The organism is Trichocoleus sp. ST-U2 (assembly GCF_039961875.1).
Taxonomy (GTDB): Bacteria; Cyanobacteriota; Cyanobacteriia; order Cyanobacteriales; family FACHB-T130; genus FACHB-T130.
Genome location: NZ_JAMPJY010000040.1, coordinates 1 through 57,671 on the forward strand (window position 1 = coordinate 1; position 57,671 = coordinate 57,671).

The following is a 57,671-nucleotide window of genomic DNA, read 5'->3' on the forward strand; positions in this document are numbered from 1 at the left end:
AGTAAGGATTATGAACTACTGCCAGAGGTCAGTGAAGCCATGATTTATGGCGCTATGGTACGACTGATGCTCAGCCGTCTCGCCTCTTAATATCAACTTTATAAATCAGCTCTTAAACTAGATCGAGAATACGAACGCGGCGTCATCTTTCGACTGGGTAGAACAAAGGGCGTTATGGGGCCAGGGATGTATTGGATTATTCCCTGGATCGATCAAAAAATGCAGATCGATGTCCGCACAAAAACAGTGAATATCGAACCCCAAGAAACCGTTACAGCGGACAGCGTTACGATTAAAGTGAATGCTGTTCTGTATTACCGAATTCTTGACCCGTCAAAGGCGATCAATCGGGTTGAAGATTACAATATGGCGGTTTACCAAATCGCATTGACGACTTTACGGAATGTGGTTGGTCAAAATATCCTGGATGATGTCTTACAAAGCCGCGATAAAATTAACACCAAAGTCCAAGAAATAGTCGATGAAATCACAGAACCTTGGGGGATTGTGATTGAACGGGTGGAAATGAAAGACGTGGAAATTCCCCTAGCGATGCAACGGGCAATGGCAAAAGAAGCGGAAGCTATTCGAGAAAAACGAGCCAGGCTCATTAAAGCAGCGGCAGAACAGGAAGCTTCAATTAAGTTAGCTGAAGCTTCTCAAATGATTATGAAAAACCCCGCTGTATTGGAGTTGCGGCGTCTACAAATGCTGACAGAAATTGGGGCAGAAAATAACACGACGACAGTGATTATGATGCCATCCGATATCATGCAAGCGGCAAAGAATTTAACCGCAGGAATCTCAAATGGCAACCAATCCGAGGTACGTCCTTTTCAACCAGAGGTAATTTTTACCGAGAAGCCAGTTCAGGATGACGCCCTCTAAGCCCTGTCATTAGCTGCAAAGCAAAGGTCTTAACGGGACGAATTCGTCGCAGCATCCATAAACCTAAGCGGCGAATTGCCACGACTGGCAACCAATTATTAGAAAACATCCGATCGAGGAAATCGGTAAAACCTAAAATGGTCAGGTTTTCTTGTTTACGCCAGCGTTCGTAACGTTTAAGTACCTGTATATCCCCGATATCTTCACCTAAATTATGGGCAGATTTTAAAACTTGGGCGATCGCTGCTGCGTCCCGAATCCCCAAATTCATGCCTTGTCCCGCCACTGGATGGCAACAATGGGCAGCATCACCAATCAAGGCGAGTCGAGGAAGCGTGTAGCGATCGCTTTGCATCAATTGCACCGGGAAAACATAGCGATCGCCTTCTAGTTCTAGACGCCCCAACAGTCCAGCAGTGCGTCGTTCCAGTTCCGCCAAAAACTCTTTTTCGTCAATTTCCTTCAAAGCTTTCGCTTCTGTATGCGGGGCAGTCCAAACAACTTGGCAGCGGTTCCCCGGTAGCGGTAGAACCCCCATCGGGCCACTAGGCCAAAAGCGTTCGTAGGCGATATTCTGGTGGGGTTTTTCTGGTTTAATCGTTGCCACCACACAGGATTGCCAGTAATGCCATCCTTGGGTGCGGATACCAGCGGCTTCGCGGATGGGCGATCGCGCCCCATCCGCCGCTACCAGCAAGCGCGTTCTGATTTTGGATGTTTGCTTCCCCTGATCGCCCCCGCTGTTTGAGGGGGGATTGGGGGGGATCTCCGAGGCTTGAGAAGATTGAATTTTAGAGTGGGGGATCTCCCCTCTGACAGCAATTTCGATCTCTACCGCGTCAGCTTGATAGTCTGCACTTACCACTTCCGCCGGACACAACCAAGACACATTCGGGCAATCTCTCAAGCTATCCTGCAAAGCCGTCAGCAGCACCCGATGTTCCGCCCCATACCCTAGCCTTTCTGTCCCTAAATCTTGGGGAGAAAATTGCACGATGCCGGGGTAATCGGCGTCAGATAAGCGAATTTGTTGAAATGCATTGATTTGAGGCAGTATTTTATCCCAAACCCCCAAACCCTCGAAAATGCGCCCCGACATGAGGGATATGGCATAAGCGCGTCCGATGGCAACAGCAGCAGACTGGGGCGATCGCTCAATTAACGCTACCCGCAGCCCAGAATCTTTTAAGGCACAAGCGAGAGTTGCCCCAATAATTCCACCGCCCACAATCGCTAAGTCATAGTCAAAGCCTTGTGGAGCTGCCGATGTCTGCGGCGACGAAATTGTTTGAACGGTCTGTTCCAGCGCCATTGTTAACAAAATTAGTCAAAACAATAAGAATATTTACTATTGTGACGCGAACAGATGGAGCAATCAAGTTGAGAAGCGCGATGTCTAGTAAACAACCGAATCCCCAGGCTCTTTCCTTGCCCTTGGTGGCTGGGGATTCGGTTTTTGGACGCCAACAAGTATTGGGTTAGGGAGAGGACAACACACCGATGCTCTGGATGCAGTTTGGTAGAATAAAAAATTACCCCACTAATTGCAAAACAATTAGTGGGGGATGCATAACGAGGAAGCTTGCTAAAGGTTAGGCATCTGAAGAAGCTTCCTCTTTCTTATTAGCGGTCTCTAGAAGAGGTGTTTTGAAAATCGGTGCAATGTTTAAGACTGATTTCATACTCTCAAAGGGCACAACTTCAGACTACTTAGCACCCATTTCGATTACAGCACTGCGGGTGAAATTAATCCGCTCTTCAAAGTCCAGTTGCTTGATTTGAGCAACAAAATCGTTGGTTTCTTCGGGCAGTTGATAGTCAGAAGGCACCGTAATGATTTCACCTTTGTCCATGCCTTGTGCTAACCGGAGCCACACATCCAGCTTAGAGCTAGAACTTACAGCTTTATAGGCACGGCTAATATCAGTATCGGCTCGTGAAGCGATGTCGCGTTGCGCCTGTAGCTGTTCTTCCTTGGGCATTGCCAGGATTGCATGGTATAAGGCGGCAGCTTCTTCTTGGGCAGAAGTGGCATTTGCTGGTGTCAGTTGGTCTTTGATGTCGAGGTAGCCGAACCACAGGATGGCAAGCTGAGTATCTACATCAAAGCCCTGAAACTTTTGTAAGGCTTGTTTGCTGGTGTCGTTGGTAGTAAATGTCATTTATGAATCTCCGATTGTTTTGCTTTAATGACAGCTCAGAAAACTGAGCCGCTGAAACAAGTTCGTTTTGCCTCAATATTAAGATTTAATAAGCTGGCGACCGGAGATTAACCTCGCTTAAGACAGAGATAGCGATCGCGCCTGAAGACGGATGTAGAGACACGCGATCGCTCTTAAGGCAGGGAAAACAGAATTCCCATCAATTAGCCATTCACTAAACTCAGAGACATCAGCTCATCCGCCATCTCGAAGTTAGCGGTAACGTTTTGCACATCATCGAGTCCTTCTAGGGTGTCAATCAATTTGAGGAGCGATCGCGCCTGCTGTGAATCGCCAACTTCCACCGTATTATTAGGAATCCAGCGCAGTTCCACCTCGGTGACTTTAAAGCCTTTCTCCTTTAAGGTTCGCTCTAGGTTCTCCAAATTTGCCACAGAGGTAAACACGTCGGCTCCCTCCGTATCCTCCTCCTGTGTCAGTTCGTAGGACTCAGCACCCCCTTCCAGAGACGCCTCCAATAGCTCCTCTTCGTCAACCACTCCTTGCAGGATACAGACACCTTTCTGCTCAAACATCCACGAGACGCAGCCGGTTTCACCGAGATTACCGCCATTTTTGCTAAAAGCCGCTCTCAAATCAGCGGCAGTACGATTGCGATTATCGGTGAGCGCTTCCACCAAAATCGCCACGCCGCCGGAACCATAACCTTCGTAGCGAATTTCTTCTAGCTGAGCGCCATCTGCACCCCAAGTCCCTGCACCTTTCGCGATCGCTCGTTCAATATTCTCATTCGGAATCCCAGCCGCCTTCGCCTTATCAATCGCCGTGCGGAGTTGAAAATTACCTGCTGGGTCGGGTATACCACTGCGAGCTGCCACAATAATCGCGCGAGCTAGCTGGGTGAAGGTTTTGCCCTTCACTGCATCCACTCTCGCCTTCTGACGCTTAATATTTGCCCACTTACTATGTCCAGCCATAGACTGAAATTATTTATACGATCGTCCAAACATAGGATAAACAAAAATCAACCGTACTTCATACCAAGCCTATCCGCTTAGGAGGATGTCTGAAAAGTCATAATCGAGACGCTTAAACGGTAGAGATCCCCCTAAATCTCCCGATAAATTGGGGGCCTTTGAGAAACTTATTCCTTCTTTTTAAGGGGGACTGGGAGGATAAAATCAACTTTTGACACTTCTCAGACATCCTCTTAATCTTGTTTCTATACCCTGCGTAGCCAATAGCTAAAGCTTTACTTTAAATCAATCAAGCAGATGTTTTAGTTTAAGCAAGAAAATTATAAGTGTAAAAAATATTTGCAAAAACCAATTGTTTTTAAGCAAAAAGATGGCTTTTAGTCGCTGATGATGAGTATTTTAAAGCTGTTTCGGTTCAAAATTGGGCATTCAATTATGTCAGTTGGATTTAACGGGTCTAGTAATTTTTTCCAAAAACTGTGGAGTTTTTTGAGCCGGGGGTTGCTATTAAGCATTGTTCTGTTAGGATTGGCAGGATGTCAGCTACAGTCGGGGCGTTCGGAAGCCGCGGATGTCATCCGACTGACGTTGTGGCAAGGGGTGAATCCGCCGCCGAATCGGGATGTGTTGCAGTCGCTGGTGGACAAGTTCAATCAGGCGCATCCGAAGATTCAGGTGGAATCCCTTTATGTGGGACAAGCGGATCAGCAGTTACCGAAGATTTTGGCAGCGGTAGTGGGAAATGCGCCGCCGGATCTGTTGTGGTTTAACGCAACGCTGACGGGTCAGTTAGTAGAATTGGATGCGATCGCGCCTATGGAAAATTGGCTGGCGCAATCCCCCGTCCGCGACGAAATTGACCCCGCGTTGTTTGAATCAATGCAGTACGCGGGTCATACTTGGTCGGTGCCGTTTGGGACGAATAATGTCGGAGTTTTTTATCGTCCCAGTTTGTTTAAGGCAGCGGGAATCACCGAGTTGCCCAAAACTTGGGACGAATTGCGGCAAGTTGCTCGTACTTTAACCCGCGATACGAATGGCGACAAGCGCATCGACCAACACGGGATGTTTTTGCCTTTAGGAAAGGGAGAATTTGCTGTATTCCTCTGGTTGCCATTTATGTGGAGTGGTGGCGGTGAGTTGGGAAATACTCAAGGGCAAGAAGCCTCTGCGATCGCTTTAGCTAACAATCAAGGCGCGATCGCTGCTCTTCAATTTTGGCGCAATTTAATTGAAGATGGCTCAACCATTTTGTCTCTACCAGAAAGAGGCTATGAGACAGATAACTTCCTTGCTGGAAAGGTCGCAATGCAACTAACTGGCCCTTGGACGCTGGGGCAACTGAAAGCCACCGGCGTTGATTTTGGCGTTTTCCCTATCCCAGCGCAAAAAGAACAAGCTACGGCGACGGGGGGCGAGAATCTGTTTATTTTAAAAACAACCCCAGACCGAGAAAAAGCGGCATGGACGTTTGCTGAATATGTTGCGGGAGAGGAATTTCAGACCGAATGGGCACTCGGTACCGGCTACCTACCCGTAAATCTGAAGGCGCGGCAAAGTGCCAAATATCAAGCCTTTGTCGCCGAACAACCGGCGGTGAAAGTGTTTTTAGAGCAGGCAAAGTATGGGCGATCGCGTCCTATCTTCACGGGTTATAATCGGGTTTCCGAAAATGTCGGCAGAGCGCTGGAATCTGTCTTACTCGGCAAAAGTTCGCCCCAGGAAGCACTCAAAAACGCCCAGCAGCGGCTAGATTTGATTTTTAAGTAATTTAAACGCTTTCGGTACAGCAAATTTGTAAAGACGCCAAAGTATCCCCTCTTGGCAATCCGAAAGCGTTTCCCATTATTGACACTGGCTACAATCTAGCAGCACAGACGGCGGCTCCAATCAGTCCCACTCGCGGATTTAGCACAATATGCACCGGCATTCTTTCGAGTAACGGACTCACGCGACCTTTGTTCAGAAAGGCATGGAGGAAACTGCCTTCTTGAATCAACGGCAGAATTTTGGCGGCGATGCCACCAGCAACGTAAAGACCGCCATAAGGTAATAGTTTGATGGCAAGATTCCCGGCTTCGGCACCGTAAGCTTCCACGAAGATTTGCATCGTTTGTTCGCACAAGCGATCGCGCTTTTCCAAAGCAGCTTTACCAATAATCGCAGCGGGATCGATCGTCTTGTCTTTCTGCCCGATCTCTTGTTCCCAGTTTCTAATCATCTGCCCAATTTCTGACGATTCCTCAGCAATTTTCCGATCTCTTAGGAACTGGTAAATTGAGACGATGCCTAGACCGGAAACCACTCGCTCGACTGAAATTCGCTGAATATTGTGCTTATCGAGCAGATATTTCAATAGCTGAAATTCTAACTCCGAGCGAGGTGCAAAGTCAGCGTGTCCGCCTTCCGAGGGGAAAACTTTATGGGCGTTGGATGCTAAGCGGATTAAAAACCCTTGTCCTAAGCCGGTACCCGCACCAATCACGCCAATCGGGGCGTCTTCCTGATGCTTGCCAGCTTGCAAAGTGTACAAGTCTGATCCAGTTAAACCCAAGACACCATAGCCAACTGCGGCGAAATCGTTGATTAAACCAACCGCAGCGATTCCCAATTGTTGCTCCAGCCGTTTGCTATCAAGCGACCAAGATAGATTTGTCAGGATAGAGGTGTTGTTGACAACAGGACCCGCGATCGCAAAACACGCTTTTTCCGGTTTCGGTGTCTCGCCTAGTTCTCCAGCCGCCGCCGTCAAAAACTGCCGCACCATTGGCACCAAATCGGGAAAGTTGCCGCTGGGGAAAGTCGCCTCATGCAGAGTCTGCAATGATGCCCCAGAATCAGACGCTTCCACCAAGCGCAGAATTGTCTTAGTACCCCCGATATCCCCTGCTAGTAACAATCCCATAACCTTAATTAAACCGGATGACTTTTTCAGTTTGACTCAAGTGGGAGACATCCCCATTGAGTTCCATCACCCATTCTTCACCATCGCGCACCAGCTTAACCAAACAACACAGCGCGGCGTTTACTTCAGTTTCGGCTGTACCCCCCCGGATACCGAGAGTTGCACCCAGCACTGATGCACCGTGACCCACCAATAAGATATCTTCGGAAAACTCAGATGCAAGGCGTCTTGCGACTTCCCCAGAGCGTTCCATTACTTCTTCCCCAGTTTCGGGATAATTCGCGATTACGCGAGAAGTGTAACTGAGGTCAATTTGGGGAAATTGCTCGTGCAATGCTTCCATTGACAATCTTTCAGGCATCGCTGGCATCCAGTGAGGATTTAACCATTCGCTTAAGCCAGACTCAAGTTTGATGGGTAAATTCAGCACTTGTGCAACTTGGTGCGCCGTTTGTACCGTTCGCAGGAAGGGCGAGGCAAAAATATGGGCAATCTTTTCTCCCTTCAGGCGCTGCGCGAGTTGTTTGGCTTGTTCCACGCCGTCCTCAGACAGGGGTGGATCGTAGGGACGTTCGGCGGTTAAGAACCAGTCGGGGTTCACGAAGTCGAGGCGGTTGGCGTGTCTTGCAATCCAGACGGTTTGGGTCATGGGTTTAGGTGATAATGAGCAAAGAGCAAGCCGGATACGATTTCACCTAAAGGTCGCCGCCAATCAATTGTTGGAAGTGGCTGCTGGCTTCAGACGCGAACTGACAAGTCAGCGCTTCGCTATCGCTAGCTCGTCTTCTATAATCTAAAATCCAAAATGGTATAAGGCGATGGCGATCGCAGCCTCTTGAGCAAGCTGCCAATTTAATATACTCTGCAAAATCAATCTCAGTCGTTTCTCCCAAGTTTTCCAGGCGGAATAGACAGACCGGATTCTCCTCAAACTGCGATTACCAGGTTTTCTGGCACTTTGCGCCCAGAAAGTCATCCTTTTGCTTAAGAAAATCCCTATTTTTCGGCTTTTCGCTCTCGGACCTGGTGCAATAATGTAATACCGCGATCGCGTCCCTCACTGATGAGAGCAATTGCTCAATTGGAGTTGCTAACGCTTCGTAATACTTTTTCCTAGAGACCAAGGTGCCGCGAGCATCGTCCTACCCCCACCTATCAATGTCGCTGAGTGTCAGTAAGCATCTGCAAGATTTTTCTCATTTTGTTTCTCAAGATGCAATTATCCGATGGATTCGTGGGTACCCTTTTACTAGCTGATGTTGAAGGAAACGGCACAGGAACCCCCCTCTTGGGATAGACACAGCTCCTTTCAGAAAGGTTACAATAGTTTACAATTGCGATCGCTTTAAATTATCGCTCTGATTCAAGACTCAGCGCTATGAAAACTGCTCAGACCTCTACAGATACCGTCCGTGCTTACTTGCGAGAAATTGGGCGCGTTCCCCTGCTTACTCACGAGCAGGAAATCCTTTATGGAAAACAAGTACAGCGCTTAGCCACCTTGCAGGAAGTAAAAAATTCACTCTTGTTGCAGTTAGGACACGAGCCAACCGACGAGGCGTGGGCTTCTTCAACTGGGTTGTCAGAGAAAGAGTTACAGCAGGCGATCGCAGTGGGTGAAATCGCCAAGCGCAAGATGGTCGAAGCCAACTTGCGGCTCGTCGTCTCGGTTGCCAAAAAGTACATCAAACGTAACGTAGACCTCTTGGACTTGATCCAGGAAGGCACAATGGGAATGCAACGGGGCGTCGAAAAATTTGATCCCACCAAAGGCTACCGATTTTCCACTTATGCTTATTGGTGGATTCGGCAGGCGATTACTCGCGCGATCGCAGAAAAAGGACGCACCATTCGCCTCCCCATTCACATCACCGAAAAACTCAACAAAATTAAGAAAGCTCAGCGCCAACTTGCTCAAAACCTGGGACGAGCGGCTACCGTCGGCGAGCTCGCCGCCGAACTAGAATTGACCCCCAAGCAAGTTCGGGAGTACCTAGAACGGGCGCGTCAACCCCTTTCTTTGGATCTGCGTGTCGGAGATAATCAGGATACAGAACTGGTAGAACTACTGGAAGACACCGGCCCTTCCCCAGAAGACTTCGCAACTCAATCTTCCCTCCAAGTTGACTTAGAAAAACTAATGTCAGACTTAACGCCTCAACAACGCGAGGTATTAGCGCTGCGGTTTGGTTTAGCCGATGGACAAGCCATGACGCTGGCAAAAATTGGCGAACTTCTCAACATCAGTCGGGAACGAGTACGGCAAATCGAACGGGAAGCCCTCTCCAAGCTTCGCAAGCGCAAAGCCGATATGCGGGAATATATTGCGGCTAGCTAATTGAGGAGTCAGGACTGAGGAGTTAGGACTGAGGACTGAGGGCTGAGGACTGAGGAGTCAGGGATTAGGAGTCAGGGCTGAGGAGTTAGGGCTGAGGACTGAAGACTGAGTAGCCAGTTTTAAGTTTTGAGTATGAACTTTCTCAGCACTTAATAAAGGTAAAAGAATCCGCCGTTTAAAGTTCGGTTCTGCCCACTGTGACCCCGGAAGGAGCCTGCTAAATTAAGGGTATTAGAAGGATTTACAACTCTCGGAGCTAGTTTCCGAGGCGAGCGATAAAACAAGTATTGAGCAGCGATCTACCCTGGTACAAGGATTTGAGAGTAGCTGCCTCTAGAAAGTACGGAGAAACAAAGTGAACAACCCGTCAAATCGAGTCTCAGAGTTCTTTGAAGGTGAGTCGGAAGGCGGCAACTTGCTTTGGCAATACGTCCAATCCATGAGTCCAGAGACGATTACTCAGCTTTCCAAACCCGCGTCTCAGGAAGTATTTCAGGTGATGGAACGCAATATTGTTGGGCTGTTGGGGCACCTACCACCAGAACATTTTGGTGTAACGATCACCACCAATCGTGAAAACTTAGGGCGTATGCTGGCTTCGGCGATGATTAGCGGCTATTTCTTGCGGAACGCCGAACAAAGAATGACCTTTGAAAATGCCTTGACAGGTGCTACTGAAGTCAATGTATCTGATGCTGAATAGGCAAATTGAGCGGCATCAGCGCCAGTTCCGATGATTGTACTGCAATTGCAGCAACAAAGCGGCTCGGCAGACTGGGAAGTCAGTCTGCCGAGTTCTGCTATTTTGGAGTTTAGGCGATCGCTTCTAGCCTGGTACTCCCAAAACGGTCGAGACCTCCCCTGGCGTCACCACCCCGACCCCTACGCCATCTGGGTATCGGAAATCATGCTCCAGCAGACCCAGGTAAAAACAGTTATTCCTTACTACCAGCGGTGGTTAGCCCAATTTCCCACAATTGAAACCCTCGCCGCTGCTGACTTGCAGCAAGTCCTCAAAGCTTGGCAGGGACTCGGTTACTACGCCCGTGCCCGTAATCTGCACAAAGCCTCTCAGGAAATTATCCAAAGTCACAACGGAATTTTTCCTACCCACCTATCAGACGTTTTAGCTTTATCCGGGATTGGACGCACCACCGCCGGGGGCATCCTCAGCGCCGCCTTCAATCAACCCGTGGCGATTCTAGATGGCAACGTCAAGCGGGTTTTAGCGCGGCTGGTAGCATTGCCAATGCCACCAACAAAAGCAACAAAACCACTCTGGCAGCTCTCAGAGAGCCTCCTCGACCCCGAACAGCCCAGAGATTTTAATCAGGCGCTGATGGATTTGGGAGCCACTATCTGCACTCCCCACAACCCAGCCTGCAACAGATGTCCCTGGATGTCCCACTGTCGCGCATACAATTTGAATATTCAGTCAACTTTACCCATGCGCGAAACCTCTTCCCCCATCCCCCACAAAAACATCGGCGTTGCCGTTATCTGGAACGAGCAGAAAGAAATTCTCATCGATCGCAGACCCCAGAACGGTCTTCTGGGAGGTCTTTGGGAATTCCCTGGCGGCAAATTAGAGCCGGGTGAAACTGTCGAGGAATGCATTAAAAGAGAAATTCAGGAGGAATTGGGCATTGAAATTGAAGTGGGCAAACATCTCATCACCATTGACCACAGCTATACCCACTTCCGCGTCACCCTCAACGTCCATCACTGTCGCCACCTCACAGGCATTCCCCAACCGATCGAATCCGATGAAATCCGCTGGGTGACACTGGACGAAATCGATCAGTTTCCCTTTCCTAAAGCGAATATCCAAATTATCGATGCCCTGCGGCAGGCTTAGAATTTTCTAATTCGATTTACGAACCGCAAAAACGCAAAGGACGCAAAGGACGCAAAGAAAAGAGGGAATAGGGAAGAGTGCGATCGCACTCAATCTTTTTTATAAAATTTTTAGTATCATTCTGACTTCCAGACGACTTTACGCTGGCGGTAAGATTAAAGCCAAGGCACAATTTAGAATCTCTTTTTTATTAATGAGTTGTTCTAATTCTTCTGGCTCATAACGTCCTTCTTCTACCTCTAGGGAAGCCTCATCAATAGCATTCAAGTAGGCTTCTTCTAGGGTTTCAACCAACTCTTCTGGCGCTAGGTAGTGACCTCCTGCTTTACGACGCTTATTTTCCCTCTGAATTTCTCGAACAGAATTGCGAATCGAGACTTCCCAAGAACGAGTTGTGCGACTTTCAGCTTGCTGTTTAATTAGATGCAGTAGCAGAATCACTGCATAACTACGAATCGTCTTAACTATATCGTTTCGGCTCATTTCTTCGAGTTCTTCTACAATCGCTAACGATCCTTGGATGTCACCCTTTAGTAGCAATTCTTTAAGGTCTAATAGTTCTTCCATAACGGCTGATTTAATCCTCAGTTGTTTCTATTGAATTTTGAAGCGATCGCTCATCTGCATAGGAGTGGCAACGTTCCAGCTTTTTACGCACCTTAATGGTTCTTGGATGCTCTGTCCCTAAGCATCCCTCAAAAATCTCTAAGGATTGGTTGTAAAAGGTGTCAGCCTCATCATATCGCTCTTGAAATTCGCAGAGCTAAGCTAGGTGGTTGAGGGTTTTAGCTACATCAGGGTGCTTCTCTCCATACAGGCGTTTTCGCATTTCCAATGCTTGCTTGTATAACGGTTCGGCTTTCTCATCACCTTCAGAGGTAAATCAACCGAACTAAAGTCAAAGCGATCGCCCTCTTAACCCGCTTTCGTCGGGTTTCGTTTGTATAGCCACGATTTCTAATCGCCGGGGCTTCTGAGACCACCCAACCAACTTCGTACAATAAAGAAGCAACTCGCGCTAGCCATTCTTGATTGTGAAGCAAGCCTCAAGCGGTTCCGCCCCTAACTTTCAGCCTTGTCAGATTGTTTGTTTAGACCATGAAAATACTCGTCTGTACGCTGACGTGATACAAGTTGTCGATTCACGGCAGATATGCTGGGTGCGTCCTTTGATGCTTACTATCGTTTCAGACGATAATGCCAACGTGTTACCAACGCTGTACGATTTGCGTCAGGGTGCCGATTTAGTATGGCCTGTAACGTTGTTTCGACCAGCACTGGATACCGAGGTGATTCCCCTGTTAATGCAACTGGACGCCCCAGATGCGACAGCAGACGCCTCTGAGGCCCATCGGCAACTCAGTTGGTTTGTCCGCCAAGTTTGGCAAGCCAATCAGAGTGATTTTCAGGCTTCGTAGCGAATTTCAGCATCTCTGATGCGTTGAATCGCTTCCGGCATCCGTTCATCTGCCACGGTGAGAGCAATCCGAAAAAAGCTTTCCCCAGCAGCACCAGACCCGTTTCCAAGGGGCACGATCGGACCGCATTTCTCCAGTAACAGGGTGACAAATTCCGTTGAAGTATAACCTTTGGGGACGGGTACCTAAATATAGAGAATTGCTTTGGGAGGCTCAATAGGCCATCCTAAAGATTGCAATCCTTCGACGATGATATTACGACGGTTTTGGTAAACTGACATCACCGCTTGGCGTTCTTCTTCTGATGTTTCATAGGCAGCGATCGCTGCTCGTTGAATTGCCTTAAAAATGCCAGAATCTACATTGGTTTTAACTTGTCCCAGTCCCTTAATTTCGGTAGGATTCCCCACAACAAAACCAACCCACCCGGCGGTCATCTTGTAAGACTTAGATAAACTTTGAAATTCTATATTTAAGCCAGCGACACCCAAGCGGCGTTCCATCCAATCCGCAGCAGCTTTGCGGTATTCTTTAGTTCTCCGATCGGGGGGATAGTTATGAGTCGAAAGCTCGTTAATCGCCTCATGCATCGCCTGGACAATATGCGCTGGCGTCGGACGGTCTGGATCGCCAGCTCCACTGTTGATGATGTCCACCCTTTGGCGACCGTTTCATGCTGCTTGCGATTAATCTTGGCAAATAGGTAGGACGGGGTCTTTTCTAAACGTTTGGCAAACTGCACGACGATTTAACAACTGAAAAAAAGAGCAAGTGCAAACAATTAGACAGTTGACCGCCAGGTGAGTCAAACGGATGAGAGATTGGTTTAGAAAGATTCCAACGGCACAAGTATTGTCTCGTGCCATCGACTAAATCTGCCTTAAATTTTTAATGTCTTTCATGCACTTGGTACCAGTTGAATTCGACCGGCATCCATCTCTGACATGAGTAATTCCAGTGCCTCATAATCAACGTCAGAAATGTGACCCATTCTGGTCAATTCATAATTTATTTCGTTCTCTATATCTGGAGTTAATTTCTTAATATAGAGAGCTTTTTCTACCAGTTGACGAATCGCGTATGTAGTTCTCATAAAAACCGATAGAACTCCGCATTTAAAAATTATCGTTTGAATATATAGATGAACCAGTGATCTAAAACTAGACTGTAAAGTGATCTAAATCACTGTGAGGTTCGCCACAATTGCCGCTAATTTTTTAAATGATTTCCGACAACTCCATGAAGCTTCGGAGTTGATGCTTAATAGCAATAATATTATCGTTGATGAGTTTTAATCGTGTGAAGAATAGCTGCGGATGTCTGTTTAAAGACCTAAGCCCCTGCCTTGCAGAAATGCGCTTCGCATAGGATTATACAAAGAATACATCCGTCTTTGGTTAGATGCAGCGATTGTAAAAGATGGATAGAAGGATTTTCTTAATATAGAACTTATAGAAAGTCCGTATTAGAGAACACGTTCTCAGGCAATCTTATTGAAAACTTTATATAAAAGGAGGTAACTAATGAAGATTTAGCAAATTACCTAAAAGGGGGTAGGCAATATCATATTTACCGTTTATTGTCGAAGCTATTACACAAATTTTTGTTTAGAGTTGAAACAGGATATTGTCATGCAAAATACGCTAGTTCGCCCCAACGTTGCAGTTATTCGCCCCCAAGGTCATATCAATGCATCGAATGCGGTTGAGTTCCAAGGTCAACTGACAGCAGCTGTTTCTTCACCCGATCAATCCATTGTGCTAGTTGATATGGCGCAAGTAGAGTTCCTCGATAGTGCTGGCTTGATGGCGTTTGTTTCGGCTCACCGTTTAGCACACAGTCTAGGACGGCGGTTTAGCCTCTCTTCAGTGTCGCCCTCCATTCGGATGATTTTTGAACTGGCTCAACTTGACGGAGTCTTTGAAATTTTAGAAAGTCCTGCCGCCTTGGAAGCAAACATTGGAGTATAGGAACAAGGAAATACTTCTAAAGGAAAAACTGAGAGGTTGAGCGCTGTTGCTGAGTGCTAATCCTGAATTGGTGCTAGGGTTGAATCTGAGGCACTGGAAGCAGGGAGCGTTTTGCAGTGGCGATCGCAGTCGAGAAACTACTTACAGCAGAGATACAGAAACCAGCTCGTTATTTGGGAAACGAGCTAGGAGCCGTCCACAAACCTTGGGAAGCGGCGGCAGTACGGTGGGTTCTGACCTACCCAGAAATCTATGAAGTGGGTGCATCGAATCTTGGGCATATTATTCTCTACAACATATTGAATGCTCAATTGGGGCAGCTGTGCGATCGCGCATATCTACCAGCCCCAGATTTAGCGGCGAAACTCCGAGAAACACAGACGCCCCTATTTGCCGTGGAATCGCGGCGAAGTCTTACAGATTTTGACATTTTGGGCTTTAGTCTCAGCTACGAGCTAGGAGCCACCAATATCCTGGAAATGCTTGATTTGGCCGGGATTCCTCTGACGTGGCGAGAAAGGCTCACCAGCACAGACGCAGGGGAAAGTGAAGAATTTCTCTGGAATTATCCCCTGATTTTTGCTGGGGGACAGACCGCAACCTCGAATCCCGAACCTTACGCAGACTTTTTCGATTTCCTGGCTCTGGGAGATGGCGAGGAAGTGCTGCCAGAAATTGGCTGGGTAGTGGAAAAAGCCAAAAAAGCTCACCTCAGTCGAGAACAACTATTGTTGAATTTGGCACAAGTACCCGGCGTATATGTGCCTCAGTTCTATGACATGGCAGAAGATGGCTCAGTCCATCCTAATCGCCCGGATGTACCCCAGCGGATTTTACGGCGAGTTGCTGCCCCCCTGCCAGCTTATTCCATCGGGCTAGTGCCTTATGTAGAGACAGTCCACGACCGACTGACCATTGAAGTGCGGCGCGGCTGTACTCGCGGTTGTCGCTTCTGCCAGCCTGGAATGCTGACTCGTCCGGCGCGGGATGTGGAACCGCAGGAAGTCGTAGAGGCAATTGAAAAGGGAATGCGGGCGACGGGATATAACGAGTTTTCCCTACTCTCCTTGAGTTGTTCGGATTATCTATCTCTACCGGCGGTGGGGATGGAAATCAAAAATCGCCTCAAAGATGAAAATATTTCTCTCTCTTTACCCAGTCAACGGGTAGACCGATTTGATGAAGATATCGCGAATATTCTGGGCGGGACGCGACAAAGTGGGCTGACTTTCGCGCCGGAAGCTGGAACTCAGCGGATGCGGGACATTATCAACAAGGGGTTGACGAACGCAGAATTGCTGCGGGGCGTGAAAACCGCCTACGAGCAGGGTTGGGAAAAAATTAAGCTGTATTTTATGATTGGTCTGCCTGGAGAGACGGATATCGATGTTATCGGCATTGCCGAAACAATCCGTTGGCTACACCAAGAGTGTCGGACTGAAGGCAGAAAGCGTCTGCATTTCAACCTGACAATTTCCAACTTTACGCCGAAGCCTCACACCCCTTTCCAGTGGCACTCTGTCTCTACAACTGAGTTTCAACAGAAGCAGAAACTTCTCCGCGACGAGTTTCGCGGGATGAGGGGAGTGAAGGTAAACTTCACCGATGTTCGACTTTCGGCAATGGAAGATTTTATTGGACGGGGCGATAGGCGTCTGGCGTCAGTGCTGCGTCGCGCTTGGGAACTGGGCGCGGGGATGGATGCCTGGTTTGATAGTGTGGAACGAGCTTTTGCTGCTTGGGGACAAGCGATCGCAGAATCTGGCTTAACCTGGAAATACCGCCTTGTTGAAAATGGTGAATGGAACTGGATGGAGAATCGGCATCAACCGCTACCGATTGACGATTCCCAATCCCCCATTCCCAATCCCCAATTCGATGCGCCGTTGCCTTGGGATCATATCGATACGGGAATTGATAAGAACTGGCTAATCGCTGACCTGAAACGGGCTTTAGAAGCTGCGATAGTGCCGGATTGCTCTTTTGAAGGCTGTTCTCACTGTGGCATTTGCGGGTCTGACTTTGGGCACAATATTGTCATCAAGCCGCTGCCCATTCCAGAATTTGCCGGACACTTCACGCCGAATACAGATAGGGTACAGCGGTTGCGGGTTTGGTTGGGTAAGCTGGGCGATATGGCGCTGGTGAGCCATTTAGATTTGGTGCGCCTATTTGACCGTGCTGTGCGACGGGCGGCATTGCCTGTTGCTTTTACGGGCGGGTTTCATCCCAGTCCCCGCATTTCTCCAGCGAGTGCGCTGTCATTGGGATCAACCAGTGAAGGTGAAATTGTGGACTTTGAGCTAACCCAGGCGATGGATGTGGGGACATTCCAGGAGAAGTTAGCTGCCCAGTTGCCATCTGATATCCCGGTTTATCGGGTGGCAGATGTTGATTTGAAGGCTCCTTCCGCGACTCAGTTGTTGGAAAAAGCCGAGTATTTAATTGCAGTGGCAGCGGTTGAGTCGGCGTCACTAGAGGAGTGGGAAGGCTGGGTAGAGGCGATTAAAGCCAGTGAGAGCATTTTAATTGAGCAAACGACGAAGTCTGGGAAGAAGAAACAGATAAATCTGCGCGATCGCTTATTTGAATTAGAGGTCAATGAACCTCAAAGAAGCGCCAGCGAAGCGAAGGGCAATATCCCATTAGCTTGCCAAGAAAAAGCGGCAGAAGGCGTTGTTCTGCGCTATTTGGGCAGTTGTCAAAATGATGGAACTGTACTAAGACCGGAGCATATCGTCTTGATGTTGGAGCAAGTGACGGGGCGGGAGTTTCAGCTGTTGCACGCTCACCGACGTCAGCTGCTTCTGAAGGATTGATTGCCGAATCGGGATTCCTACCCTTGGCAACATTCACCTACCGCTATCGGAACAACCTGAGTTTATGTTGTTCTGGGAACGGTTGAACAACCCAGCGCCCCACTTTTCCGGCAAAACACGATGGTTGCTGGCGGACACCCCAGCTAAAGAAGTGGCGTGCCAGTCAATCTCGGTTACGCCATCTGTCTGTATCGATACCTGAGTTTACGATGAAGGTTGGCTGATTTGCCTGGATGGAACCAGCGAGAAAGTCTGGCAGGCAAATCAAGCCGGTCAGCTTCGGATGGCTGGAATTGTTGAATTTTAGCGATAGTTGCGATCCAGAGTATCCAAATTCTGGTTCTCTGGCTAAGTTTGGGAACGAAGAACAAACCTTCAACTTTTGATTAAGTCCAATGATGATTAAGCCCAGTGAGTGTGCGATCGCTCTTGCACTACTCTTTGATAAACTGCTTCAGTTTGTTTCGCTATCTTCGACCAGCTGAACCGACGCTCTAAATCTTCATAAGCGTTGTCAACTAGCCACTGGGCGTAACCTGGATTTTTTAGCACTTCTAAAATGCCCCAGGCGAGAGAATCCCAGTTGTTCGTCTGGGTAACAACCCCAGTCTTGGTGTGTTGCACGACTTCCGGTAAACCCCCCGTGTCTGATACCACAACGGGCACGCGGGCGGCAAAGCTTTCTAGGGCAACAATGCCAAAGGGTTCGTAGAGGCTGGGAAATACAGCGCAGTCAGCAACCGTTTGGAATTTATCTAGGTCGGCATCTGACATAAAGCCGGTGAAATAGCAGTCGTCCCAAATGCCTAAATTCCAAGCTTGCTGCTTCAGGGGGTCAGTATTGCCGCCGCCAATAATCACAAATTTGACATTGCCCCCCATTTCCCAAAGGACTTTCGGGGCAGCATTCAACAACACGGAAACGCCCTTTTCGTGGGACATTCGACCCACATAATAGACAATTTTCTCCCGATCGTCGGCAAACTGGCGACGGAAGTTCAATGCATCAAACTCGTGCCAGCGTGGTTTCTTTTCCGGTCGGATGCCGTTGTAAATTACATCCATTTTGTCCCAAGGAGTTTCTAGCGCTCGTTCTCCTTCTTGGCGCATATAGTTGGTACAAACAATAATCCGCCAAGAGTTATAGGCGAGAAGTTTTTCTTTACCGCTAATGTAGCGGTGGTCGTCGTTGTAGATGCCGTTGTAACGACCAAATTCGGTGGCGTGAATCGTCGTAATCAGGGGCACTTTAAAATTGTGCTTGAGAGCGATCGCGGCATCTCCCACCAACCAATCGTGGGCATGGATCAAATCGAACGGGCCATCTTCCATCATCAGCTTCCCGCCGTGAATCCCCATGCTCTGGTTCAAATTCACGACCCAGTGAAAGAAGTCATAACCGTAGCCCACTGGCACCCGATGCACGTGGACGCCATCTACCACCTCGTACAGCGGCGCGTGACCAAACTCCACTGTTAGCAAGTGGACTTCATGCCCTAGTTTTATCAGTTCTGGATATAACTCCCCTACATGGCGGGCAATTCCTCCGACAATGCGCGGCGGAAATTCCCAAGTCAGGACTAGAATCTTCATTTCCCCCAATCCCCTCAATTCAGTTACAAATCGCTACAGATCGACATAGTTCTAAAAATTATAGTCTCCTAGTTGGGACAATGAGGGTGTGATAGATTTAAATAATCTTTTAACCCTGAGCAAACATAAACACTCAATCTATTTCTATTGTTGCTTTTATTTGAGGGATAAACAGTTAATACAATAAGAAGTAAGAAAAGAATAAATTATGAAATGTGAAGCCAAGAATTTATCCCTTTTCTGGCTCTATACCTCAATCGCTTTCAACCTACCGCTAGCTCTTGAGGTACTGCGAATAGACATTTCAAGAACAAAGTTTTCCCCTAAATAAACTCTAAAAGACACTTCAATTGCCTATCCGGTTTTTCCACAATAATCCTCAGATTAATTAAGCACCCCAGAACGATGCTCTTCCCCATTGGTTTAATAGTGAAAAAGAAGGCATTATTTGCCATCTATATTGCCATTTGGGAACATCTCTGACTTCCGTGGGAATGCGGATGTTGCCGGGTTGATATGGAATTGCTCGGTACGTGCGATCGCATAGTCTGCCGCTAGATGGGACAAAAAACGAATTTAAGTTAGAGAAATCTGTTGGCGAAATGCCTGCCAAGCCGCGATCGCTTGCGCGTTCGAGACAACTCCTTTTTGCATTAAGATAACGCCATCTTTGAAGTCAATGATGCCATACTCCCCACTACCAGATAGCCGATCGATCGCGGGAACACTCTGTTGCAATAATCCGCGTTCTTCGTTGAAAGCAGCTTGATACTGCTGTGCTTGCCACAAATCAGCAATAATGTAATCCACATTCACCACTTCACCAGCATCATTGCGGAGTTGCAAAGACGGAAAGCGGATGATTTCGCGGCGACCCGAAAGATGGGGAACGAGATGGGTGGTAGTCGCTACACTAGCGTCACGCGGAATCTGAGCCAATAAAGGGCGAACTTGGCTAACATGTTCCCACTGCCGCGTTACGGGGACGTAAACCAAAGGTTGAATAGAATCTGGAATCAAAAAGTAAAAAGTTCGATTGGGGTTAGAGGTGAATGTAAAAAATACTGAAAGGCAGAGGCAGATAACCCAAAAGCGCCGAAACGACCGCGATACTGATTTGGGATGATGAGGTTGCACCTCAGCCTCACCAATGTCTGATGTCTGAGCTTTTCGCCCCCCTTTAAAATCTCTTATCCAAATTCTAAAGTCGCTTTGCCCTGCCCACCAGAGAATCGCCCCGTAAAATAGCCCCGGCACGATTGTCATCGCATAGCGAATATTAATGGCGAGAACCGACTGTCCCTTCCCTAATAAAAGTTTCAAGAGGGGAAATCCCGCTACCATCCAAGAAGCAGGAGAAATTGCTGGCACAAAAGCCAAGGGCAACCATTGACCTAATAAATACTTAATCGTGCCAAAGAAGGGTGAAAACAGCTCGACGATAAGCCGCCAAGGGTTGCTTACCATTCCCCAGATAATTTCCAGCGTAGAAGCTTCTTCGCCATCCGCATATTGCCCAAACCGCTCCATCATAAACCGCTGAGAAATATCCTCGGAGAACAGCGGCATGATCAGATTGGTGAGGACAATCATGTAAGCAAAACTGAGAGTACAGACGGCAAGACCCGCCTTGGGATAGCGTTTGCTCAGGATCATGTAAAACCCGATACTAAACAGGCTCACGCCCGAATCTTCCCGAACCGCCAAAATCAAAACCGCCAGCACCCAAAATAGCCACCACCAGCGCTTTTCCATTGCCAGGAGCAATCCAAAGGTAAAGAGGGGAATTTGGCAAATATCGTGGAAATTAGCTAAGGTAGGGCCAAGAACGGCGTTAGCGCCATAAAAGCTGATAGTAATTAGGGCAGAAATCCCCGGTTCCAGATGCTGTCGAGCAAGGACGTATAGAACCAAACCGGCAGCGGTTACGAGCGTAACTTGTAAAACAGTGAGCGTTGCGGGTGACGGAAATAGGGCATACAAGGGTAGCCACAGCAAAAGGGCTGGGGTGAAGTGTTGCCCTAAGCGGTGATAAAAAACTTCTGGGACTTCGCCATTGTGAACGACGTTGGTAGAAAGCTGCGAGGAAAGAGAACTCTGAAAGAAGCGACCGTGAATGCCGTTCCAGAAGACTTGGTTAAAGATGCCTTGATCGTAGGAGGAATAAAAGGTGAAGTGCCGATGCAGGGTCAAAAAGAGAGCAAACAAAAAAAATGCGATCGCTGCACCCATCACCATCCGTAACGCTGGCTGCTTGTGTAATTTCAACAACATCACTCACAATCGTTTATAAATGTTAAATAGATATTAAATTGAAAGCGGATCTTCGCTTCTCGTCCACTCTCAGTCAATACCCCTAAGAATTAAAGTGTCATCGGTTGGTTCCCAGTGCTGAAACCAGATTACATAAAGGCAGCTCTTGAAAAACCTACCCATTCTGAAGCATCGCTACAGCTACTGCTGTTTGTCGATGAGCGTCCGAGTTCGCGTAAACAGATCCAGCAAATCCAAACGTATCTGGAGAGCTTAAAGACCGAGGTTCCTTTTGAACTTCAGATGGTCGAGGTCGGAGAGCAGCCGTATTTAGCCGAACACTTTAAACTGGTGGCAACCCCAGCTTTGATCAAGATTCATCCGGAACCCCGACAGACGCTAGCTGGGAGTAATTTGATCGCTCAATTGAAGAATTGTTGGCCTCGCTGGCAGCTGTGTGCCGAAGAATATCAGGAGACTTTAGCACAGGAACGGGAGACAGATTCACCGACCACCGCAGAAACCTCAGCGATTCGGTCTGTTGCTCATTCCGCAGAACTGATTCAACTGTCTGACGAAATTTTTCGCCTCAAGAAAGAAAAAGAAGAACTGCTGGAGCAGCTACAGTTCAAAGACCGGGTACTCGCTATGTTAGCTCACGACCTGCGGAGTCCCCTCACAGCCGCCTCTCTAGCAATGGAAACCTTGGAATTAAGCTTAAATTCAAACAATAGCAACAGACACGCCAAGCTAACACCAGCACTGACCGAGCAGTTAAGCAAGCAGGCTCGTACCCAAATCCGCGTGATGGATCGGATGATCGCAGATATTCTGCAAGCCGCCAGGGGTACGAGTGCCCAATTGCATATTCAACCGCATAAGTTGGACTTGGGGGCACTTTGTCATGAGGTCATTAATTCACTGAAAGCTCGGTGTCAGGGGAAATCTCAATCTTTGGAAACCGATATTCCCCAGGATTTGCCCTATGTCTATGCGGATGAAGAACGGGTGCGCCAAGTGATAGTCAACCTTCTGGATAACGCGATTAAGTACACGCCGGAAGGTGGCAAGATTCAAGTTGCAATGCTGCACCGCACGACTCAGAAAATTCAGGTGAGCGTTGGCGACACGGGTTTTGGTATCCCTGCGGAGAATCAAGAGCGCATCTTTGAAGATCGCTATCGCCTAGAGCGAGACCAAGAAAGAGACGGGTATGGGATTGGTCTTGGCTTATGCCAGCGGATTATTCGGGCGCATTATGGGCAGATTTGGGTAGACTCAAATCTCGATAAGGGCAGTATTTTTCACTTCACGCTACCAGTTTACAGATAATTAAAAATTAACTCTTTAGCTTAATTTGACGTTCAACTGCAAAACTAATCGCAATGAACAAAACGGTTAAACCCTGGATGGCGTAAACGACGGTGACGGGAACGTTGGCGCTGCGTTGCATGACGTTTGCGCCGCTGCGGAGGATACCGAAGAATAGGGAAGTAAGGACGATACCGGCGAGATTACCACGACTGAGGAGAGCGATCGCGATCGCATCAAATCCATACCCCGGTGAAAAACGGTCGAATAGTCGATATTTCAAGCCCATGACTTCGCCTGCACCCGCTAATCCCGCGAATCCTCCAGCGAATGCCATCACAGCGATGATGGTGCGTTCTACCGACATCCCCGCGTAACGAGCGGCTGTGGGATTTTGTCCGACGGCTTCGATTTGGTATCCTAAAGGCGATCGCGTCAGCAATACCCACAACAATCCTGTAGCGAGTAATCCGATAAAAATCCCCGCATGAGCTTGAGTTTGCGGCAAAATAATCGGTAATCGAGCAGATTCTGCAATTAAAGGAGAAAAGGCACTCGGCGCACCTGGTGCCTTCAAGGGATTATTTACCAGATATCCAACAAAGTTCAGCGCCACATAATTGAGTAGCAGCGTGGTAATCACCTCATTTACACCGCGCACCGCTTTCAGATAACCGGGAATTAATCCCCAAACTCCCCCTAGTAAAAATCCCCCCAGCAGCGCCAGTGGTACGTGAATCAAGGGAGGTAATCCTTGCAGATACAACCCTACCAAGGCGGTACCGAGTCCCCCCATGTAAATCTGCCCTTCTGCGCCAATATTAAATAAACCCGCCTTCAAAGGCACCAGCACCCCCAAACTCGCTAATAATAAGGGTGCGGTTTTGGCGATCGTATTGGCAAAGCCGTAGTAATCTGCGAGAGATTCTTTAAATAGAATGCCGTAGGCGGTGATGGGGTTCGCCTTTGCCAGCAAGATGAGGATAGCACCAACGATGAGGGCGGATGCGATCGCTACTACTGGCGATAAAATTGGCAGCAGTACAGGTTGAATCCGATTTGTTGTCATAACTGTGGGACTTCGCCAAGACTCCCACAGACTGAAGTCTGGGGCTATACAAACTAAGCCTGCCTACGCAGGCTGAGAATAATTTTTGTATTTTAGATCGCGCAGGCGGTCTTTATTTGTGTAGCTACGATTTCAGCCGTCAGGCAACAGTTGAACTTAGCAGCGATCGCTACCCTTCAACACCCGCCGAAATACCACCAGTCATTAAATAACCAACTTGTTCCACTGTGGCAGTGGCAGCATCTAAGATATCCACGAATTGTCCTTCATACATGACGGCAATGCGATCGCTCATTGCCATAATCTCTTCTAATTCTGTCGAAACATATAAAATTGCCGCACCTCGTTCTCGTTCAGCTAATAAGCGCTGCTGTACATATTCTGTCGCACCGACATCTAAACCGCGTGTCGGTTGCATTGCCACAATTAAAGCTGGGTTGCCAGAAAGTTCTCGTGCTAACACCACTTTTTGTTGATTGCCGCCGGACAATTGGCTAACTTTAATCGATGGATTTTCAGCGCGAATATCAAAGTTTTCCATCGCCTCAGTCGCATGATGATTAATTACCTCATACTGGAGGAACCAACGGCGGCAAAATGGCAGAAACATAAAAGCTTTGAGAATGAGATTTCTGGCAATACTAAACCCCATCACCAAACCCATTTTCTGCCTATCCTCTGGAATATAAGCTGTAATTCTTCCTGTCCTCTCCCTTAAAAAGGGGGAGTTAGAGGGGGATCTCCGGATGGTTCCCGAATTAATAGCACGAAAACCCGCAATCGCATCTGCTAACTCTCGCTGTCCATTACCATCAACACCCGCAACTCCTAGTATTTCGCCTGCGTGGAGTTCAAAAGATATATCTTTTACAACCAGCAAATTCCGCTCATCCTCAACCTGCAACTTTTGTACTTCTAGCACTACTTCACTAGAAGAACGAGCAGATTTATTTAGATGAAGTAAGATTTCTCTCCCTACCATCAAACGTGCTAATTCTTGAGTGTTCGTATCTGCGTTTTTAGTTGTCGTCACCACCGCACCCCGCCGCAACACGGTGACAGTATCGCAGAGATTCATCACTTCTTCTAGCTTGTGACTGATAAAAATAATCGTATGTCCCTCTTTAGCAAGTTGGCGCAAAATAGCAGCTAATATTTTTACTTCTGGCGGCGTCAGCACCGCTGTCGGTTCATCCAATATCAGCACCTTGGCGTTGCGATAAAGTGCCTTGAGAATCTCTACCCGTTGCTGAACTCCTACAGGTAAATCTCCGACTTTTGCAAATGGATTTACATCTAAACCATAAGACTGAGCGAGTTGCGCGATCGCCTGCGATTTCTCTTTTATATTTAGCCGCAAATCGAAGCTGGTTCCAAGAATAATATTCTCGGTTACTGACAGTTGCGGTACCAACATAAAATGCTGGTGAATCATGCCAATCCCCTGCGCGATCGCGTCACTTGCTGAAGAAATTTGCACAGGATTGCCTTGCAAGTAGATTTGACCGGAATCTGGCTGATAAAGTCCGCAAAGGATATTCATCAAAGTAGTTTTACCAGCTCCGTTCTCGCCTAGCAGAGCATGAATCGAGCCGCAACTAACGCTCAAATTTATGTTGTTATTAGCGAGAAAGGTGCCAAAGTGTTTGGTAATACCTTCAAGACGTAAATAAGTCATTTTTAATATTTTTTGCTAATTGGCTTAGCCAATATACCGCCGGGGAATTGATTCCCCGACGGGTGATAAGCGAAGAGATATCAACTGAATTAAGCTTGCTTCACACACCGAGTATCCTTTCCCCCCTCTTTACACGCCTCAAATGTAACTTTCTTAGCTAATATTGCCTGCTTCGTATTAAGTGCTTTTTCCTCTACATTTTTTGGCACCATTGCCCCAAATTTACCAAGATAGAGAATCTCAGGATTTTCCAAACCAATTGTATAAATCTCACCTTTTAGATTGCCTTTCACAGCAAGATCGGCTAAGTATGCGATCGCTAAGTCAATTCGCTTCACCGCACTGGTTAATACTGCCTTTGGCGCAACATCCAGTTGATCTGTGGTATTGCCGAAAGCAAAAACTCCCTTCTCAGCGGCGGTTTGCAGCACCGCAGGAGAAGCATTATCCAGCCACTGATAAATCACATCAACGCCTGAAGAAATCAACGCTTGCGTCGCTTCCTTCGCCTTAGCCGCATCATTCCAATCGCCTGTGTAACTGGCAGCGATTTTAATATCTGGTTTAACAGACTTCGCGCCTAACTCTAATCCCCGCAATTCTTCATCAGTTGCTTGAAAAGATTGAGCCGCTAGATAAGCCATTTTATTTGATTTTGTCATCAAGGCACCTATGATGCCGCACAGATAACTGGTTTGCAAATGATCGATTCGCAAAGACGCCATGTTATCGCCTTTCACCGTACCATTGACACCGACAAAGAACGTCTTCGGAAATTGCGCTGCTACCTGCTCAATTGCTGCATCAAATTGTCCCCCGTGGGCATACACTAAGTTGTAGCCACGACGCGCAAAGTCTGACAAAGCTTCTGCCTGATCCGCTTGTTCCACCTTCTCAACGTGAGCAATTTCAACTCCCAGCTTTTCTTTGGCAGTTGTCACGCCTTCATAGCCAGCCTGGTTCCAAGCTTTATCTGTGATAATCCCTGGCAAAACGATAGCAACTTTGAAATCCTTACCCGTTTTAGCAGAAGTATCCCCACTAGCTGCTGTTTCTGTCGGGGTAGGACTGCTATTGCAAGCCTTCAGCAATAGACTGGTACCCAAGGTAGCTGAACCATACAGGAGAAATTTGCGCCGACTATATTCCATCATGCGATCGCCCTCAGATAAATAGTTTTAATGTAGTTACTTATTTTGAGCGATTCGGTGACGCGATCGCTATGCTAACGCCAGTCTATTTTTCCAACTGTTGGCTGAAAACAAAGTAACATCAAACTGAATAAACTGAAGAAGCGACAAAATTTGTCAGCAAATTCTAATCGTTAGTCTGTATAGGGTGAGATGGAATACATCAAAAAGAACAAAGAACTGTTGCGAGTGATTCTGTGTGTGTGTATCATCGGCGTCGGCATAGCGCACTTTGCCATCCCAGCACCATTTGTTAAACTCGTGCCGTCGCAACTTCCTTACCCTCTGGAACTGGTATATATCAGCGGCTTTTTTGAAATCCTGGGTGGGATTGGATTATTAGTCCCTCCCGTAAGTCATGCGGCTGCTTGGGGATTGCTTACTCTTTTTATCTTTGTTTTCCCTGCAAATATCAATATGGCAGTGAATAGTATCGACCTCAATCCTATTCCAAACTCACCTTGGTTCCAAGCAATAAGACTTCCCTTCCAAGCAGTCTTAATTGCTTGGGCTTGGTGGTATACAAGACCAAGTGATGGGGAGAAGCAAGCTTCAATTATTCCATACAAACCCAAAACTGAGTAAGCAAAATACCTGGCAATTGAAATCGCGGCTACACAAACAAAGCTACACAAACAAAGCCTGCCTCCGCAGGCTAAATTAAGTCCGCGTAGGCGGAATTGGTTTGTATAGCCCCAAACTTCCAGTTTGTGGGTAATTTGCTTTCCTAGGTTTTTTCGGATGAAAATGACCATTAAAATGATGAAAATACAAACAAGTTTGATATGAATACATCAAAAACAGTGCAACAATTACACGCCGAATTGATAACACCAGAAAATTTTCGGTGTTATGGTCAAGTAATCTCTGCAAGTGTTGACGGCAAACTTTATGATTCCGAAGAAGCGCAGTTAAACCTGCAAAATGGAGTTCCCCGGTTTTACATTATGCGGCTGCAACACAAAGGTCGCAAGTTTCACAAAATCACGCGCCACGTCCAATGCACTCAATGTCTGGGTTCGCTGGAAGGGAAAGACTGGTTAATTGCGGTTGCGCCTCCGAATCCTAATACTGACGAACCTGCATTAGAAGATATTACAGCTTTCCGTATTCCAGGGAATTGCTTTATCAAGTTAGAAGTCGGAACTTGGCACGCTGGGCCATATTTTGATCATGAATTTGTAGATTTCTACAATCTTGAACTCAGCGATACAAACGTAGTCGATCATTTCACCCATAACTTTCAGGAAAGTCATCAGCTAGAGTTTGAGATTGTCACTAATTAGGGAATTTGTTCCTTTTATCCTTCATCTAATGAACTAATACAACGCGCTATTTATTCCCCACGTTTCGCAATCCAACCACCGACGAGTAAGGCACTATAAAAGCGTTCCACCATCCCAAAACCAGCCTCTTCAAGCAGCGCAACGATCCGCTCTTCCGGCACTAAGTGGATATTTTTGGGAAGATTTTCGAGCCTCTGCTGTACCTGCTCTGGAGGAATACCTTTTTTGAGAACGTAATTCTTCAGGATTTCAAACTTTCGTTCAACTTGACCCGGATTCGACTCCCCGTATGAATCCACGAGCACAAAAGTAGCACCTGGCTTGAGCCGTTGAGCGATACTGCGAAGCATTGCTAGCTTGGTTCCGTCATCGGGGAAAAAATGCATGACTAGAATCAACGTGGCGGCGTCATACAAAATATCTTCAGGTAAGTCAGACACAATGCCTTGATGCAGGCTGACGCGCTCTTGGAGTCCGGCTTTCTGGATGCGATCGCTAGCAATGCTCATCATCTCCGGAGACGGATCTACTCCCAGCAGCCGCCATGAAGAATTTGCCTTACCCAGAATCTCAAGTTCTTTACCCGAACCCGAACCAGCAATTAACAGTGAGGACTCTTCCGGGAGGCGCACTTGAAGCACCGCCTGCAACAAATCGTGTATCAGCTCATATCCAGGCACCCAGAAAGGAATGTCTTTATCATAATTCCCGGCGCGTTCTCCCTCGAAAATAAATACTTGCTGATTTGTCATGTCTGCAAATTTATAAAAAACTGATAATTGCTAATTTCGGGTCATTGATAGCTGTTACTAGGAAGTAAATGGTAGATGCACTTTTCCTATCCCCAATTTTACTCCCATTCTCTATTATCATTTAGCCCCCAACTTCTCCAATCAATTTTTTTAGATAAGCGGCTGCTTCTTTGGGTGGTAGCATGACCACCTCATTTTTGCGAAGGATTTCGTACTGGTTACTTCGATAACCGTGACCCAAAATTAGCCCTAAACTGACTGCCCTATTGCCAAGTTCATTTAACTCGTTGAAGCTCATCGCTTCAACTTCCATATTCAGTTGTTTAATAATTTCCTCATCCATGTCCTCAGGTCTCCGGGTTACTATATTGATTGAACATCTCAGATTTTTCACCCATCGCTAATCCCAATTTAAGGTGCTGATGCGATACATCTGTTTTTCCTTGCTTCTCTTGGGGGTCAGGCGGAGCTTGATATAGCTTATCAAAATGGAAATAGGATAACCAAATCGCTGACGCAAGCGATCGCATCTGGGTGAAGCTAGTATTTTGTAGCCTCCTTACTCCCCCACACATCTCAGCTTTCATCCATTCTAGCTTTTGTCTAGTTCTACTTTTTCTTTTTCACATCTTTCTAAAGGAATAGTTTTTACGAGACATTTTAAGCTTCTTTTTAGAAAAATCTAACATTTTTTTAATAAAATCATTATCAATTCTCAGCTAAAAATCATTTGTCAGCCAAATTTTATTATAAAAATTAGCTTAATCTTTAAGAGTCAGCTTCCATATCTGTGTTATTGAGGTAGGTTATGGAGAATGAATCAGTACAAAGCCCCTCCAGTTCAAAGATAAAACGGATTTTTGGTTTTTTTCTAGTTGCTGCTATGATCGCTGCCCTCATCTTTGCAGCTAAATATTTTAATGTCCAGGAACAGTTGAAGAGCGCTTTGGCGTGGATTGACAGCCTGGGATTTTGGGCACCAGTGACTTTTATGGTCATCTACATCCTAGCCACCGTACTCTTCATTCCCGGCTCCATCCTCACCTTGGGAGCGGGTGTGGTTTTCGGCATATTTTTAGGTTCAATTTACGTCTTCATCGGAGCTACTTTAGGAGCCGCTGCTGCATTCCTTGTGGGGCGTTATTTGGCTCGCGGCTGGGTTTCCAAGCAAATAGAAAAAAATCCCAAATTTAAAGCCATCGACCAAGCTGTTGCCAAGGAAGGATTCAAAATTGTTCTTTTAACTCGACTTTCACCTATCTTTCCCTTCAACCTTTTAAACTACTCTTTTGGAATCACCCAAGTTTCCCTGAAAGATTATTTTTTAGCCTCTATCGGCATGATTCCCGGAACGATTATGTATGTTTATATCGGTTCTTTAGCTGGTAGTATTGCCACCCTTGGAGCAGTACAGCCCAAAAATCCTGAAACTGAAATAGCCCAATGGGTAATTCGTGTGCTTGGATTTATTGCCACTGTTGCTGTGACGATTTATGTTACGCGCATCGCTCGAAAAGCATTAGAAGAAAGCGTTAATCAGGAGGAATTATAATGCCACAGCTAGGAGTTGATCGGGTGATTGTGTCGCCAATGGATGTCTATAACCAAACTTTGATAGCTCACGTACATCCTCCCGATTGGGTGAATCCCGAACCTGCACCTCGTTACAATTTGGTTGTAATTGGAGCCGGTACTGCGGGGCTGGTGACAGCGGCAGGTGCAGCCGGGTTAGGCGCTAAAGTCGCGTTAGTTGAAAAGCATTTGATGGGTGGAGATTGCCTCAATGTGGGTTGCGTTCCCTCGAAATGCATGATTCGCTCTTCTCGTGTTGTTGCAGATATTCGGGATGCAGAGAGATTTGGTGTTCGCATTCCTGAAGGTACTGAAGTTGATTTTTCTGCCGTAATGGAGCGACTGCGGCGAATTCGTGCCGGGATTAGTCATCACGATTCTGCCGAAAGATTTCAAAAGTTGGGTATCGATGTATTTTTGGGAGATGCTCGGTTTTCTAGTTCTGACACTATCGAAGTCGCGGGAAAGAAGTTACGTTTTAAAAAAGCAGTTATTGCTACAGGTGCGCGTGCAGCTAATCTCCCGATTGAAGGGTTACAAGAGGCAGGTTATCTCACTTACGAAACCGTATTTTCCCTCACAGAACGACCAAACCGACTAGCAGTAATTGGCGGTGGCCCTATCGGCTGCGAACTGGCTCAGGCGTTCCAGCGGCTTGGTTCAGAAGTGGTGCTGTTACATAAAAATGCCCATATTCTTGACAAAGAGGATGCTGATGCAGCCGAAATTGTGCAACAGGCGTTTATTCAGGAGGGGATTAAGTTAATATTGCAGTCCAAAATTAAGCGAGTTGAAACAAGCAGCGCAGGAAAAGTTATTTATTACGAAGCGAATGGAAAAGAAGCTTCAGTAACAGTTGATGAAATCCTAGCCGGAGTTGGGAGAGCGCCTAATGTTGAAGGCTTAAATCTTGAGACGGTAGGCGTACAATATGACACCAAAAAAGGGGTAATTGTCAATGACAAGCTTCAGACAACAAACCCTCGCATTTATGCTGCTGGTGATATCTGTATGGAATGGAGATTCACCCATGCTGCTGATGCCGCTGCCCGGATTGTTATTCAGAATAGTTTGTTTTTTGGGCGCAAAAAACTTAGTACGCTGACAATGCCTTGGTGTACCTACACTGCTCCAGAAATTGCCCATGTGGGGATGTACGAGAAAGAGGCGTTGGAAAAAGGAATTGAGGTGGATTCTTACTTCATTCCATTGAGTGAGGTGGATCGCGCGATCGCAGACGGCGAAGAAGAAGGATTTGCTAAAATTCACGTCAAGAAAGGCACCGATAAAATTTTAGGTGCAACCATTGTGGCGAGACACGCAGGTGACATGATTAGCGAAGTCACCTTGGCGATGGTAGGAAATGTTGGCTTGAAAACACTTGCCACGGTTATTCACCCCTATCCCACGCAAGCCGAAGCGATTCGCAAGGCAGCAGATGCTTATAACCGTACTCGGCTAACGCCGTTTGTGAAGAAGTTATTTTCTAATTGGTTGGCTTGGACGAGATAGCTGTTAATTTCACGTTCAAGTGCAAATTTCCCATGTAGGAGTCGATTTAGGTTTCGACGGCAAATGCTTCTGGGTCAACGTCCCAGTTTACCCAGCGAATCGCTTCTCTGGCAAAGGTAAGGGTGGGTGGAACGCGCAGGACGTGAAGGTGGTTCGTGCTGGGACAGGTCATTTTCAGCAGATGGATGGGTTCGACATCAATATCTGCATTAATTTTGAGCACGGTGTATTCGCGCCAGGTATCGATTGTTTGCGTTGCCAACTCCTGACAAATGCGATCGCAACCAATCTGCTGAATCAACACTCGCCGGACTTCCGCATTGGGTTCTGTCAGCAGCCATTCGGCTTGCCACTGGTTCAGGTGTGTCCAGTAGCGACGAGGAAGCTTAACATGAAAACAATAAACCGTCAGTTCTGGATTGGGATGGTTGGCTAACAGCGATAAATCTTGAATGGAATTGTCACTCAGATTGAGATATGTCAAGGAATGTAGTTGCCCGATCTCTGGTGGCAGGGATGCGAACTGGTTGGAACTCAGATAGAGTTTTGTCAAAGAATGTAGTTGCCCAATTTCTGCTGGCAGGGATGCCAGTTGGTTGAAGCTCAGATTGAGATATGTCAAGGAATGCAGTTGCCCGATCTCTGGTGGCAGGGATGCGAACTGGTTGTCACCCAAATCTAGCTCTCTCAAGGAATGCAGTTGCCCAATTTTTTCTGGTAGGGATGCAAGCTGGTTGCCTTCCAGATAGAGATATGTCAAGGAATGCAATTGCCCAATTTCTGCTGGCAAGGATGCCAGTTGGTTGTACTTCAAATCGAGATATGTCAAAGAATGCAGTTGCCCAATTTTTGCTGGTAGGGATGCAAGCTGGTTTAAGCTCAGATTGAGATATGTCAAAGAATGCAGTTGCCCAATTTCTGCTGGCAAGGATGCAAGCTGGTTTAAGCTCAGATTGAGATATGTCAAAGAATGTAGTTGCCCAATCTCTGCTGGCAAGGATGCAAGCTGGTTTAAGCTCAGATTGAGATATGTCAAAGAATGTAGTTGCCCAATCTCTGCTGGCAAGGATGCCAGTTGGTTGCCACTCAGATTGAGTTTTGTCAAAGAATGCAATTGCCCAATTTCTGCTGGTAGAGATGCGAGCTGTTTGCCTCCCAGAGAGAGTTCTGTTTCATCTAAAGAATTTAGAATTAGCTGTCGAACTTCTTCCATCTGCGACATCATTTCATCCTTTACCTAAGCGGCGTTGGATAGGCTCAATTGGGTCGCCTATAACTGAAGCTGCGCCAATACTTCAGCAATTCGTGTCTCTATACACCTATCACCGGCTTAATTCCAACTAAGTCTCCACAGCAGACGCTTCCTGAAAAATCTAATTACTACTTGCCGGTGTCTCACCCGCAATTCGCTTCGCTTCTTCCAAGAGATAATCAAAAAACGTGCGAGCGACAACGGAGAGTTGTTTGCCAGCCGGATAAGCGATATACCAATGACGGCTAATGGGAAAACCCTCCACATCAAGGATAGTGAGTTCGCTGCTGACACCATCCAGCCCTAGCGTGTGGCGAGATAAGACAGAGATCCCTAAGCCACCTGCGATCGCTTGCTTGATCGCTTCATTACTCCCCAACTCCAACCGGACTTTCACCGCAACCTCATGCCGCTCGAATAAATTTTGCACCGATGAGCGCGTCCCCGATCCTGCCTCGCGCATAATAAACGGCTCACCCGTCAGACTAGAGAGAGGGATATTTTTTTGCTGAGCCAGTGGATGATTGATAGGTGCCAACACCACCAACGGGTTTTCTAGAAACGGGTGGCAGCGGATATCCAGATGATCTGGTATTTGGCTCAGAATATACAAATCGTCTAGATTCTCGCTCATACGGCTCAGAATCCGCTCGTGATTCGTCACCTGGAGGGCGATATCAATTCCCGGATAACGCTGGCAAAATGGCCCTAATAAACGCGGGATAAAATACTTCGTGGTTGTAATCACACTCAGCCGCAAATTTCCCTGTTTCAGCCCTTTCATTTCAGCCAGAGTCATCTCAAATTGAGCTAATCGCTCGAAGACTTCCCGGCACGTTACCATCAGTTCGCGTCCGGCGTCTGTAAGATAAAGGCGCTTGCCCACCTGCTCAAACAGCGGTGTCCCAACCGCCTTGGTGAGTTGCTTCACCTGCATAGAGACAGTAGGCTGGGTGAGAAATAGTTCTTCTGCCGCACGGGTAAAGCTCCCGTGGCGAGCAACCACCTCAAACACCTTCAACTGGTGTAGCGTTGCCTGCTTCAAACGCCCTTCTCCTGCCAGTTATAGATAAAACTCTATTGTACCTATCGCAAATAATACCTTTTATCCATGAAGATTCAAGGTTATGATTGAATCACTGAACAAAGTAACAGTCTTCCTTCCTAAAGGCGTTGTACATTTACTTGATGCTTGGTTTGGGAAGTTATCATTCATTTTCATCCTGTGTTTTGCAGGCTGATTTCCCCCAAACATCAGAGTCATAAATGTGCAACGCTTTCCCTATGGCTGAAATTTTCAGCCTCTCTATTGAGTGCTACATTCACAATCTAAGATTTAAATTATTCTTGAACCTGAATCGGTAACTTGGCTAAATCTGGCAATTCCACCAGCTGTTTTTCCTGTTCCTTGATAGCGACTGGCAATTTCAGGGGTTGGGGTTTCTCCTCTATCCAACAAGCCGCCGCAGGCAGGCATTGCTCCAGGTCGTCCAACGGTCGAGGAATCACCATTAAAGAATTAAATTCCCCAATCCTCTCGGCTTCTTGCATCCCCGCTTCGACAGCCACGGCGACATCTGCCACGGAACCCCGAATAATCGCGGTACATAAACCACCGCCAATCGTTTCGTAGGAAGACAGATACACTTCTGCTGCTTTGAGCATGGCGTCACAAGCTCCAACCATCGCCGGAAAGCCCCGCGTTTCTAATAAACCAACTGCTTGATTGCTGAGACGGCTGTAACCGTTGTTATCGGTAAGTTGGGATAAGTGTTTACCAAGCGGAAAAATGACTTCCAAATTTGGCAGGGGGCGAGGAATCACCGAAGAGGAAATATACTGACCAAACTGTTCGGCAGTCTGGGCACCCGCTTCGACGGCTAAACGGACATCGGCAATGCCACCTCGGACAATCGCAGTACAGTAACCACTACCAATTTTCTCAAACCCGATGAGCGTTACCCCAGCGGACTTTAGCATCATATCGGCACAGCCGATGATCGCAGGGAAACTCTGAGTCGAAACCATGCCCAAAGCAGTGTCTTTAAAGCTTTTGGATTGACTTTGCCGCTCAAATCGAGCCAGTCCTGGCTGTTGTACCTCCACCGATGACCTCCCAGAGAAACTATTCTTGCGCCTAACTTTAGTATGCCCACAGTCACAGATTAGTTGATAATTGCTAGTGCTGATAACTGCCAAAAGTCAAAACTATGAACTTTGAGTGTCTTTGGGGGGGTGGTTGGCGGATTTATAGTGAGGAAACAAAGTCGTCAGCAGCCGATTGAGGTTCGCTTGTCCATAGACTGGAGTCCCAGCGGTTGGAGATGACGGCGTTAGCTCATTCGGGGTGTCTTCGCTGCTGGATGTGGAGAGAGTAGAAGCGATCGCTTGCCCATTTTGAGTTTCCTCGCCAGTGGATGCTGCGGGGACGTCCTCTTGGTTGACTTGCGGATCTAAAACAGCCTCGCTGGAAGCGGCAGTTGGGGTGTCAGCAGTTGGAGTATCGGCAATTTGACGAGTGTTATCTCCGAACAGAGAACCCGGTGGCACGACTTGCCAAGACTCCACGTTACTGTTAAAAACCGTCGTCGTGGAACCGATGCAGGCATTCGCACCAATCTTGCTTTTGCCGACGACAAGGACGCCAGCTCCCAATACTGCCCCTGTTTCCACTTCTATGGTGCCTTCGTAGGCATGAAGAATAGTTCCCATGCCGATGCAGACACCCGCAGCAATGATAATTTTACTGTCTGGAGCTGCTTGCAGGATCGCTCCCGGAGCGATCGCAGCACCGTCATCAATGCTTACATCCCCTTTCACATAAACTTGAGAGTTGCCAAGTGGCGGCAGTAGCGGCAAGTGCATGGGGCTAGAAAGTAAGGAGTGGCGAAATAACTTTTGGCTGAAGGAACAAGAATTGAATTTTTCTTTTTTACCCTTCATCCCTGCTAAAGGATGAAGAATGAAATTTTTCATTCTTCATCCTTACATTCTTCATCCTTGTTCTAGCGGCTACCGCTCTTCGCTGGCTGTTGAATCAGCAACGGTTTGTTGACGCGACGCTTGGCTTTGGGGTCAATTCCAAAGAAGCGCACGTACTCTCCGGCGTGGCTAGCCATGCAAGCTTCCAAAGCAGCGATCGCTTCTACTTCCCGATTTGTTTCAATCGGAGAGCAAGTGTGCCAAGAACTGGTGCGGAAGCGGCGCTCATCGGCGTGTTCCGTGCCAATCTTGTAGCCTTGAGCCAATATATTTCGCACCTGCTCAATCGCTTCTGAATTTAACAGAGAACTGTTTTCAATCTGCGGAGCGCTGGCTGTTGAACTCTTAGCTGTTGAACTATTGCCTGGGGCAGTGTTGGCACCCTTCGCCGTAGGTGCGCCGTCGGGACGTTGGATAATTTGCTCTAGCACCCGTCGCTTGGCTTTGGAGTCAATGCCAATTAAGCGCACGTATTCCCCTGGGTGTTCGGCTACGATTGCTTCTAAAGCTGCGATCGCTTCCGATGCCGACCGGGCTTCGATTGCTTTCCCACTCGTCCAGGAACTGGTACGGAAGCGGCGTTCGTTCGCATATTCGGTACTAATCTTGTAGCCTTGATTCAGCAGGCTTTGCACTTGTTGTGCCAAGTCGCCGCCGAGCTGTGCGCTAGCGGTGTTAGCCGGGGATTGGGCGCTACCGTTGTTAGATTTAGTGTTAGCAGTTTTAGTTGCTTTGGCTTGTGTGGGTGCCTGCCCGCCGGGACGTTGGATAATTTGCTCTAGCACCCGTCGCTTGGCTTTGGAGTCAATGCCAATCAAGCGCACGTATTCCCCTGGGTGTTCGGCTACGATCGCTTCTAAAGCTGCGATCGCTTCTGACGCTGACCGAGCTTCGATTGCCTTACCACTCGTCCAGGAACTGGTGCGGAAGCGGCGTTCGTTCGCATATTCGGTACTAATCTTGTAGCCTTGATTCAGCAGGCTTTGCACTTGTTGTGCCAAGTCGCCGCCCTGGAAGCTAGCGGTGTTAGCGGGTGATTGGGTGCTACCGTTATTAGATTTAGTGTTAGCAGTTTTAGTTGCTTTAGCTTGTGTGGGTGCCTGCCCGTCGGGACGTTGGATAATTTGCTCTAGCACCCGTCGCTTGGCTTTGGAGTCAATGCCAATTAAGCGCACGTATTCCCCTGGGTGTTCGGCTACGATTGCTTCTAAAGCTGCGATCGCTTCCGAGGCTGACCGAGCTTCGATTGCTTTCCCACTCGTCCAGGAACTGGTGCGGAAGCGGCGTTCGTTCGCATATTCGGTACTAATCTTGTAGCCTTGATTCAGCAGGCTTTGCACTTGTTGTGCCAAGTCACCGCTAAAAGAGGCACTCGTCGAAGCTGGTGTAGCTGCACGGCGATCGCGCCCACCTTGGTTGGGTTGACTCATCTCATCCCGAATAGGTGTAATACACGCAGTATCTCCAGCACACAGATAGCCAGCTCTTAGTGCCTCATTAATCCCAACGACATGACGGCTAAAGTCGGTATCTTGTGCTTGCACATCCGATAGGCGGTCAGCTTGCTGCTGATTGGTAATCACCGCTCCCGAAGGTACATACTTTCCTGGAGGAATCTCTACATCCTGAATCAAGGCGTGCATCATCACAATGCAGCCTTTGCCCACCCTAGCGTTAAATACCGTAGAGCGGAAGCCAATAAAGCAATTATCCCCGACATAAGCGGGGCCGTGAATCAAAGACATATGGGTTAAGGAAGCATTCTTCCCGACCCACACCGAGTATTCCTGATTGTCATCCCCAACGACTCGACCTTGTTCCAAACCGTGAACCACGACACCATCTTGGATATTCGTGCCTTCGCCGATGTAGAATGGCGCTCCTTCATCAGCTCGGATCGAAGTTCCCGGTGCAATTAACACCTGAGGGCCAATCCGCACATCTCCAATAATGTTGGAAAAAGAATGCACGTAAGCGCTTGCGTCAATCTTCGGTTCCGCCAAACTTTTTGACCAAGGGGTCGGGGGAGCCGCAAAGCTGCGGGCTGCCATATCTCTAAACCTCACTAACTGAACAAAGTAACTAACGATATTGTTCTTTCTTGCTGTACAGGAGGCGATTGTCTACACTGACCGTGTCAATAATCGCCACCACCATCGCATCGAGAGGACGCTTTTCGCTGCCATCTACAATCCGGGCAGCACTCCCACGGCTAACCAGAACCCACTCATCTATACCAGCGCCTACCTGATCGCCAGCTACCTCGTATTGGGGTAGGATCTGCCCCTCTTCATCAATAAATTGCAACAGCAATAGCTTGACGCCTCGAAGGCCAGGCTCTTTATGGGTGCTAACAACCGTGCCACGAACTTTGGCAATTTGCATGATCGGTAATTGGGGAAAAAAGGAAACAAGGTAATTGGTAATTGGGAAAAAGGTCTTTTCCCATTACCGATGACCCATTACCCCTTACCCATGACCTAATCTTACGGCCTATTGAAAGGACGAATGCCACTAACACTTTCCCGGAATTGTTCAACAGCTTCCGTGTAACGAATGGGCAGAACGTACTCCAGGTTCTCGTGGGGACGCGCAATAATGTGAGTGGACAGTACTTGACCGCCATTCACTCGCTTCACGGAATCAACGCCCGCCGATACAGAAGCCTGTACTTCCGAGACATCTCCCCGAACGATCACGGTGACGCGACCGCTGCCAATTTTTTCATAACCCACTAGCGTGACGCGGGCAGCTTTTACCATCGCATCCGCAGCTTCCACAACGGCAGGAAAGCCTAGTGTTTCAATCATTCCAACTGCAATTGCCATCAGTTCTTCCTTCGCTTAATTTAAGTGTTTTGACTTGAAAATTTGGACTTTTCGGGGTTTCGAGTTGAGACGCGACCTAAAAATATATAAGGGAACACCGCCACCGGAGCGCTGCTGGCGTCTTCACCCTCCTTACGTCCGGAACTGTTCGACAACTTCCGTGTATCGAATCGGTAGCACATACTCCAGGTTCTCATGAGGACGCGCAATGATGTGAGTGGACAGAACTTCTCCGCCATTCACGCGCTTGGCTGCATCCACTCCGGCGGATACTGACGCCTGCACCTCAGACACATCCCCCCGAACAATTACCGTTACCCGGGCACTGCCAATTTTTTCATAGCCTACCAGTGTAACTCGAGCCGCTTTAACCATCGCATCCGCAGCTTCTACAATCGCTGGAAAGCCCTTGGTCTCAATCATTCCAACCGCAATTGGCATTTATTATCTCCTACCTAGTGGGACCTACACTCGCCTTAATTTGTACTTCTTGTAAAATTTGGACGAGGACACCCATTCTTTCATCTCAAGAACTATCGCTTAGCCTCGCATCATTAAGCATAGAGAAGCGAGGCTTACTTGACAATATAAACTATTATGATATTTTTATATTAAAGAGTTTAAGAAAACTTAACGGTCGTCAAAATGGCGTTTCTGTTCAATAAAAGCTTATCCGTTTCTGGAATGCTTCCTTATGTTTTATAATTTCTTTATTACTTTTGAATAGTCTACAGGATTATCTCCTGTAAACCGCACTGGGGGGGATTTTCAAAAAAAAATGAAGACTTTCCTAGGGCTTAGTCCGTGTCAAAATTAGACACTAATAAGCTAAAGCTTTTCAAGGTATAAATTTTTCAAATTTGCTTTATAAACATAGGTATAGTAGGTAAACATACCGATGTTTTTAATAGCTATGAGGAGAGTTCAAGATGAGTATAAATAATTTTTGGAGTTCTCAAGTGTTAATTTACAGCAAAAAAACGTCATACTGAAAAAAAAATAAACCTATTAATCTGACGTTTACAAGATCGCCATAGTTTGCCTGGGAACTACTTCCGAGTGCCTCTTGGTGAGCAAGTCGATTGATGAAGAAAATAGCAAGGGCTTTCCTAATATGACAGAGTTTCTCACCCAGACAAGTTGGTGGGTGCCTTTCTATGGATTACTGGGGGCAGTTCTTACCCTGCCGTGGTCAACTGGATTTATTCGTCGGACAGGCCCACGCCCAGCAGCTTACTTTAACCTGTTGATGACTATCTTGGCGTTTGTACACGGCACGATTGTCTTCAGAAGTACCTGGAACCAAGAGCCGATAAAGCTTGTATTCCATTGGCTACAGGTGGCAGATTTAGATCTGACCGTTGCTTTGGATATCTCAGCCGTGAGTGTTGGGGCAATGGAGCTAGTGACGGGCTTAAGCCTCCTGGCGCAACTGTTTGCCTTGGGGTATATGGAGAAAGACTGGGCATTAGCTCGCTTCTTTGCCTTGATGGGATTTTTTGAAGGGGCGATGAGTGGCTTAGCCATTAGCGACTCTTTGTTTCTCACCTATGCCTTGTTGGAAGTGCTGACCCTTTCCACCTATTTACTGGTAGGGTTCTGGTATGCTCAGCCGCTAGTGGTGACAGCCGCGCGAGATGCCTTCCTAACCAAGCGGGTGGGAGACATCTTGCTATTGATGGGGGTGGTAGCGCTATCGACTGTAGCAGGAACCTTGGATTTTCCCGATTTATATGAGTGGGCGGAAACGGCTACCTTATCGCCATTAACATCCACGTTATTAGGATTGGCATTGATTGCTGGGCCGGTGGGAAAATGTGCCCAATTCCCGCTGCATCTTTGGCTAGATGAGGCGATGGAAGGGCCTAACCCGGCTTCAATCTTGCGAAACTCGGTCGTGGTGGCTTGTGGTGCTTATGTGCTGATTAAACTCCAGCCAATTTTAATCCTTTCCCCGGTGGCTTCGGCGACCTTGGTGGCGATTGGCACAATGACGGCGATTGGTGCTTCGTTGGTGGCGATCGCGCAAATTGATATTAAACGAGCTTTATCCCATTCCACCAGCGCTTACTTGGGTTTGGTGTTTATCGCCGTCGGGTTGCAATGGACGGGTTTTGCCCTGATGTTGCTGTTTGCCCACGCGATCGCCAAAGCGTTATTGTTCATGAGTATCGGTTCCATCATCATCACCACCAACAACCAAAACCTTACCGAAATGGGCGGTCTCTGGTCGCGGATGCCAGCAACCACCACTGCCTTTTTGGTCGGTAGCGCTGGATTAGTCGGACTCCTGCCCTTGGGAGGCTTTTGGGCACTGCGCCTGGGGATTGATGACTTTTTCACAAACCAACCCTGGCTGGTAGCAGTCTTGCTCTTAGTTAACTGCCTGACCGCCGTAAATTTAACTCGCGTGTTTCGTCTGGTTTTCTTGGGCGAACCCCAGGCAAAAACTCGCAGGGCACCAGAGGTTCCTTGGCCGATGGCTGTGCCGATGGTGTCTTTGATCGTAGTCACACTGCTCGTCCCTGTGATGATGCAGCGCTTGTCACTGCTGCCTGATTGGGAATATCTCAACCAACAAGCGTTGCTGCTACTGGTGATGTCCGGCTTAATTGGCACAGTTCTAGGAAGCGTGATTTATCTACCCAGAACTTGGTCTAGATCCGTTCGGATTCCCTTCAGATTTCTGCAAGACTTGTTCGCCTACGACTTTTATATTGACCGACTTTACCGCGTGAGTGTGGTTTTTGCAGTTGACCGACTTTCGCGGTTAAATGCTTGGATCGATCGCTATGTAGTAGATGGATTCGTTAACTTGGTTGGCGTTGCCACAATTTTCAGCGGGCAAAGCTTAAAGTACAACGCTACAGGTCAGTCCCAGTTTTATTTACTCACCATCCTCGTAGGATTAAGCGTTTTAAGCATTCTCATACTCTGGCCCATTTTAAGTGTTTTGAGTTCCGAGTTGTCCTTAGGTAATTGGTAAGAGGGAATGGGTAATGGAATCCCCAATCCATTCCCTCTTACCCTTACGACCAACTACCAACTACCCATTAAAAATTACCCGTTCCCTAGTATGCTCAGTGCTTTGATTTGGTTGCCGGTAATAGGCGCTGCGATAATCGGGTTTCTGCCCGGAACCATGAACCCGCAAGTCCCCCGGAAAGTGGCTCTGGCTGTTATTAGTGGTGTCTTTATCTGGTCTATTTTCCTAGTGAGCCAGTTTCAATATACAGAGGGGCTGTTACAGTTTTCTGAGTTTATCCCTTGGATTGACACCTTAGGATTGACCTACCATCTCGGTGTGGATGGCTTGTCTTTGCCTTTGCTCGTTTTAAATAGTCTTTTAACAGGAATAGCGCTTTACAGCACGAATGACTCTATTCAGAGACCTCGGTTCTATTACGCTCTAATTTTATTGTTGAATGGGGCTGTCTCTGGTGCCTTTTTAGCGCAGGATTTGCTGTTGTTTTTCCTCTTTTATGAGGTAGAACTGATTCCGCTGTATCTGTTGATTGCTATCTGGGGAGGACAACGGCGAGGCTACGCAGCCACAAAGTTTCTTATTTATACGGCAGTCTCTGGAATTCTAATTTTGGCATCTTTCTTTGGGTTAGTGCTACTCAGTGGTGCCTCGACGTTTGAATTTGAAAAATTGTATGCCCTGTCCCTACCATTAGGGACACAATTTCTGTTGTTGGCAGGAATTTTGGTAGGCTTTGGCATCAAAATTCCTTTAGTTCCCTTCCACACCTGGTTGCCGGATGCTCACGTAGAAGCCTCAACGCCCGTTTCCGTCCTGTTGGCTGGTGTGTTGTTGAAGTTAGGAACCTATGGGTTACTGCGGTTTGGATTGGGTTTGTTTCCCGAAGCGTGGGCGGTTGTGGCACCTTGGTTGGCGACTTGGGCGGTCGTGAGCGCGTTGTATGGTGCATTCAATGCGATCGCTCAAAAAGATATGAAAAAAATGGTGGCTTATAGCTCCATTGCTCACATGAGTTACATCCTATTAGCCGCCGCCGCCGCCACCCCCCTAAGCCTGATGGGAGCCGTCTTCCAAATGATTGCCCACGGCTTAATTTCATCGCTCCTGTTTCTGGTGGTAGGTGTCGTTTACAACAAGACAGGCACCCGCGATATAGAAACTCTCAAGGGTTTGCTCAATCCAGAGCGCGGCTTGCCCCTAATTGGTAGCTTGATGATAGTCGGGGTCATGGCAAGTTCCGGGATTCCCGGCATGGTAGGTTTTATTTCAGAATTTTTGGTATTCCGGGGCAGTTTCCCCGTGTTTCCGGTTCAAACCCTCCTGTGTTTGGTGGGAACAGGTTTAACCGCCGTGTACTTTTTGCTTTTGGTTAACCGCGCCTTTTTCGGACGCCTGTCTGAAAAAGCTATGAATTTGCCACCCGTCCAGTGGAGCGATCGCTACCCGGCGATGCTTTTAGCAGTTCTGATTGTCATCCTGGGAATACAGCCTAACTGGATGGTGCGTTGGAGTGAATCCACGATGACAGCCATGCTCAACCGATCGAGTATGGTCGCGGAAGTTTCTCCGATTGCTAAATCGGTGGATATCAAAACCGAATAGACCGAATACCCCAACCTTCTTCCCGACCAGGGAAGCGGGAAAATGACTCCTCTCCCCTCTTAGGGAAGGAGTCGGGGGAGTCAATCAGCAGGCAGTTCTGAAAATATTTCCTCTTTTAATTTTTTCATACACATTTTACGGTTACGAATAAGTCTCATGCCAAGCACCGCTTTAAAATTTTCAAATCACCCTCTAGCCGCGTATATTAACCGGCTGCAATCTGGAAAAGCTTTACTTGAGGATACGCCAGAGAATGTATTAGAAGTTGTCGGCATTCTCAAAAGCTATGGAATCGTCCTGGATGCTTATTATAAAAATCTCCTCTACATTGCCGATCATCAATTCTTAGTGCTGTTTCCCTTCTTTAAATACTTCAATGGCGAGATTACTTTTAAGAAGTTGCTGCGCCATTGGTGGCACGACCGGATTAATTATGAGTACGCCGAGTACGTGATGAAGGTGATGCTATGGCACGGTGGCGGTAGTATGGATGCTTACTTAGATTCACCGGAGTTCTACCAGCACGCGAGAACCGCAATCGAAGCCAAAATTAAAACAAACTTGCCCATTAGAGGTCTGGACAAACTGTTTCCAGAGTTTTTGCTCGAACAAGTCCGTCAGCAAGTTTATTACAGCGCTCTCGGTCAATTCTGGGAGGTGATGAGCGAAATGTTTCTCACCTTATCTGACCGCTATGACCGAGGAGAAATCAAATCAATCCCTGATGTGGTAGAACATATCCTGGCGGGTTTGGTCGCAGCGGCGGCTTCGCCAATTACTTACTCAGTAAAAATTCAAGACAAGGTTTATGACATCATTCCCAAATCAGCCGGGTTAACCTTTTTACCTGATGTCGCTGTGCCCTATGTGGAAACGATTTTCTTTAGAGGGACGCCTTTCTTAGGAACGGTTTCCTATAATGCCCAGGCTCAGCAAATTTCTCCCGATCAAAGTAGATTTGAATACGGCGCTCTCTATGCCGATCCACTGCCGGTTGGCGGTGCTGGAATTCCACCGACGCAACTGATGCAAGATATGCGTCATTTTATACCCGAATATTTATACGAGTTATACCGTCGCAGCCTTCGGGGAGAAGATGATTTGCGGGTGCAAATTTGCATCAGTTTCCAAAAGTCGATGTTTTGCGTGACGACTGCTGCAATTTTGGGACTGGCACCCCACCCCATTGACACCACCGATCCCTCTGAGCAAGCAGCGAATCAAGCTTATTTAGCGAAATGGATGGATCGGTTTATCACCTCGCGCTTAAATGACGTGAATGGTTAAAGAGTCGAATACTGGTTAATGTTGATTTGAGAAGTAGGGGCATGGTAGTTTCATGCCCTTACAGATATTTAAAACACGATAGACACAGCACTCAATAAAACACGATCGACACAGCACTCAATTCACTCTTGGTTTTTGAAAACTTGTGTCGCGAGCAAAGCTAAGGCAACGGTACTAGCAATTGCACCCAACTGGAGAGCCGGATTCTTAGCCAGCCAGTCAGTAACGCTCGGTATCACCAGATTGCTAAAATCTCCATCCACTCTAGTATCGTCGGGGACAGGCTCATAAAGGTTGTTGCGATCGCTTGGGGACTTCGGCTCATTGGTTCGTTGGGCTTGGAAGCCGATGAGCAGCAACAAAGTATCTGCCAGTTCGGGGGAGAGCCGCTGTAGTGCATCTAGCGCTCTCGCTGCATCCCCAACCAAGTAATCACGAGTGGGATGTTCGGCAACATAGAGGATTGCGTCTACGACCAGCCTAGGGTCGTAGTAGGGCGGTATCCCTGACGGCTTCACGCCTAGCTTGGTGAGACCATTGTTCCAAAAAGGTGTATTGATGACCGCTGGTTTTACACTCGTCACGCTGATGGGGATGCCCTCATGTTGTAGCTCGACGCGCATTGCTTCGAGGAATCCCTCAATCCCATGCTTGGCTGCGGAGTATGCACTTTGATAAGGGAGACTTCGCACGCCCTCCATTGAAGAAATGTGGATTAGCGCCCCCCGTCCCTCTCGCTTGAGATGGGGTAGCGCCGCCATTGCACCGTATACCTGCCCCATCAAGCTAACATCAATAACGCGCTTAAACTCTTCTGGTGTGGTGTTGTCGAATGTGGCAAAGATGCCCACGGCAGGGAGGTGTACCCAGGTATCGAGCCGCCCGTATACCTCTACGGTACGATCTGCGATCGCCTTCACCTGCTCGAATTCTGACACATCAGCTACCACAGCCGTTGCTTCACCACCAAGGCTACGAATCTCGTCCATCAAGGATGCTAGCTTCGACTCACTACGAGCTGAGACAACTAACTTTGCCCCTTTCTTGGCGAACTGAAGGGCTGTCTCGCGCCCGATGCCGCTGCTCGCCCCAACGACGGCAACAACCTGCTGATTGATTGGTTTTAGTTGCATTAATGCTACTCCTTAAAGTTTTTATGCCAAAAAATTCACCTCTAAAGGTAAAGTTTTTCTAGAACGTTTGGTCTAATTGGAATCTACAAAATCAACTTTTCAATAATTACATCATACTAAGCAATAGCGAAACAAACATTGTACTTAAGCAGAGTTAAAAGCGCTCTGGATATTGTAAAAATCAAAAATTAGGATCTTGCCTGATTCCTCATCAGTTAAAAGGGGCATATTGGAAGCCGCGATCGCTTGCTCAATCTACTGATAACTATTCAGACAAATTTATGTGCTTCTAAGCAGAATAATTACTATGCCTTCACTCAACTTCTACCCAAAGCATAGTTTAGCATTAAGCTACGAAGTGCCCGTAGATACATAGAGCTTTAAATTCACGATGAATAAAGTTTTTTATTTGCAGGAACAATAAATTTTCATCCTATTTGTGGATTTTGCTAGTCTCATCTTTAGATATGTTGCATTTATAGGTATTCGCAGGATTCACATAAAGCATTATGGCTGATAAAACTAGGAAAGCAGACAACGAAGGCAATACACGCAAACAAGGAAATCTTTCAGATATACCCATTGAAGATACTGACCTAGTTTCAGATATCCCCGTAGAAGATACTGGCGAACCAATTATTTCAGATTTACCCCAGGCAATTACTGAATCCTTGGGAACGGGTGTTGCCCAAGAGCCAGGACTAGAAATTGGTGGGCGAACCATGCGCGATCGCATGGAGCAGTACACATCGGCTGGCCCAGAACTAACCGGCGGTGATATTGATGCTCGTTGGGATCAGGCGGAAGCGGTTGGTGACGAAGCAGTAGGGGGAACTGTTGCTACTCCCGATCAGAATGTTGTTGACGAACTCGGAGTTGCTGTTGGGCTTGATTATGACGACGGCGTATCTCTTCAGACAAATGAGATTTTGGAGTCACGGGACGCTGGTCGATGGGAGTTAGACCCCATGTCTGCGGAAGATTATCCGGAGCATTGAGTATTGTGTGGAGCGCGATCGCATTTTCAGTGAGATTCCAGTAAACCCTTGCAATCAGGGAACTCCCAGAAAAAAATTATCAATCTAGATTAATCCTACTAAGAGCAGTTTATGGCAACCCCAGATCCCGACACCAGACCAATAGACCTAGAAATCACTGGAAACATTGATACACCAGATACACCATCGATGCCAGCTCCAGATGCCTATGTTAATCTAGGCGATTCGGCAAGCAACCCTCTAATTATTTCGCCGCTGTCGGAAGAAGCAGAAGCAATGGACTATCAGGAAGAGACTGAAGATGCCGAACGCTCAACAGCAGCTAGTGAGGGAGAGTGACTTCTGTTGGCAGGGTTCGCAGGGCGATCGCTCCGAGTACAACAACACTTGCGATCGCGCCCCACTTCAGAACGGGATTTTTATCCACCCAGTCGGTAACGCTCGGTATCGCTAAGTTGCTAAAATCTCCCTTAACCCGGTCATTGGCTGGGATAGATTCATAAAGATTGCTTGGCGCATCGTCTGACTTTGGCTCATCGGTGCGCTGGAGTTTGAAGGCAACCCGTTGCAATATGGCATCTACCAGTCCAGGCGAAAGCCGTTGAAGGAAATCTATCATTCGAGCCGCATCCCCAACCAGGAAGTCACGGGTGGGATGTTCGGCAACGTAGAGAACCGCGTCAGCGACCAAGCTGGGTTCGTAGAAAGGCGGTAGGCTGGCTGGCTTCACACCTAACCTGGTGAGCGCATTGTTGTACAGAGGTGTGTTGACGGCGGCGGGTTTGACACTCGTCACACTGATGGGTATTTTCTCATGTTGCAGTTCGACGCGCAGGGCTTCGATGAATCCCTCCATACCGTGCTTTGCGGTGCAGTAGGAACTCTGAAGCGGGAGACTGCGCCTGCCCAAGACGGAAGAGAGATGGATCAGCGCCCCTCGCCCCTCACGCTTGAGATGGGGTATCGCCGCCATCGCACCGTATGCTTGCCCGATTAGCCCGACATCAATGACGCGCTTGAACTCTTCTGGTTTTGTCTTATCGAAGGCGGCATAAACGGCAATCGCGGGGCAATGCACCCAGGTATCGAGTCGCCCGTACACCTCTACAGTACGGTCTGCGATCGCTTTCACCTGCTCGAATACCGTCACATCGGCGACGATAGCAGTTGCCTCACCGCCGAAGCTTTTAATCTCGTCCACCAAGGACGCTAGCTTTGACTCACTGCGAGCAGAAACGACCACCTTTGCCCCTTTCTTGGCAAATTGGAGGGCTGTTTCCCGCCCGATGCCGCTGCTCGCTCCCACGACTGCAACGACCTGCTGATTGATTGGCTTCAGTTGCATCAATGCTACTCCTTAAAGTCCTCATTAAAAATTCTTCACCTTTGGAGGTGAAGTCCATCTAGAAATGCTTGATTTAAGTGAAATCTACGAGTTCAACTTCTACCCAATAAATAAGCCAGAGCAAGCGTGCCTACATCAGCCGCAGGGTTGACAGTTTTCTAAGCAGCAACTCCAGCGAGAAACTGGCTCAACTGGGCACTGAAAATTTCCGGGCGTTCGACATGGGGTAAGTGACCGCAGTCGGGGATTAAGGCAAGGTGTCCTTGCTTTAGGCGGCTAACCGCGTCGTGAGCTTGCTCTTTTGGAAGAACCAAATCCTCCGTCCCCCACACGACTAGAGTCGGCATCGGTAACTCTCCTAGAGAGTCCAGAAATACTTGATGCTGTCCGAATACATTCAGCTGGGCGCGCAGCGAGGTCAGAGTAGCTTGAAGAAAACCAGGCATCTGAGACATTCGCTCTTGCTCTGCTATCCACACCGCGGGAGCCTGCGCGGGGTGGGCGAAGAACAGTGTCGCCCGTAACCAAGACCGCATTTTAGCGCCAGGAGGCGTTTGGCACCCAACGATCGCTACATCCCCATACCCAGGTAAAGTTAACTGAGACAGCAACGGGGTGACAGCGTAACCAAGCCCGGAACTATCTACCAGCACCAAAGCTGCGACTTGTTCGGGACGGGATAGGGCAAAGCGTAACGCAACTTGACCGCCTAGGGAGTTGCCCACTAGCACCGCCCGCTCAATTCCCAGCGCGTCAAGAAAATCGACCAAGAACTGCTTAAGAAACTCTGGCGTGTACTCAAGGGATGGTTTGGCACTATCACCGAAACCGGGAAAGTCCGGCGCATAGACGCGATAGGTAGCTCCCAGGTTGGGAAGCACCCAAGACCAATCAAGAGCGCTGGCACTATCTCCATGTAGCAGCACTAACGGTAGACCATCATCGCCTGCTTTAAAGTACCGGATGCTTAAACCGCTGACATTGATTCGCCGCTCTTCAACCTCTGTTTTCACGCTTGGCTCCAATCCCATCTAAATAATGAAGTTTAATTATTAGTGTTGAATGTTCATTCAACCCAATGCGATCGCTATCACCCTTAAGTGTGATGAGCGCCGTTGACTCTCACAACTTCGCCAGTGACGTAGCTGCTTGCGCTCGGTGAAAGCAGGAATGCAACTGCCCAAGCAACTTCCTCCGGTTTACCGAAGCGACGAAGCGGAATCTCGGACACAATGCGCTCTTTCACCTTATCTGGCACCGACTTAACCATATCAGTCTCAATAAATCCCGGTGATACAGCGTTGACTCGTACCCCATAACGAGCCGCCTCTAAAGCGAGGGACTTGGTTAAACCAATCACAGCCGCCTTGGTTGCGGCGTAGTTCGTTTGACCGATGTTTCCCCGCTCACCCGAAATCGAGCTAATGCAAACCACAGAGCCTTCTTTCCGCTCGTACATCTTGGGGATAACGGGCATCAGCGTGTTGTACACTCCTTTCAAGTTAGTGTCAATTACGGCATCCCAGTCTTGGGTCGTCAGTTTGGGAAAAAAGTTGTCTTGGGTAATCCCCGCATTCGCTACAATCCCGTAAATTGACCCTAGTTTCTCTTCAACCTGTTCTGCTACTGCTTCCATCGCTGCCTTGTCGGTTACATCAGCTGGAATTGCGATCGCTTTATGCTGACCATTGGTAGCGCTGCGGTGGGTGTAAGCTACCTTAGCTCCCAGCTCCTCCAAGAGACTGACGATAGCGGCTCCTATCCCTCGATTACCACCCGTTACCAAGACGACTTTATCTTCCAGTCCCAAAGACACCATGAGCCACTTTCACCCCTATTTCTATTACTGATTCCAGTGTCTTTGCCGCTTAGCGCCAATATTTGCAGTTGTAGGTTGGGAGGATGGATTTATTAACGCCCAATTTCCTACGTAGGGGCATGGCAATGCCATGCCCCTACAAATCGCGAATTGTGTATGTAATCAGTACAGCAAGATGCTGACTTTTATTGCAATTAGGCTGACATTTCTTGCTGAATCTTGCTCTTGGCAGCTTTGAATTCAGTAGCCATTTGCTCTTTCTGCTCAGCGCTACAATTTTTGTCAATTGCCGTGAACATCGTAAATTCTTCTTGGCGAATGTGGTCGCCAACCACTTCCATTAGGTCTTTAATTTTTGATCTGAAATGGTCGGCATTAGCAGGGTCAATCGCCTTAATTTCATCAAGCATCTGCTTCATTTGCGCTTGCTCGTCGTAAAGCTCTTGAGTATTGTCATCGCCGTAGAACGAGCGTACTTTCGGGTACACTACTTCTTCTTCTGCTTGAGCGTGTGCTAATAAATCTTTGTAGATTTGCCCGAAATACTCTTGGAGCTTTTGAGGCTCTTTCGTCGCCCCAACTTCAGTGAAAAGTGTATTCACTTTCTCGTGATCCAGCCGGATAAGGGTCTGGATATTCATATCTTGCTTGTCAGTGTTTTGCGTAACCACACTGCCAGCTACCCCCGATAGGGCGGCAACTGCATCTTGCACCCGTGCCCAGAGTCCCTGATGCGCGTCTTGACCAGTCATTTCGCGGACACCCACCTGTTCGAGCATCCCCTTGAGCTGTTCTTGGTGAGCGCGACCCTCGAAGTTGACAGTATTGAGAGGCCCAATTGCCAGTTCAATATCAGCCCCTACCACCTGAGCGGCTTTGTGGATCATGATTCCACTCATGGCTTGACCATGCTTTATCAGTTCGTGGTGAATGAGTTTTTGATAATAGGTAAACTCATCACCTGACATCATTTGCTCAAACTGCGGAATAAATATCTTGGTTGCAGCACTCGGTTCAGATTGAATGCCGTATTGAACGATTACAGTGTCTATGATGCCCAGGTGTTTCTGGTCATCAGAAAGCATATTTTGCAGACGCTCGCGGACATCTTCATAAGGGCAAGAATCTATGAGTTTTTGCTCGTTAGAGATGATTAAATTTAGAAAGGCTTTCAAGTCTGCCAATCTTTCAGCGATCGCCATCCGCTTTGTATCGTCTATTGTTGTAACCATGCTTTGTTATCCTGTTGGAAAATAGTTTGATTGATACCCGTTTCACGGCAAAGGTAATGTAGCTCAATACGAGTTACCCAAATATTACTCACAGAGCTTTTAGAGGCGTTGTTTACCCCTTGCTTTGAGAACCCGAACGAACACCATTACCTTAGTTTTGGAAATGGGTTATTTCAAGCGAAAAAAACCTTGAATATCTTGATTTTGTCGTTGATCCAGTTCTCTTCCACCTAGCCCAGGTTAGATGTTTTGGTTTAGTCCACGAAAAGCTGAGTTGAGTTACTGAACCAAGAATTCTACGGCTATACGTTGTAAAAACCTTGGAAGCGTCAATTATCAAAGCCGCTCAATTGCGATCGCAGTTCCGCCACCAGTACCATGACACACCGATGCCAGTCCCATGTGTCCATTTCGCTCCTGCAAGGCGTTGAGCAGCGTGACGATAATTCGCGCCCCCGACGCACCGATGGGATGCCCCAGCGCGATCGCTCCCCCATAGACATTCAGCTTCTCGTAAGGAATGCCCAGCTTGCGGTTGAACAGCACGCTGCTTAGAGCAAAAGCCTCGTTGTTCTCAAACAAGTCAAAATCGTAGATTCTCATCTTGAGCTTGTCTAAAAGCTTGTTGACTGCCAGAATCGGAACCTCTGGGAAGCGCCAAGTTTCTCCACCTATCGACGCTCCCCCAAGGATACGGGCTAAGGGTTTGAGTTTAAAGCGTTCCACCGCCGTTTTGCTTGCCAAAACTAAACCTGCGGCTCCATCGGATATCTGACTGCTGTTTCCAGCCGTGAACACCCCATCTTCTCTAAAAGCAGGTTTTAGCTTGGCAAGGCTCTGCAAGGTGGTTTCGGGGCGAATTCCCTCATCCTTGTCCACGAGTTGCAAACCTTTTTTGCCCTCTATTCTTATTGGTGCAATCTCCTTGTTGAACCAGCCGTTCTCGGTTGCGATCGCTGCCCTAGCTTGTGAATATAGCGCTACTTCGTCTAAATCCTTCCGCGTCACTTGGTAAGCTGCTGCCAGCCGCTCAGCTTGCTCTCCCATCGTTTCGGTGGTCGTGGAATCGGTAAGACCGTCCTCAAGTAAAATATCACTGAGTTGCTCTGGCACACCCAGTAGCATCTTATACCCCCATCTGGCTCGATGCGACAGGAAAAACCCTGTCTGAGACATCGATTCCATGCCGCCAGCCAGTACGATTTCCGCTTCGCCAGAACGGATAGCCGTAGCGGCGTTCATCACGCTCATCATTCCCGACGAACACACCATATCCACTGCATACCCATTCACCGTCTGGGGAATCCCGGTTTTGAAAGCTGCCTGACGGGGCAAAGACTGCCCGTGTCCCGCCCTGAGTACATTACCAAAGATATATAGGTCTAAAGCTTCCCCCGAAACTTCCGCCCGATCCAACGCTGCTTGCATGACGTGGGCACCTAATTCTACTGGGGAAAAACCCGCTAACGCACCTCCGAACCGACCGAGCGGTGTCCGTACTGCCGAGACAATATAGGCTTCTTGCATACATCCTCATTATTTTTTACAATGTCAGGTCTTGTAACTTTACTAACTTAAGGCGGGATATTCCTTGAGGCTACTTTCATTAGTTTCAGGAAGGTTTCACCATTTACAATAAAGTCGAACTAAAGCCAGCCATTGTGATAGCTTCCCGCAAATAAATTAACCCCTATTCTGCAACAAAGGGATTTTTCCCAAGACCGTAACGCCGAAATTCAAAAGACGCTTTTTTGTAAATTATATTTACAATTAACTTAAAAAATTTAGTTTATTTATAAATCATCCATTAGAGCTAATCACCAATTATTATTTGATTAAGATAGTGGACAAACCATCTGTATTACATAAGAAAGTAACAGGAGTAACACTAATGGATTGGGAAAATAATTTTGAGCAGTTTACCAGACAGTTAAGCGAGTTGCAGAGTGGTATTCTCAAGAGCTGGACTTCTACCATGCCGGCTATGCAAGGTTTCAATACACCCAGTTACCGCGAGAATTTCGAGAAAACTTTGAAATTTCAGGAAGAAGTGCTGGCAAGTTCTCTGCAATTTCAGGCTTTGCTGGCTCGTCTGTCAATCGAAACTCAGAAGCAATTGTGGGAGGGATATTTTAATACGATCCGGAGTACACAGAGCCAAAAATCTGAGTGACTATTAGAGTTGTTTTTGAGATACGAGTGTTTTCAGTTTTTTTAGAGTTTGTTTGTAAAACAATTTACTTTGCAAACATCCTCTAAGGATTAATAAAGCTCGCCAAGGTATTTCTTGGGAGCTTTTTTTACTATAAAACAGTTTTGGAAAAAAGTTTTATATTCGCTTCTTATCATCAAAGCTTTCAATCTAGTAAACAAGCCACAAACCAAAATAAACCTGCTAATTTATTTAATCCTCTACCTACAGAAAGGACATAATGTTAAGCAAGCTTGTACTTTTGAATACAAAGGCCGAAGCTGAACTTTGGAAAGATTTCCTAAAGTCCAGTTACCCGACAAGTAAACTGCGCGATCGCTCAATGTAGAATGATGCCAAGAAGGTTTTGACCGATTCCTCCTCACGCCTCTTGCCATCATGGATTTTAGCCAATTGCTTGTTAGAAAAATAGACGCGATCGCCAAAAACTGGGTTGAAGCAGTCCGCTTGGATAGGCAGATTTCCAGCACTGACGATTTACCCAGATCGGCGATCCGGAATCATATTCCTGATGTGCTAAAAGCGATGGCAACTGTACTTTCCCGCTCCCAAGAAAACGATATTCAGTCCATCGTCCAGAACAGTTTGCATCATGGTGTTCTGCGGGCTGAACAAGGTTTCGCTACCACTGAAATTGCGCGAGAGTATCGTCTACTGCGCCAGACGATCTTTTCCACTTTAGAGGCAGATTTACTAGAGGGTACGGTTCCGGAAGTGATGCGAACCTACAATGCAATTGACGCGACCATCGACGAAGCGATCGCCCAATGCTTCAAAAGTTATGTAGAGGAGCGATTGCAAGAACTACAGCAGGTGCAAAGTCAGGTAGAGTTAACCAATCAAGAACTCACTCGCTTGGTAAAAGCGAATCAGGATAATCTCTCTCAACTAGCCCACGAACTGAAAAATCCTCTGAATTCAATTATTGGCTACTCGGAGCTGATGTTACGCTCTTCACGAAAGAATGTTGAAGTTCAAGACAATTTCCCGAATCTGGAACACATTGAGCGCGTGCTACGCAATAGCAGGCACTTACTGCGCCTGATCAACGATACCCTGGAAATTTCCCGGTATTCAGCAGGGAAGATAGAACTGCACCCAGAACTAATAGATGTACGCTCTTTAATCAACAATGTAGTTGAAATGTTGGAGCCTTTGGCAGCAGCCAAAGAGCTACAAATGGTGGTTGATTGTGATTCGGCTAGTGCCGATAGTTCTGCTGCACGCGCTCCTGAAAAAGTGCTGACAGACGCCTTGCGATTGCAGCAAATTGTCACGAATCTTTTAAGCAACGCAATTCGCTACACAGAGACAGGAAGTGTCCAATTAACGTGTCAGATGTTATCTGATAACCGCTGGTCTATTGCGGTGAGCGACACTGGTATTGGCATTGCTCCAGAAGACCAGTCGCGGGTTTTTGACCCCTTCTTTCAAGCTGGAACTCGCGATCGCATGCCCGATAGCACTGGCTTAGGTTTAGCAATTGTCGCCCAACTGGTAAACCTAATGCAAGGCAAAATCGAGCTGGTATCCCAGGTTGGCGTTGGCTCCACCTTCACCGTCATCTTGCCCCTAGAAGTGAAAACCCTGGAATCAATTTCTTGAATTTTGGTTTTATCTGGTTTTTCTTTTAACTGTATAATTCTTGAAATTATTGAGCAGGATTAACGATACTTTTCAATCGCAAAGATGCTTTAATTCTTGCCATTAACTCCTCAAAATCAATCGGCTTCCGAATGAAGTCATTCGCTCCTAACTCTAATCCTTGAGGGATATTAGCACTCTCACTTGCCGTAATCATCAGAATCGGAATAAAAGGGAGTTGCGGATTTTCCCGAATCCGCCGAGTTACTTCATAACCATCCATTCCTGGCATCATGGCATCCATCAACACTAAATCCGGTGGCGATGCTTCTATCTTGGCTAACGCTGACTTACCATTTCTAGCGCTATCAATCTCATACCCTTCTTCCGCCAAAATCTCCTCTAGGAGGGATACATTATCCTCTAGATCATCTACCAATAAAATGCGTTTAGCTTGAGATTGAGACGATACCATAAAATCGACCCTCCATTTGGGGAAAGATGCTTATAAAAGCTTTTAAATTTTCCAATCTTTTAAATAATAGTTATTTGCTTACTAGCTAACCTCTTACCTAAGGGGAGTTTCACTTAAACCAACGGAAAATCGTGAGAAGAAAAAAGAATCTAAATATTAAGCCAATTTGTAATTTTGAATACAAAAAAAGATAAATTGTAACATTTTATAACTACCTCCAGCGTCAGAGGTAGGCATCAAACCGATTCGTGAAAATGGTAAGCAATTTATTCGAGTATCAGCATCGGCAGCATTGGGCGCGATTGCTGCCGAATTGGATGCAGACTGCGTATTCTATTCGTCGGTTGAAAGCTTCGTGCAAGCCGATGCGACCGTCAACGCATACGTTATTGAGGATTGCGCTTCATGGAGCCACAACAACTAAGTCAGGAACTGCGGAAAGGACAAAACCCTCACATGAGCCGTCGCCGAGCGATTATCGGCTTGTCTATGCTAGGGGGTTCGATGGGACAGCTTGTTAGCCTATATCAGACCGGGATTATTAGCCATCTACCCGATCCTCCCGGACAAACGCTTTTCGATGCAGACCGCGTTGACGCATCTAACTATGCTTACAGCCGATTTAACTCACCCGATGGCCCGATAATGGTCCTTACTTACGCCATCACCGCTTGGCTGGCGGCTGCGGGTGGTCTCGATCGCGCTAGACGCAACCCGCTCTTACCCATTGCAATGGGTATCAAGATCCTGATTGACGTGGTGACTAATCTTGAGCTAGCTCGTGAAGAGTGGAGCGAGAACAAAGCCTTTTGCGAGTACTGCCAGGTGGCGACGGTTTGCTCGTTAACGTCTCTAGTGCTGGCAGCGCCTGAAGTGATTGCCGCTACTCGCGCCTTGCTGGGACAGGGCGACAAGAACACCGCAGACGACGCACAGTAAACGCACAGTCATCGATACCAGGAAAGCCCAAAGCGCCCCAAAAGCTCAATTCCTTGCGTAGGGGCGTATTTGTGCTGTGCCGCTACAGAATGATCGGTAAGGGATAAATCAGTTGGTTGTTGCGCTTGGTGAACGAGAAGTGCGCGATTCTCTTTCAGAGACGCTACGCGATCGCTTGGACAATCCCGAAGATTTCGAGCGGATTCAGCAGACGGTGGAAATGTTCAAGGATGTTTTGCCAGAAATAATTGTACAGGATGCCCTATTTCATAGGGGTCTGGCAAATCTTAAACCCGTCACTAAACTTTGACCGGAATTGAGGAGATTTCATCAGATGGTGGTTGAGCGATCGCTGATTTAAGGCGTTAAACGAGCAGTGGATACGATTGGTTAAGCCTGTAATGCTTATAGAAAGAGCATTACAGGCTTAGTTTTGTCTTCTCCTCCTGAGAAGAGAATTTTGCCTAGATTGACCAACAATCAGACAGTTGCTCTTAGCGACCATTTTTCCCCTGCTAGACAAAGGCGAGTTTCGATAAGCTGGAAGAAACGAACAAGCGCAAGCAGCCTATAAGTTTTTGCTGTTAGCAGTCACAAGAGGATACCACTTACTATTTTTACCATTCATAAACGACTGGACTTGAGTGAGTAGATGCGTTCTACTCTCGCTAAAAATCATGAATTCCGCAAGGTAATGGCCTTTAGTCAAGGAAGATAAGTGATAAAGCCTGAGATCGTCGTCATTGGAGCATCGGCGGGAGGGATGGAAGCCCTGAAAAAGCTCCTTGCTCAACTCCCCTCCAATTTTCCGGGTGCTATTTTTATTGTTTGGCATATTGCCCCAGCGTATCCAAGTGTTTTGCCCCAAATTCTGGATCGGGTTTGCTCGCTGCCAGTCGCCCATGCAATTGACAAAGAGGCAATCAAACCGGGACGGGTTTATGTTGCTCCCCCCGATCACCATCTGCTTGTCGAATCGGGGTATGTCCGAGTCACGAAGGGACCGAAAGAAAATCGCTTTCGTCCCTCGATTGACGTCTTATTCCGCTCTGCCGCCCGGAGCTATGGAAATCAAGCGATCGGGGTGGTTCTTACTGGAATGCTTGATGATGGGGCATCTGGGCTATACGCAGTGAAGGAGCAAGGCGGGAAAGCGATTGTCCAAGACCCTTTTGATGCACTTCACGCCTCCATGCCTATCCAAGCGATGAAAGCGGTAGAGGTTGATTGGTGCGTCCCCGTCGCAGAAATGGGCGCTTTATTGATTGAGATGACAAACGAAGCCGTCGAGAAGAAAGGAGGACATCTGGTGTCTGAGCAGATGGACATTGAAGTCAAAGTAGCGCGGGAAGACAATGCTTTTGAGAGCGGCATCATGAAGCTTGGGAAGCTCTCTCCCTATACCTGTCCAGAGTGCCACGGGATGCTTCTGCAACTGAAAGAAGG

General features: G+C 47.5%; 52 protein-coding genes and 5 pseudogenes (1 of these 57 running past the window's edge). 25 read left to right on the top strand and 32 right to left on the bottom strand.

Annotated elements, in window-relative coordinates; translation table 11 throughout:
- Both NC996_RS21485 and NC996_RS21490 read left to right on the top strand, forming a co-directional pair.
- A pseudogene (locus NC996_RS21485) lies at window positions 1–90 on the top strand (IS5/IS1182 family transposase); the annotation flags it as partial.
- A gap of 21 nt (window positions 91–111) precedes the next feature.
- Window positions 112–888, top strand: a pseudogene (locus NC996_RS21490) (slipin family protein); the annotation flags it as partial.
- On the opposite strand, the gene NC996_RS21495 reads toward NC996_RS21490, so the two are convergent.
- The 3 genes from NC996_RS21495 to NC996_RS21505 all read right to left on the bottom strand — a co-directional run bounded on the left by NC996_RS21495 (window position 854) and on the right by NC996_RS21505 (window position 4,027).
- Window positions 854–2,200, bottom strand: coding sequence for an FAD-dependent hydroxylase (locus NC996_RS21495; RefSeq protein ID WP_190682841.1), 1,347 nt, complete (start codon window positions 2,198–2,200; stop codon window positions 854–856). The pseudogene NC996_RS21490 and the gene NC996_RS21495 sit on opposite strands and share 35 nt — an antisense overlap.
- 394 nt (window positions 2,201–2,594) lie before the next feature.
- Entirely contained in the window at window positions 2,595–3,050 is a 456-nt protein-coding gene (locus tag NC996_RS21500) for an orange carotenoid protein N-terminal domain-containing protein (RefSeq protein WP_190412172.1), read from the bottom strand.
- A gap of 203 nt (window positions 3,051–3,253) precedes the next feature.
- Window positions 3,254–4,027 carry a YebC/PmpR family DNA-binding transcriptional regulator gene (locus tag NC996_RS21505; RefSeq protein ID WP_190429827.1) on the bottom strand — a complete coding sequence of 258 codons (774 nt, stop codon included), beginning with the start codon at window positions 4,025–4,027 and terminating at the stop codon, window positions 3,254–3,256.
- 435 nt (window positions 4,028–4,462) lie between these two features.
- On the opposite strand from NC996_RS21505, the gene NC996_RS21510 reads away from it, so the two are divergent.
- Complete coding sequence (locus NC996_RS21510) at window positions 4,463–5,797, top strand: ABC transporter substrate-binding protein (RefSeq protein ID WP_190682844.1); 1,335 nt, start codon at window positions 4,463–4,465, stop codon at window positions 5,795–5,797.
- An 88-nt stretch (window positions 5,798–5,885) separates the two neighbouring features.
- Here the strand turns inward: NC996_RS21510 and NC996_RS21515 are convergent, their stop codons facing one another.
- Complete coding sequence (locus tag NC996_RS21515) at window positions 5,886–6,932, bottom strand: glucokinase (RefSeq protein ID WP_190682847.1); 1,047 nt, start codon at window positions 6,930–6,932, stop codon at window positions 5,886–5,888.
- A 4-nt stretch (window positions 6,933–6,936) separates the two neighbouring features.
- Complete coding sequence (locus NC996_RS21520; protein ID WP_190412168.1) at window positions 6,937–7,581, bottom strand: histidine phosphatase family protein; 645 nt, start codon at window positions 7,579–7,581, stop codon at window positions 6,937–6,939.
- Window positions 7,582–8,310: 729 nt separating this feature from the next.
- Between NC996_RS21520 and NC996_RS21525 the strand changes: the two genes are divergently transcribed.
- The 3 genes from NC996_RS21525 to mutY all read left to right on the top strand — a co-directional run bounded on the left by NC996_RS21525 (window position 8,311) and on the right by mutY (window position 11,128).
- Window positions 8,311–9,270, top strand: a complete 960-nt coding sequence (locus tag NC996_RS21525) for an RNA polymerase sigma factor, RpoD/SigA family (RefSeq protein ID WP_190412167.1) — start codon at window positions 8,311–8,313, stop codon at window positions 9,268–9,270.
- 355 nt (window positions 9,271–9,625) lie between these two features.
- Window positions 9,626–9,973, top strand: coding sequence for a DUF760 domain-containing protein (locus NC996_RS21530; protein WP_190412166.1), 348 nt, complete (start codon window positions 9,626–9,628; stop codon window positions 9,971–9,973).
- Between the two features lie 30 nt (window positions 9,974–10,003).
- Entirely contained in the window at window positions 10,004–11,128 is a 1,125-nt protein-coding gene (gene mutY, locus NC996_RS21535) for an A/G-specific adenine glycosylase (protein WP_190682850.1), read from the top strand.
- A gap of 138 nt (window positions 11,129–11,266) precedes the next feature.
- Here the strand turns inward: mutY and NC996_RS21540 are convergent, their stop codons facing one another.
- From NC996_RS21540 to NC996_RS21550, 3 genes and pseudogenes are all read right to left on the bottom strand, one after another.
- Window positions 11,267–11,695: a DUF29 family protein gene (locus NC996_RS21540; RefSeq protein ID WP_190682853.1), complete on the bottom strand. Its 429-nt coding sequence runs from the start codon at window positions 11,693–11,695 to the stop codon at window positions 11,267–11,269.
- Window positions 11,696–11,705: 10 nt separating this feature from the next.
- Window positions 11,706–11,873: pseudogene (locus tag NC996_RS21545) on the bottom strand (tetratricopeptide repeat protein); the annotation flags it as partial.
- A gap of 18 nt (window positions 11,874–11,891) precedes the next feature.
- Window positions 11,892–11,984, bottom strand: a pseudogene (locus NC996_RS21550) (tetratricopeptide repeat protein); the annotation flags it as partial.
- A 178-nt stretch (window positions 11,985–12,162) separates the two neighbouring features.
- On the opposite strand from NC996_RS21550, the gene NC996_RS21555 reads away from it, so the two are divergent.
- Complete coding sequence (locus NC996_RS21555) at window positions 12,163–12,546, top strand: hypothetical protein (RefSeq protein ID WP_190412162.1); 384 nt, start codon at window positions 12,163–12,165, stop codon at window positions 12,544–12,546.
- On the opposite strand, the pseudogene NC996_RS21560 reads toward NC996_RS21555, so the two are convergent.
- Both NC996_RS21560 and NC996_RS21565 read right to left on the bottom strand, forming a co-directional pair.
- Window positions 12,534–13,288: pseudogene (locus NC996_RS21560) on the bottom strand (aminotransferase class I/II-fold pyridoxal phosphate-dependent enzyme). The gene NC996_RS21555 and the pseudogene NC996_RS21560 sit on opposite strands and share 13 nt — an antisense overlap.
- Before the next feature lie 156 nt (window positions 13,289–13,444).
- Complete coding sequence (locus NC996_RS21565; RefSeq protein WP_190412161.1) at window positions 13,445–13,639, bottom strand: hypothetical protein; 195 nt, start codon at window positions 13,637–13,639, stop codon at window positions 13,445–13,447.
- A gap of 538 nt (window positions 13,640–14,177) precedes the next feature.
- Between NC996_RS21565 and NC996_RS21570 the strand changes: the two genes are divergently transcribed.
- The 3 genes from NC996_RS21570 to NC996_RS21580 all read left to right on the top strand — a co-directional run bounded on the left by NC996_RS21570 (window position 14,178) and on the right by NC996_RS21580 (window position 17,721).
- A complete protein-coding gene (locus NC996_RS21570; protein WP_190429570.1) occupies window positions 14,178–14,516 on the top strand; it encodes an STAS domain-containing protein in 339 nt (112 codons plus the stop codon).
- Window positions 14,517–14,632: 116 nt separating this feature from the next.
- Window positions 14,633–17,335, top strand: coding sequence for a TIGR03960 family B12-binding radical SAM protein (locus NC996_RS21575; protein WP_190682856.1), 2,703 nt, complete (start codon window positions 14,633–14,635; stop codon window positions 17,333–17,335).
- 233 nt (window positions 17,336–17,568) lie between these two features.
- Window positions 17,569–17,721, top strand: a complete 153-nt coding sequence (locus NC996_RS21580) for a hypothetical protein (RefSeq protein ID WP_190412158.1) — start codon at window positions 17,569–17,571, stop codon at window positions 17,719–17,721.
- A 16-nt stretch (window positions 17,722–17,737) separates the two neighbouring features.
- On the opposite strand, the gene NC996_RS21585 is transcribed toward NC996_RS21580, so the two are convergent.
- A complete protein-coding gene (locus NC996_RS21585) occupies window positions 17,738–18,928 on the bottom strand; it encodes a glycosyltransferase family 4 protein (RefSeq protein WP_190412157.1) in 1,191 nt (396 codons plus the stop codon).
- A 576-nt stretch (window positions 18,929–19,504) separates the two neighbouring features.
- Complete coding sequence (locus NC996_RS21590) at window positions 19,505–21,202, bottom strand: DUF2079 domain-containing protein (RefSeq protein ID WP_190412156.1); 1,698 nt, start codon at window positions 21,200–21,202, stop codon at window positions 19,505–19,507.
- Window positions 21,203–21,316: 114 nt separating this feature from the next.
- On the opposite strand from NC996_RS21590, the gene NC996_RS21595 reads away from it, so the two are divergent.
- Entirely contained in the window at window positions 21,317–22,513 is a 1,197-nt protein-coding gene (locus NC996_RS21595; protein ID WP_190682863.1) for a histidine kinase, read from the top strand.
- Window positions 22,514–22,520: 7 nt separating this feature from the next.
- Here NC996_RS21595 and NC996_RS21600 read toward each other — a convergent pair whose 3' ends face one another.
- The 3 genes from NC996_RS21600 to NC996_RS21610 form a co-directional block, all read right to left on the bottom strand.
- Window positions 22,521–23,561 carry an ABC transporter permease gene (locus NC996_RS21600; protein ID WP_190682866.1) on the bottom strand — a complete coding sequence of 347 codons (1,041 nt, stop codon included), beginning with the start codon at window positions 23,559–23,561 and terminating at the stop codon, window positions 22,521–22,523.
- Window positions 23,562–23,730: 169 nt separating this feature from the next.
- On the bottom strand, window positions 23,731–25,239 hold the full coding sequence (locus tag NC996_RS21605; protein ID WP_190682869.1) for an ABC transporter ATP-binding protein: 1,509 nt from the start codon (window positions 25,237–25,239) through the stop codon (window positions 23,731–23,733).
- An 89-nt stretch (window positions 25,240–25,328) separates the two neighbouring features.
- A complete protein-coding gene (locus NC996_RS21610; protein ID WP_190524932.1) occupies window positions 25,329–26,393 on the bottom strand; it encodes a BMP family protein in 1,065 nt (354 codons plus the stop codon).
- Between the two features lie 198 nt (window positions 26,394–26,591).
- Here NC996_RS21610 and NC996_RS21615 point away from each other — a divergent pair, with 198 nt between their 5' ends.
- The gene (locus NC996_RS21615) at window positions 26,592–27,014 is read left to right on the top strand and encodes a DoxX family protein (RefSeq protein ID WP_190412286.1); all 423 of its coding nucleotides are present in this window, start codon (window positions 26,592–26,594) and stop codon (window positions 27,012–27,014) included.
- 200 nt (window positions 27,015–27,214) lie between these two features.
- A complete protein-coding gene (locus NC996_RS21620) occupies window positions 27,215–27,715 on the top strand; it encodes an ureidoglycolate lyase (RefSeq protein WP_190436143.1) in 501 nt (166 codons plus the stop codon).
- A gap of 50 nt (window positions 27,716–27,765) precedes the next feature.
- Here the strand turns inward: NC996_RS21620 and NC996_RS21625 are convergent, their stop codons facing one another.
- Window positions 27,766–28,467, bottom strand: a complete 702-nt coding sequence (locus tag NC996_RS21625; protein WP_190682871.1) for a class I SAM-dependent methyltransferase — start codon at window positions 28,465–28,467, stop codon at window positions 27,766–27,768.
- A gap of 121 nt (window positions 28,468–28,588) precedes the next feature.
- The gene (locus NC996_RS21630; RefSeq protein ID WP_190436149.1) at window positions 28,589–28,810 is read right to left on the bottom strand and encodes a hypothetical protein; all 222 of its coding nucleotides are present in this window, start codon (window positions 28,808–28,810) and stop codon (window positions 28,589–28,591) included.
- Between the two features lie 540 nt (window positions 28,811–29,350).
- Between NC996_RS21630 and NC996_RS21635 the strand changes: the two genes are divergently transcribed.
- Both NC996_RS21635 and NC996_RS21640 read left to right on the top strand, forming a co-directional pair.
- A complete protein-coding gene (locus NC996_RS21635; RefSeq protein ID WP_347277029.1) occupies window positions 29,351–30,019 on the top strand; it encodes a TVP38/TMEM64 family protein in 669 nt (222 codons plus the stop codon).
- A complete protein-coding gene (locus NC996_RS21640; protein ID WP_190682879.1) occupies window positions 30,019–31,551 on the top strand; it encodes a mercuric reductase in 1,533 nt (510 codons plus the stop codon). Before NC996_RS21635 ends, NC996_RS21640 begins: the two co-directional genes overlap by 1 nt.
- Before the next feature lie 46 nt (window positions 31,552–31,597).
- On the opposite strand, the gene NC996_RS21645 is transcribed toward NC996_RS21640, so the two are convergent.
- The 8 genes from NC996_RS21645 to NC996_RS21680 all read right to left on the bottom strand — a co-directional run bounded on the left by NC996_RS21645 (window position 31,598) and on the right by NC996_RS21680 (window position 39,054).
- Window positions 31,598–32,776, bottom strand: coding sequence for a leucine-rich repeat domain-containing protein (locus tag NC996_RS21645; protein ID WP_190682882.1), 1,179 nt, complete (start codon window positions 32,774–32,776; stop codon window positions 31,598–31,600).
- A gap of 148 nt (window positions 32,777–32,924) precedes the next feature.
- Window positions 32,925–33,848 (bottom strand): LysR family transcriptional regulator, encoded by a 924-nt coding sequence (locus NC996_RS21650; protein ID WP_190412145.1) that lies wholly within the window; start codon window positions 33,846–33,848, stop codon window positions 32,925–32,927.
- A gap of 296 nt (window positions 33,849–34,144) precedes the next feature.
- A complete protein-coding gene (locus tag NC996_RS21655) occupies window positions 34,145–34,909 on the bottom strand; it encodes a BMC domain-containing protein (RefSeq protein WP_347275941.1) in 765 nt (254 codons plus the stop codon).
- 102 nt (window positions 34,910–35,011) lie between these two features.
- Window positions 35,012–35,779: a carbon dioxide concentrating mechanism protein gene (locus tag NC996_RS21660; protein WP_242037454.1), complete on the bottom strand. Its 768-nt coding sequence runs from the start codon at window positions 35,777–35,779 to the stop codon at window positions 35,012–35,014.
- A 29-nt stretch (window positions 35,780–35,808) separates the two neighbouring features.
- Window positions 35,809–37,836 carry a ribulose bisphosphate carboxylase small subunit gene (locus NC996_RS21665; RefSeq protein ID WP_190412144.1) on the bottom strand — a complete coding sequence of 676 codons (2,028 nt, stop codon included), beginning with the start codon at window positions 37,834–37,836 and terminating at the stop codon, window positions 35,809–35,811.
- Window positions 37,837–37,867: 31 nt separating this feature from the next.
- On the bottom strand, window positions 37,868–38,170 hold the full coding sequence (locus NC996_RS21670) for a EutN/CcmL family microcompartment protein (RefSeq protein WP_190412143.1): 303 nt from the start codon (window positions 38,168–38,170) through the stop codon (window positions 37,868–37,870).
- 101 nt (window positions 38,171–38,271) lie between these two features.
- Window positions 38,272–38,613: a BMC domain-containing protein gene (locus tag NC996_RS21675; protein WP_190412142.1), complete on the bottom strand. Its 342-nt coding sequence runs from the start codon at window positions 38,611–38,613 to the stop codon at window positions 38,272–38,274.
- Window positions 38,614–38,745: 132 nt separating this feature from the next.
- Complete coding sequence (locus NC996_RS21680; RefSeq protein ID WP_190412141.1) at window positions 38,746–39,054, bottom strand: carbon dioxide-concentrating mechanism protein CcmK; 309 nt, start codon at window positions 39,052–39,054, stop codon at window positions 38,746–38,748.
- 673 nt (window positions 39,055–39,727) lie between these two features.
- Here NC996_RS21680 and NC996_RS21685 point away from each other — a divergent pair.
- The 3 genes from NC996_RS21685 (at window position 39,728) to NC996_RS21695 (ending at window position 44,488) form a co-directional block, all read left to right on the top strand.
- Entirely contained in the window at window positions 39,728–41,599 is a 1,872-nt protein-coding gene (locus tag NC996_RS21685) for an NAD(P)H-quinone oxidoreductase subunit F (protein WP_190412283.1), read from the top strand.
- Between the two features lie 90 nt (window positions 41,600–41,689).
- Complete coding sequence (locus tag NC996_RS21690; protein WP_190412282.1) at window positions 41,690–43,201, top strand: NADH-quinone oxidoreductase subunit M; 1,512 nt, start codon at window positions 41,690–41,692, stop codon at window positions 43,199–43,201.
- 156 nt (window positions 43,202–43,357) lie between these two features.
- Window positions 43,358–44,488 (top strand): CO2 hydration protein, encoded by a 1,131-nt coding sequence (locus tag NC996_RS21695; protein ID WP_190528613.1) that lies wholly within the window; start codon window positions 43,358–43,360, stop codon window positions 44,486–44,488.
- 122 nt (window positions 44,489–44,610) lie between these two features.
- Here NC996_RS21695 and NC996_RS21700 read toward each other — a convergent pair whose 3' ends face one another.
- Window positions 44,611–45,621, bottom strand: a complete 1,011-nt coding sequence (locus tag NC996_RS21700; RefSeq protein ID WP_190682885.1) for an SDR family oxidoreductase — start codon at window positions 45,619–45,621, stop codon at window positions 44,611–44,613.
- A gap of 509 nt (window positions 45,622–46,130) precedes the next feature.
- Here NC996_RS21700 and NC996_RS21705 point away from each other — a divergent pair.
- The gene (locus NC996_RS21705) at window positions 46,131–46,619 is read left to right on the top strand and encodes a DUF6335 family protein (protein ID WP_190426083.1); all 489 of its coding nucleotides are present in this window, start codon (window positions 46,131–46,133) and stop codon (window positions 46,617–46,619) included.
- A gap of 111 nt (window positions 46,620–46,730) precedes the next feature.
- Window positions 46,731–46,958 carry a hypothetical protein gene (locus tag NC996_RS21710; protein WP_190412137.1) on the top strand — a complete coding sequence of 76 codons (228 nt, stop codon included), beginning with the start codon at window positions 46,731–46,733 and terminating at the stop codon, window positions 46,956–46,958.
- Here NC996_RS21710 and NC996_RS21715 read toward each other — a convergent pair.
- The 5 genes from NC996_RS21715 to phaA all read right to left on the bottom strand — a co-directional run bounded on the left by NC996_RS21715 (window position 46,942) and on the right by phaA (window position 52,542).
- Window positions 46,942–47,964, bottom strand: a complete 1,023-nt coding sequence (locus tag NC996_RS21715) for an SDR family oxidoreductase (protein WP_190682889.1) — start codon at window positions 47,962–47,964, stop codon at window positions 46,942–46,944. The genes NC996_RS21710 and NC996_RS21715 overlap by 17 nt on opposite strands.
- 158 nt (window positions 47,965–48,122) lie before the next feature.
- Entirely contained in the window at window positions 48,123–48,977 is an 855-nt protein-coding gene (locus NC996_RS21720) for an alpha/beta fold hydrolase (protein ID WP_339380189.1), read from the bottom strand.
- Window positions 48,978–49,060: 83 nt separating this feature from the next.
- Complete coding sequence (phaB, locus tag NC996_RS21725) at window positions 49,061–49,783, bottom strand: acetoacetyl-CoA reductase PhaB (protein WP_190436171.1); 723 nt, start codon at window positions 49,781–49,783, stop codon at window positions 49,061–49,063.
- A gap of 194 nt (window positions 49,784–49,977) precedes the next feature.
- Complete coding sequence (locus NC996_RS21730; RefSeq protein WP_190682892.1) at window positions 49,978–51,015, bottom strand: hemerythrin domain-containing protein; 1,038 nt, start codon at window positions 51,013–51,015, stop codon at window positions 49,978–49,980.
- A gap of 336 nt (window positions 51,016–51,351) precedes the next feature.
- On the bottom strand, window positions 51,352–52,542 hold the full coding sequence (phaA, locus tag NC996_RS21735; protein WP_190682895.1) for an acetyl-CoA acetyltransferase PhaA: 1,191 nt from the start codon (window positions 52,540–52,542) through the stop codon (window positions 51,352–51,354).
- Between the two features lie 364 nt (window positions 52,543–52,906).
- On the opposite strand from phaA, the gene NC996_RS21740 reads away from it, so the two are divergent.
- Together NC996_RS21740 and NC996_RS21745 are read left to right on the top strand one after the other, a co-directional pair.
- Window positions 52,907–53,188, top strand: coding sequence for a hypothetical protein (locus tag NC996_RS21740; RefSeq protein WP_190682898.1), 282 nt, complete (start codon window positions 52,907–52,909; stop codon window positions 53,186–53,188).
- Between the two features lie 417 nt (window positions 53,189–53,605).
- Window positions 53,606–54,832 carry a sensor histidine kinase gene (locus tag NC996_RS21745; RefSeq protein WP_190682900.1) on the top strand — a complete coding sequence of 409 codons (1,227 nt, stop codon included), beginning with the start codon at window positions 53,606–53,608 and terminating at the stop codon, window positions 54,830–54,832.
- A gap of 46 nt (window positions 54,833–54,878) precedes the next feature.
- Here NC996_RS21745 and NC996_RS21750 read toward each other — a convergent pair whose 3' ends face one another.
- Complete coding sequence (locus tag NC996_RS21750; protein ID WP_190412129.1) at window positions 54,879–55,286, bottom strand: response regulator; 408 nt, start codon at window positions 55,284–55,286, stop codon at window positions 54,879–54,881.
- Between the two features lie 405 nt (window positions 55,287–55,691).
- On the opposite strand from NC996_RS21750, the gene NC996_RS21755 reads away from it, so the two are divergent.
- From NC996_RS21755 to NC996_RS21765, 3 genes are all read left to right on the top strand, one after another.
- Window positions 55,692–56,225, top strand: a complete 534-nt coding sequence (locus NC996_RS21755; RefSeq protein WP_190412128.1) for a vitamin K epoxide reductase family protein — start codon at window positions 55,692–55,694, stop codon at window positions 56,223–56,225.
- Window positions 56,226–56,337: 112 nt separating this feature from the next.
- Window positions 56,338–56,535 (top strand): hypothetical protein, encoded by a 198-nt coding sequence (locus NC996_RS21760; protein WP_190528599.1) that lies wholly within the window; start codon window positions 56,338–56,340, stop codon window positions 56,533–56,535.
- Between the two features lie 408 nt (window positions 56,536–56,943).
- Window positions 56,944–57,671, top strand: the 5' portion of a protein-coding gene (locus NC996_RS21765) for a chemotaxis protein CheB (protein WP_339380190.1). 301 nt of this gene lie beyond the right edge of the window; the window shows 728 of its 1,029 coding nt (coding positions 1–728); it begins with the start codon at window positions 56,944–56,946; its stop codon lies off the right edge, out of view.

Excerpts from the sequence above, each read along its gene's own strand:
- NC996_RS21495 (WP_190682841.1), bottom strand. The coding sequence starts at position 2,200 with ATGGCGCTGGAACAGACCGTTCAAACAATTTCGTCGCCGCAGACATCG.
- NC996_RS21665 (WP_190412144.1), bottom strand. The coding sequence starts at position 37,836 with ATGGCAGCCCGCAGCTTTGCGGCTCCCCCGACCCCTTGGTCAAAAAGT.
- NC996_RS21745 (WP_190682900.1), top strand. The coding sequence starts at position 53,606 with ATGGATTTTAGCCAATTGCTTGTTAGAAAAATAGACGCGATCGCCAAA.
- NC996_RS21625 (WP_190682871.1), bottom strand. The coding sequence starts at position 28,467 with ATGACAAATCAGCAAGTATTTATTTTCGAGGGAGAACGCGCCGGGAAT.
- NC996_RS21690 (WP_190412282.1), top strand. The coding sequence starts at position 41,690 with ATGCTCAGTGCTTTGATTTGGTTGCCGGTAATAGGCGCTGCGATAATC.
- NC996_RS21695 (WP_190528613.1), top strand. The coding sequence starts at position 43,358 with ATGCCAAGCACCGCTTTAAAATTTTCAAATCACCCTCTAGCCGCGTAT.
- NC996_RS21505 (WP_190429827.1), bottom strand. The coding sequence starts at position 4,027 with ATGGCTGGACATAGTAAGTGGGCAAATATTAAGCGTCAGAAGGCGAGA.
- NC996_RS21660 (WP_242037454.1), bottom strand. The coding sequence starts at position 35,779 with ATGAAAAATTTCATTCTTCATCCTTTAGCAGGGATGAAGGGTAAAAAA.
- NC996_RS21520 (WP_190412168.1), bottom strand. The coding sequence starts at position 7,581 with ATGACCCAAACCGTCTGGATTGCAAGACACGCCAACCGCCTCGACTTC.
- mutY (WP_190682850.1), top strand. The coding sequence starts at position 10,004 with ATGATTGTACTGCAATTGCAGCAACAAAGCGGCTCGGCAGACTGGGAA.
- NC996_RS21640 (WP_190682879.1), top strand. The coding sequence starts at position 30,019 with ATGCCACAGCTAGGAGTTGATCGGGTGATTGTGTCGCCAATGGATGTC.
- NC996_RS21570 (WP_190429570.1), top strand. The coding sequence starts at position 14,178 with ATGCAAAATACGCTAGTTCGCCCCAACGTTGCAGTTATTCGCCCCCAA.
- NC996_RS21710 (WP_190412137.1), top strand. The coding sequence starts at position 46,731 with ATGGCAACCCCAGATCCCGACACCAGACCAATAGACCTAGAAATCACT.
- NC996_RS21705 (WP_190426083.1), top strand. The coding sequence starts at position 46,131 with ATGGCTGATAAAACTAGGAAAGCAGACAACGAAGGCAATACACGCAAA.
- NC996_RS21580 (WP_190412158.1), top strand. The coding sequence starts at position 17,569 with ATGGAACCAGCGAGAAAGTCTGGCAGGCAAATCAAGCCGGTCAGCTTC.
- NC996_RS21715 (WP_190682889.1), bottom strand. The coding sequence starts at position 47,964 with ATGCAACTGAAGCCAATCAATCAGCAGGTCGTTGCAGTCGTGGGAGCG.
- NC996_RS21590 (WP_190412156.1), bottom strand. The coding sequence starts at position 21,202 with ATGTTGTTGAAATTACACAAGCAGCCAGCGTTACGGATGGTGATGGGT.
- NC996_RS21700 (WP_190682885.1), bottom strand. The coding sequence starts at position 45,621 with ATGCAACTAAAACCAATCAATCAGCAGGTTGTTGCCGTCGTTGGGGCG.
- NC996_RS21670 (WP_190412143.1), bottom strand. The coding sequence starts at position 38,170 with ATGCAAATTGCCAAAGTTCGTGGCACGGTTGTTAGCACCCATAAAGAG.
- NC996_RS21525 (WP_190412167.1), top strand. The coding sequence starts at position 8,311 with ATGAAAACTGCTCAGACCTCTACAGATACCGTCCGTGCTTACTTGCGA.
- NC996_RS21565 (WP_190412161.1), bottom strand. The coding sequence starts at position 13,639 with ATGAGAACTACATACGCGATTCGTCAACTGGTAGAAAAAGCTCTCTAT.
- NC996_RS21620 (WP_190436143.1), top strand. The coding sequence starts at position 27,215 with ATGAATACATCAAAAACAGTGCAACAATTACACGCCGAATTGATAACA.
- NC996_RS21540 (WP_190682853.1), bottom strand. The coding sequence starts at position 11,695 with ATGGAAGAACTATTAGACCTTAAAGAATTGCTACTAAAGGGTGACATC.
- NC996_RS21515 (WP_190682847.1), bottom strand. The coding sequence starts at position 6,932 with ATGGGATTGTTACTAGCAGGGGATATCGGGGGTACTAAGACAATTCTG.
- NC996_RS21680 (WP_190412141.1), bottom strand. The coding sequence starts at position 39,054 with ATGCCAATTGCGGTTGGAATGATTGAGACCAAGGGCTTTCCAGCGATT.
- NC996_RS21500 (WP_190412172.1), bottom strand. The coding sequence starts at position 3,050 with ATGACATTTACTACCAACGACACCAGCAAACAAGCCTTACAAAAGTTT.
- NC996_RS21635 (WP_347277029.1), top strand. The coding sequence starts at position 29,351 with ATGATCGCTGCCCTCATCTTTGCAGCTAAATATTTTAATGTCCAGGAA.
- NC996_RS21755 (WP_190412128.1), top strand. The coding sequence starts at position 55,692 with ATGGAGCCACAACAACTAAGTCAGGAACTGCGGAAAGGACAAAACCCT.
- NC996_RS21645 (WP_190682882.1), bottom strand. The coding sequence starts at position 32,776 with ATGATGTCGCAGATGGAAGAAGTTCGACAGCTAATTCTAAATTCTTTA.
- phaB (WP_190436171.1), bottom strand. The coding sequence starts at position 49,783 with ATGGTGTCTTTGGGACTGGAAGATAAAGTCGTCTTGGTAACGGGTGGT.
- NC996_RS21630 (WP_190436149.1), bottom strand. The coding sequence starts at position 28,810 with ATGGATGAGGAAATTATTAAACAACTGAATATGGAAGTTGAAGCGATG.
- NC996_RS21610 (WP_190524932.1), bottom strand. The coding sequence starts at position 26,393 with ATGATGGAATATAGTCGGCGCAAATTTCTCCTGTATGGTTCAGCTACC.
- NC996_RS21740 (WP_190682898.1), top strand. The coding sequence starts at position 52,907 with ATGGATTGGGAAAATAATTTTGAGCAGTTTACCAGACAGTTAAGCGAG.
- NC996_RS21600 (WP_190682866.1), bottom strand. The coding sequence starts at position 23,561 with ATGACAACAAATCGGATTCAACCTGTACTGCTGCCAATTTTATCGCCA.
- NC996_RS21585 (WP_190412157.1), bottom strand. The coding sequence starts at position 18,928 with ATGAAGATTCTAGTCCTGACTTGGGAATTTCCGCCGCGCATTGTCGGA.
- NC996_RS21605 (WP_190682869.1), bottom strand. The coding sequence starts at position 25,239 with ATGACTTATTTACGTCTTGAAGGTATTACCAAACACTTTGGCACCTTT.
- NC996_RS21510 (WP_190682844.1), top strand. The coding sequence starts at position 4,463 with ATGTCAGTTGGATTTAACGGGTCTAGTAATTTTTTCCAAAAACTGTGG.
- NC996_RS21750 (WP_190412129.1), bottom strand. The coding sequence starts at position 55,286 with ATGGTATCGTCTCAATCTCAAGCTAAACGCATTTTATTGGTAGATGAT.
- NC996_RS21685 (WP_190412283.1), top strand. The coding sequence starts at position 39,728 with ATGACAGAGTTTCTCACCCAGACAAGTTGGTGGGTGCCTTTCTATGGA.
- phaA (WP_190682895.1), bottom strand. The coding sequence starts at position 52,542 with ATGCAAGAAGCCTATATTGTCTCGGCAGTACGGACACCGCTCGGTCGG.
- NC996_RS21730 (WP_190682892.1), bottom strand. The coding sequence starts at position 51,015 with ATGGTTACAACAATAGACGATACAAAGCGGATGGCGATCGCTGAAAGA.
- NC996_RS21675 (WP_190412142.1), bottom strand. The coding sequence starts at position 38,613 with ATGGCAATTGCAGTTGGAATGATTGAAACACTAGGCTTTCCTGCCGTT.